This window comes from Streptomyces sp. NPDC001292 (assembly GCF_042896465.1).
In the GTDB taxonomy this organism is placed as follows: Bacteria; Actinomycetota; Actinomycetes; order Streptomycetales; family Streptomycetaceae; genus Streptomyces.
This window is the reverse complement of the sequence record NZ_JBIAXG010000030.1, coordinates 57,110-113,079: the sequence shown is the minus strand read 5'-3', so window position 1 is coordinate 113,079 and position 55,970 is coordinate 57,110. Positions and strand designations below refer to the sequence as shown.

The window sequence follows — 55,970 nt, the reverse complement described above, 5'->3', positions numbered from 1 at the left end:
CGTGCTGGAGTGGAGCGACCGCCAGGAGACCGTACGCATCGAGCCGTGGGGGCCGGACGCGGTCCGGGTGCGGACCTGACCTTCGAAGTCCCCCTTTTCGCACTGGAGTCTGGGAGGTGTCCCAGGGCCGCCGGCGCCTGGAGCCGGGCCCGTACGACCTCCTCGTCGGCGCCTCCAGCGAGGACCTCCGGCTCCGCACCATCCTGACCCTCGTCGGCGAGCCCGGCACACCGCACCCGGTCCTGGAACACGGTCTGAACGCCCTCGGCTTCGACGAGCAGTCGGGCATCGGGGTCGTCGACCGGACGAGGACGACGGGCGACGCGGTGACATCCTCCCCCGGCAGGCCGGGCGAACTTCTCCACGTCGACTGCGACTTCGGCACTGGTGTAACACGGGTGAGGGTGGAGGTGGCGGACGAGGGCACGGTCGAACTGTCCCTGGACGGCGGCCCGGTACTCGCCGTCGTCACCCGGGACACCCCCACGTCGGGCCCGTACGACTACACCATGCTCACCGCCCCGGCCACCGCCGCCGGCGTACACGACCTGCGCCTCGGGCTGCACGGCCCCCTGCGCCTCGCGCGGGTCGACCTCACGCGTTGAGAACTCCGCCCGCACCCCCCAACCAGACCACGACGACGGCCGGAGCCCCCGCACAGCGGGCTCCGGCCGTCGTCGGCTGTCCGGACGGGGCCCTACAGGGCGAGGCCGGTCAGGACCAGGACGCGCTCGTAGGTGTAGTCGTCCATCGCGAACTTGACGCCCTCGCGGCCCACGCCGGACTGCTTGACACCGCCGTACGGCATCTGGTCGGCGCGGTAGGAGGGGACGTCGCCGACGACCACGCCGCCGACCTCCAGGGCGCGGTGGGCGCGGAAGGCGGTCTGGAGGTCGTGGGTGAACACGCCTGCCTGGAGGCCGTACTTGGAGTCGTTGACGGCGGCGAAGGCCTCGGCCTCGCCGTCCACCCGCTGCACGGTCAGGACCGGGCCGAAGACCTCCTCGCAGGAGATCGTCACCTCGGAGGGCACGTCGGTGAGGACGGTCGGGGCGTACGAGGCGCCGTCGCGCTTGCCGCCGGTGTGCAGGGTGGCGCCGGCCTCGACGGCCTCCTGCACCCAGGACTCCACGCGCTTGGCGGCGTCCTCGCTGACCAGCGGGCCGACGTCGGTCTTCGGGTCGGAGGGGTCACCGGTGACCTGGGCCTCGACGGCGGCGACGATGCGCGGCAGCAGGCGCTCGTAGACCGACGCGTCGGCGATCACGCGCTGCACGGAGATGCAGGACTGGCCGCCCTGGTAGTTGGAGAAGGTCGCGATGCGGCTCGCGGCCCAGTCCAGGTCCTCGTCGCTTGCGTAGTCGGCGAGGACGACGGCCGCGCCGTTGCCGCCGAGCTCCAGGGTGCAGTGCTTGCGCGGCACCGAGTCCATGATCGCGTAGCCGACCTTCTCGGAACCGGTGAAGGAGATGACCGGCAGGCGCTCGTCCTGGACGAGGGCAGGCATCTTGTCGTTGGCGACCGGGAGGATCGACCAGGAGCCGGCCGGCAGGTCGGTCTCGGCCAGCAGCTCGCCGAGGATCAGGCCGGACAGCGGGGTGGCCGGGGCGGGCTTGAGGATGATCGGCGCGCCGGCGGCGATGGCCGGGGCGACCTTGTGGGCGCACAGGTTCAGCGGGAAGTTGAACGGCGCGATGCCGAGGACGACGCCCTTGGGGAAGCGACGGGTGAAGGCGAGGCGGCCCTGGCCGCCGGCGTCGGTGTCCAGGCGCTGGGCGTCGCCGCCGTTGAACCGGCGGGCCTCCTCCGCGGCGAACCGGAACACGGACACGGCACGGCCGACCTCACCGCGCGCCCACTTGATCGGCTTGCCGTTCTCGGCGGAGATGAGCTGCGCGATCTCCTCGGTGCGCTCGGTCAGCCGCTTGCTGACGTGGTCGAGGGCGGCGGCCCGCACGTGCGCCGGGGTGGCGGCGAACTCGTCCCGCACGGCGTACGCGGCGGCCACGGCCTCCTCGACCTGGGCGTCGGTCGGCACGCCGACCTTGCCGACCAGCCGCCCGTCCCACGGGTTGGTGACGTCGAAGGTGTCCTCGCCGGTGACCTGGCGGCCGGCGAGCCAGAAGGCGTGGGTGGAAGTCATCAAGGAGTCCCGGCCCTTCCGCGTAGGAGGTGTACTTGGCTTTCGCCGTCCACGGTAGGGCGAGGGCGGCCCGGGGTCGTTTGTCCGAGTCGTAGCAGTGCGGGGGCGGGGTGCGCCGGATTGGCGTAGGAGCAGTGTCCAGTGGGATCCCTACTCAGTGGACGTGGCCTTCAGCGCCAGCCACAGCTCCATCCGCACGTCCGGGTCGTCCAGGGAGCGGCCGAGGATCTCCTCGACCCTGCGCATCCGGTACCGCAGCGTGTGCCGGTGGACGCCGAGGTCGGCGGCGGCCGCGTCCCACTGGCCGTGCCGTGACAGCCAGGCCCGCAGCGAGGCCACCAGGTCGCCGCGTCCGGTCGCGTCGTGCTCGTACAGCGCGCGCAGCAGCCCGTCCGCGAACGCCCTGACCGCGTCGTCCGCCAGCAGCGGCAGCACCGATCCGGAGGCGAGTTGTTCGTGCTCGACGAGCACCCGTCCGCGCCGCCGCGCCACCGACAGCGCCTGTTCGGCCTGCTTGTACGCGGCGGCTGCCGCGATGGGCCCGGCCGGCCCGGACAGCCCGACGACCAGTTCGTCCTCCTCCGCGCCACCGGACTGCTCGCGCACGGTCTCGGCCCGCGCCGCCTCCAGCGCCGCCGCGTACTGGCCGCACACCGCCACGGCCGCGCCCGCGTCGGCGGCCAGCACCACCAGGCGCTCCCCGTCGGGCACCACCAGCACCGCCTCCCCCGACCGGGCGGCGGCCGCCTCCACGACCTCGGCCAGCGCGGCGAGCGGGTCGGCGCCGGGGCCGGCGGCGGCCAGTACGGCGGCCGGGGAGGGTGCTGCGGGTTGCACGCGCGTGTGGGCACCGGCGTGCGCCCGCGCGGCGGACGCCGAGGCGGACTCGGCGACGATCATGCGGAAGGGGGCGTCCAGCAGTCCGCCGTACAGGTCGCCGGCCACCGCGCGGGCGTGGTCGGGCTGCCCGGCGAGCAGCATGCGCAGCACGGCGGCGCCGATCCGCTGCTCGGCGGCGTGCAGCGAGCGTGAGCGTTCCGTGGTGAGCGTCAGCAGGGCCACGGCGGAGTGGACGGCGTACCGCTCGGCGGTGCCGAGGGTGGCGGCCGTGCCGACGGCGAGCGCGGCGCGCGGGCGGCGTCCCGTGCCGATGGAGTGCAGTTCGACGCGGTCCTCGGTCTCGGGTCCGCCGACCACGGCCGATGCGGGGACCGACCGGTCGCGCAGCCGTTCGATGTCCGCCGTGAGCCGTTCGGCGCGGCGTGTGGCCCATTCGGGTGCCGCGGCGACGACGGCGCCCGAGGCGTCGTAGAGCGCGGTCCAGCCGTCCACCTGGGCCGCGAGCGCGGCGAGCAGTCCCTCCGGTCCGGCGTTCAGTGCCTGTTTGGTCAGTTCCCGCTGGGCGGCGAAGCCGGCCGTGACCGCCCGGTACTGGTCGGCCGCGATGGCCGCCGAGACCGCCTTGCTGATGGCGAGGAACGGCGTGCGGCGGGGCACCTCGAGCAGCGGCAGTCCCTCCTCCTCGGCGGCGCCGACGAGCGCCGCGGGGATGTCGTCGTAGTTGACCCCGACGGCGAAGCCGAGCCCGACGACCCCGGCCTTGGCCAGCCGCTTCACATAGCGGCGCATGGCGTCGGGATCCTCCGCGTCCAGCTTGAGCGCGGTGATCAGCAGGAGCTCCCCGCCCTCCATGTACGGCACGGGGTCGGCGAGCTCGCTGACGTGGGCCCAGCGGACGGGTACGTCCAGGCGGTCCCCGCCCGCGCGCACGGTCAGCTTGAGCGCGGAGTGGTGGACGAGCGAGGCGAGCGTCGGGGGCATGAGGCCTTCTGGTCTCGGAGGTTCTTCGGCGGAGGTTCTTGCGGAGGCTTTATGGAGATCGGATGATCCTTGTGATCTTTTGGACGTCACGTATGAACGGCCTATGCCGATTCTGCCTCACCGTACGGTCAACGCGTTACGACCGTGCATACCCCGCCGCGTCCGCCTCCCGCTCCGTTCAGCCCCGCAGGTCCACCAGCAGCGGCGGCGCGTGCTCGCCCCGGACGCCGGTCAGCGACAGCACGGCGTGTCCGGGCGGTACCTCGTGGGCCAGCTGGGAGGCGGACCAGCGCTCCCGCTCCACCTGCCGGGTCGTCACGGCGTCCGTGGTCACGGCCCGTCCGGTCACCAGCTTGCGCAGGGCGTGGATGGCACGGGTCATCGGCTGGTGGGCGAACACGGTGTGCTCGGCCACCTCCTTGGTCTCCACCCATTCGGTCCCCCAGGCCTGCGCGAACCGGCTGCCGTCCCAGGTGGTGACGCCGGCGAGCGCCATACGGCAGCCGACGGCCCCCAGCAGCGGGCCGTGCAGCGCCTCGGGCACATCGGCGACCGAGCGGAGCGCGAGGACGACGCCGGCGTTCTGGGAGCGCAGCCCCTGGACCCGGCGCACCGACTCGGCGGTGACGGCCCCGGTGGCGTCGTCGAGGACCAGACAGGCGAAGTGGGGGCGTCGGGTGTCCCGTACGACCGTGTGGAACTGGGCCAGGACCAGCCGGGTGATCAGCCGGGACGCCTCCTCGTGCCCGCGTTCGGGCAGGTCGACGCGGACCCGCAGCGGATGGTGGGCGATCGCGCGCAGCGAGAAGGGCCGGCCGCCGGGCCCCGCCGCGCCGAAGAACTCGGCGAAGACCGGCCGGTCCAGGAGCGCGAGCCGGTCCGCGAGGGCCGCTCCGGCGTCGGCCGCAGAGCGGGCCTGCCGCATCCGGGCGTCGAGTTCGCGCCGCATCACGGCGTGCTCGTCCGCCGACAGCGCCGCCCGCAGGGACGCCAGCGCGCCCGGATCGCCCTCCAGCAGTTCGCGCAGCGCCGGCAGCGGCGGGAAGTGCCCGTGCACCGCCCGGTAGGGGCCGAGCAGCTGGGCGAGCGCGGTGGCGGCGCTCCGCCCGCCGACGGTGTCGAGGTCGCCGACCAGGGCCTCGGCGAGGAAGGCGGCGGCCTCGTCGGGGTCGTCGGAACCGGCGTACGGATCGAGGTCGTGGACGGAGGCGGGGTCGCCGATCCGGACCACCACGTCGTATGCGGAGTCCGGGCCGAGCGGGGTCCCGGCGGCGCAGACGGCGACGACCGCGCACCCCCCGGTCAGCGCCTGGAGTGTGAGCGCCTCGGTGACCGGCCCGGTGACGTGCCGGGTCTTCCCCGAGCCGGGCGGACCCACCAGGAGCAGCGAGGTGCCGAGTGTCTCCGTGCCGAGGGCGGCCCCTGCCCCCTCGTAGTCGCGCGGAGTCCGCTCCCCCGCCCACCGTCCGATGCGCACCTGCCCTTCCAGCAGGTCGTGGCGCACGGTGCGGCCCGGCAGGTCGCGCGCCCCGGAGGGGTGGGTCCAGGCGGCGGCGCCCTGCCGCAGCACGGTGTCGGTGAAGGCGGCCGGGCGTGCCTCCCGCCGGGCCGCCTCCCAGGCCCGCTCGACCCGGGCGCAGTCCACGTCGTTCATCCGGCCGGCGGCCACTTCGCCGGCCAGCAGGTCGGCAGCCTGGTACTGCCCGGCATGGCGCAGCCCGGGCCACTGCGAGCGCGGCAGGTCCGCCACGGGCGGGGCGGCGGGGTCCGCGGCCGCCCGGCGGCGCGCGGCGAGCTCCCGGGCGTACGCCCACCAGCCGCCGACCCGGGCGAACGGCCACACGACCAGCAGGGTGATGAGCGCGTACAGCGCGTCGGTGAACAGCTGGGAGGCGAACAGGCCGTAGCCGCCCGAGACGAGGACGATCAGGGAGAACACGGGGTCGACGACCGGCAGGGGGTCCCAGCCGACGCCCGGGAAGGCGCCGGGGAAGACCAGGCTGAGCGCGATCAGGGCGCCGGCGGCGGCGAACAGGGCGCGCGCGGGCTGCGGGCGGCGGCCCACGAAGTGCCGTACGACGTCGGGCCAGCTGCCCAGCCGTCCGACGGCGTAGACGAGCACGGCGAAGAACACGCCGTCGTAGGCCACCATGGCCTCGCGGCCCTGCATCCCCTTGGGGGACACGGTGCCGCCCCACCACCAGTCGCCCGGGGTGAACAGCTTCAGCGGCGCCCACTGGTACGGCAGCGCGCCCTGCCGCCACAGCGACCACACCAGCAGCGCCACGACCAGCGGGATCAGCAGCCCGACGATCGTGATCGACGGCAGCCGGTCCGGCGTCCTGGCCGCCTTGGGCGGGCGGTGCCCGAAGCGCCAGATGCCGGGCGCGGCGGCCGGGCGGGGGGTGTCGAGCCACTCGGCGACGCCGGGCCGCCGGTCGGGGAGCTGCCCGTACGCGAGCCCCTCTCGGGGATGCTGCTCGTGGGCGCCGGGCGCGGCCGGGGGTCTGCTCGGCCGGGGTGGCGTCGCGGGAGCGTCCCGAGGCACCGCCGGGCGTGGCACGGGGTTCGCGTGCGTACCCCGGGCGTCCTGCGTCCCGTCGTCCATCGCCGTTGCCCCCTGACCAGCCGTTCCGTCCACCATCAGCGAGCCAATCTAACGCCCGCGCAAGGGGAGTTCACCGATTGCGCGGCACGTGGCAGGTCATGGCGTCGGCGCCCGCGTCTTCCGGCCCGCGCCCCTCCTATGTCCACCGCGGACAACCGCGGGCGCCGACAACGCCCACATGGAGCATGCCCACCCTCCGCCCGCCGTCCTAGCCTGCGAGAAAAGAAGGAAAAGCGTCCGAAAAACGCCGCCGTACGCAAGATCTCATCAGGGAGCCCCCATGACCGCACTTGAGCAGGAGCGCCGCGTCGTCACCGCCATCCCCGGCCCGAAGTCGCAGGAGCTGCAGGCCCGCCGGACCGCAGTGGTCGCGCAGGGCGTGGGCTCCACGCTGCCGGTCTTCGTCACGCGTGCCGGCGGCGGCATCATCGAGGACGTCGACGGCAACCGCCTCATCGACTTCGGCTCCGGCATCGCGGTGACCTCGGTCGGCGCCTCCGCCGAGGCCGTCGTACGCCGTGCCTCCGCGCAGCTCGCCGACTTCACCCACACGTGTTTCATGGTCACGCCGTACGAGGGCTACGTGGCCGTCGCCGAGGCGCTGGCCGAGCTCACGCCGGGTGACCACGCCAAGAAGTCCGCGCTGTTCAACTCGGGCGCCGAGGCTGTCGAGAACGCGGTCAAGATCGCCCGCGCGTACACCAAGCGCCAGGCCGTCGTCGTCTTCGACCACGGCTACCACGGCCGCACCAACCTCACCATGGCGCTGACGGCGAAGAACATGCCGTACAAGCACGGCTTCGGCCCCTTCGCGCCCGAGGTCTACCGGGTGCCGGTGGCCTACGGCTACCGCTGGCCGACCGGCCCGGAGAACGCCGGCCCCGAGGCCGCCGAGCAGGCCATCGACCAGATCACCAAGCAGGTCGGCGCGGACAACGTGGCCGCGATCATCATCGAGCCGGTGCTCGGCGAGGGTGGCTTCATCGAGCCGGCCAAGGGCTTCCTGCCGGCGATCCGCAAGTTCGCCGCCGACAACGGCATCGTGTTCGTCGCCGACGAGATCCAGGCCGGCTTCTGCCGCACCGGCCAGTGGTTCGCCTGCGAGGACGAGGGCATCGTCCCGGACCTGATCACCACCGCCAAGGGCATCGCCGGCGGTCTGCCGCTGGCCGCCGTCACCGGCCGCGCCGAGATCATGGACGCCGCGCACGCGGGCGGCCTCGGCGGCACCTACGGCGGCAACCCGGTGGCCTGCGCGGGTGCGCTCGGCGCGATCGAGACCATGAAGGAACTCGACCTCAACGCCAAGGCGAAGCGGATCGAGGAGATCATGAAGGCCCGCCTCACCGCGATGCAGGACAAGTTCGACATCATCGGCGACGTCCGGGGCCGCGGCGCGATGATCGCCATCGAGCTGGTCAAGGACCGTGACACCAAGGAGCCGAACCCGGAGGCGACGGCCGCGCTCGCCAAGGCCTGCCACGCCGAGGGCCTGCTGGTCCTGAGCTGCGGCACCTACGGCAACGTGCTGCGCTTCCTGCCCCCGCTCGTCATCGGCGAGGACCTCCTGGGCGAGGGCCTCGACATCATCGAGCAGGCGTTCGCGCGCATCTGAGCGGCGGATATGTACGCCTGACGCAGCCGACGGCAGACGTGTGAAGAAGGTGTGCGAGGTGGATGGCGGGACGCCGTTCCCGCTGTCCCCCGCCCACCGGCTGCCGTAAGTTCTTCCCGGATGAGAGATACACCCGCCCACAGGGGACTGTGGGCGGCTTCAGGCCGTAGCCTCCCCAGCTTCGACCTGGTCGTGCCTCGCGCACACACCCGGAGCCCTCGGGTTCCGGTTCTCCTCAATGATCGGACAGTCGCCCGCCCCAGACCCCCCGGGGCGCGCGGCGTTCCGGTCCGGACGGTCGCAGACAGATGGGACGACCGTCCCCGTCGGGCCGGCGCACATCCCCCCTTGCGCCGGCCCTTCGGTGCGTCCGGGACCGACCGGCATGAGCCCCGGACCCACCGGCACGGCTCCGGGCCCGCTCGCCGTACCTGCGAAGCTGTCCACCGTGGTGTTCGTGGTGTTCCTCCTCGCCGTCCCGGCCGTCCTGCTCGCACTGATCACCTGGCAGGTGGTGGCGGGCGGCCCACTGCTGGACGCGGACCGGGAGGTCGGTCACGCCCTGCTGCACCCGGACCGCCTCTCCGAACTGCTCGCCGATCTGGGCCAGGTGCAGATCGCGGTACCCGTGCTCCTGGCCGTCCTGATCCAAGTGGCCTGGCGGGGCCGCGCCGCCGGCGCGGACCGCTGGTGGCTCGCGCCCCTCGCGGCAGCCGTGCCGATGGCTCTGGTGCCGGCGCTCGTCGTGCCTCTGAAGGCCTGGACGGCCCGCCCCGGCACCACGGTCATGCCGCCCGGTACCGGCTACTTCCCGTCGGGGCACGCGGCCACCGCCGCCGTGGCCTACGGCGCCGCGACGCTCGTGCTTCTGCCCTGGCTGCGCACGGCCGCCGCCCGCCGGACCGTCGTCGCGTTGTTCGCCGTGCTCATGTCCGGTGCCTCCTTCGGGCTGGTGCGCCGCGGCTACCACTGGCCACTGGATGTCGTGGCCAGTTGGTGCCTGAGCGCGGTGCTGCTCGCCGCACTGTGGCTGCTGATCAGCGTCCTTCCTCCTCCAGGGCCAGGGCCGCGGCCGCCTCGTGCATCGCCGGCTCCAGCAGGGCCGGATCGGTGAGAGTGCCCGAGCCGTCCGGTGCGACCGGCCGGCGCAACCTGCCGGTGGTCCGCCCGGGGTACGGCACGACGATCCAGGTGCCGAGCCCGGCGCCGCGGATACCGGTGACGAGCCGGCGGGCCGCGGTGCCCGACGGTACGAAGAAGCCCATCCGTTCGTCTCCGAAGTCGGCCAATACCGGCCCCGGTCGGTCGAGGACCCGGGTCAGGACGTCGAGCGTCGGGTGGCCGAGTGTCCCGGGCAGGATCAGGACGTCCACGCCTTGCCCGCGGGCAGCAGGGCGATCGCCCGGGAGTTGCTCGAGGCCCGCCTCGAAGCCGCCGTTGCGCAGAACGTCCGCGTCGGCCGCTCGGGCGGTCGTCGTGAGCGCGGTGACGCCGGGCAGGGCGAGGAAGGTGGCCGTCAGCGCGGCGAGCAGTCGGCGCTTGGCCGCTCCGGCTGGTCTCTGTCTGTCGCGATCCACAACTGCCTCCGGGCATGGGGGCTTGGGGAGGGTGAAGCGCGCCGAAGGATCCGGACCAATTCGGTTCGTCAAGACCTGTGGCGTCAGCCGGCAGGAGGAGACCTCCCTCTCTCGTGGACGCGTGAAGCGTCGTGAAGGAGAGGGAGGTCTCGTCTCAGTCTCGGGTGTCAGCTGTCGAAGCCCAGGCCCAGGCGGTCCATCGTCCGCAGCCACAGGTTGCGCCGGCCGCCGTGCTCGTCGGCGCGGGCCAGTGACCACTTGGTGAGTGCGATACCGGTCCAGGCGAACGGCTCGGGCGGGAAGGGCAGCGGCTTCTTGCGGACCAACTCCAGCTCGGTGCGCTCGGTGCGCTGCCCGGCCAGCAGGTCGAGCATCACCTCGGCGCCGAAGCGGGTCGCGCCCACGCCGAGGCCCGTGTAGCCGGCCGCGTAGGCGACCTTCCCCTGGTGGGCGGTGCCGAAGAACGCCGAGAAGCGCGAGCAGGTGTCGATCGCCCCGCCCCAGGCGTGGGTGAAGCGGACGCCCTCCAGTTGCGGGAAGCAGGTGAAGAAATGCCCGGCGAGCTTGGCGTAGGTCTCGGGGCGGTCGTCGTACTCCGCGCGCACCCTGCCGCCGTACGGGTAGATCGCGTCGTAACCGCCCCAGAGGATGCGGTTGTCGGCCGACAGCCGGAAGTAGTGGAACTGGTTCGCCGAGTCCCCGAGGCCCTGCCGGTTCTTCCAGCCGATCGACGCCATCTGCTCGGCGCTGAGCGGCTCGGTCATCAGGGCGTAGTCGTAGACCGGGACGGTGTACGAGCGCACCCGCTTGACCAGGTTGGGGAAGACGTTGGTGCCGAGCGCGACCCGGCGGGCCCTGATCCGGCCGTAGGGCGTGCGTACGGCCATTCCGGCGCCGTACGCCTTCAGCGTCAGGGCGGGGGTGCGCTCGTAGACGCGCACGCCGAGGCGCACGCACGCCTGCTTCAGGCCCCAGGCGAGCTTGGCCGGGTGGACCATGGCGACGCCCCGGCGGTCCCACAGGCCGGCCTCGAAGGTCGGTGAGGCGACCTGCTCGCGCACCGCGTCCCGGTCGAGGAACTCGACGCCCTCGGCCAGACCGTGCTGCTGGATCTCCGCGTACCAGTCCTTCAGTTCCCGGGCCTGGTACGGCTCGGTGGCGACGTCGAGTTCGCCGGTGCGCTCGAACTCGCAGTCGATGGAGTGGCGGGCGACCGTCTCCTCGATGGCGTCGAGGTTGCGGGCGCCCAGCTCCTCCAGCTTGTGGATCTCCTCCGGCCAGCGGGTGAGGCCGTTGGCCAGACCGTGCGTCAGGGAGGCGGCGCAGAAGCCGCCGTTGCGACCGGAGGCGGCCCAGCCCACCTCGCGGCCCTCCACCAGCACCACGTCCGTGGCGGGGTCGCGCTCCTTGGCGATCAGCGCGGTCCACAGTCCGCTGTAACCACCTCCGACCACCAGCAGGTCGCAGGTCTCGGCTCCGGTCAGCGCCGGCTCCGGGCGGGGCCTGCCGGGGTCGTCCAGCCAGTAAGGGACCGGCTGGGCCTCGGAGAGGGATGTGGTCCAGTCGTGCTCACGGCTCATGGCACCAGGGGCCATGATTTCAACTCCCTACAGAGTCAATTGCGTTGTTCCGGTGGGGCGGGCGTTATGCCTTCTGCCTGGTACGCCGGTTGCTGACGGCCATGGAGACCAGGACGAACAGTACGGCTATGACGAACATGGCCGTACCGATGACGTTGATCTGGACGGGTGTGCCGCGCTGCGCCGAGCCCCAGACGAACATCGGGAAGGTCACGGTCGAGCCCGCGTTGAAGTTCGTGATGATGAAGTCGTCGAACGACAGCGCGAAGGCGAGCATCGCGCCCGCGGCGATTCCGGGGGCCGCGATCGGCAGGGTGACCCGGAGGAAGGTCTGGACCGGTCCGGCGTACAGGTCCTGCGCGGCCTGCTCCAGCCTCGGGTCCATCGACATCACGCGCGCCTTGACGGCGACGACGACGAAGCTGAGGCAGAACATGATGTGCGAGATCAGGATGGTCCAGAAGCCGAGCTGCGCGCCCATGTTGAGGAACAGGGTGAGCAGCGAGGCCGCCATGACCACCTCGGGCATCGCCATCGGCAGGAAGATCAGCGAGCTCACGGTGCCCCGCGCGCGGAACCGGTAGCGGACCAGCGCGAAGGCGATCATCGTGCCGAGGACGGTGGCGCCGATCGTGGCCCAGACGGCGATCTGGAGGCTGATCGCCAGCGATCCGCACATGTCGGCGACACCGCACGGGTCCTTCCAGGCGTCCGTGGAGAACGCCTGCCACTGGTAGTTGAAGCGGCCCTTCGGCTTGTTGAAGGAGAAGACCGTGACGATGACGTTCGGCAGGAGCAGGTATCCGAGCGTCAGCAGTCCGGCGATGACGACGAGGTGGCGCTTGAGCCAGTTGACGAAGGCCATTTAAACCAGATCCTCCGTGCCGGACTTGCGGATGTAGATGGTGATCATGGCGAGGATCGCGGCCATGAGGATGAAGGACAGGGCCGCGGCCGTCGGATAGTCCAGGATCCGCAGGAACTGCGTCTGGATGACGTTGCCGACCATGCGGGTGTCGGTGGAGCCGAGCAGGTCCGCGTTGACGTAGTCGCCGGCCGCCGGGATGAAGGTCAGCAGCGTGCCGGAGACCACGCCCGGCATCGACAGCGGGAAGGTGACCTTGCGGAAGGTGGTGAACGGCTTGGCGTACAGGTCGCCCGCCGCCTCGTGCAGCCGCGGGTCGATGCGCTCCAGCGAGGTGTACAGCGGCAGGATCATGAACGGCAGGAAGTTGTACGTCAGACCGCACACCACCGCCATCGGGGTGGCGAGCACCCGGTCGCCGGCGGTCCAGCCGAGCCAGTTGGTGACGTCCAGGACGTGCAGCGTGTTGAGGGCGCCCACGACCGGGCCGCCGTCGGCGAGGATCGTCTTCCAGGCCAGGGTCCGGATCAGGAAGCTGGTGAAGAACGGCGCGATCACCAGGATCATGATCAGGTTCCGCCAGCGGCCCGCGCGGAAGGCAATGAGGTACGCCAGCGGGTAGCCGAGCAGCAGGCACAGGATCGTCGCGGAGGCCGCGTACAGGACCGAGCGGACGAACTGCGGCCAGTGCTGGGACAGCGCGTCCCAGTAGGTCGCGAAGTGCCAGGTGACCTTGTAGCCCTGCTCCAGGGAGCCCGTCTGCACGGACGTGGAGGCCTGGTAGATCATCGGCAGCGCGAAGAAGACCACCAGCCAGAGGATGCCGGGGAGCAGCAGCCAGTACGGCGTGAAGCGGCCCCGCCTGCGTGGCGGTCTCGTCTGCTGGGCGGCGGGCGGCGAGGGCGCCTCGGTGACGGCGGCCATCAGGCTGCGTCCTCCTCGACACTCTCGACGCCCGCGTCGATGTCCTGCGCGGCGTCCAGGCCGAAGGTGTGGGCCGGGTTCCAGTGCAGGACGACCTCGGCGCCGGGCACCAGGCGGGCGTCGCGGTCGATGTTCTGGGCGTAGACCTCGAAGTCGGAGCAGACGGGGCTGTCGATCACGTACTGCGTGGAGACGCCGATGAAGCTCGACTCGGCGATCCTGCCGGTGATGCGGTTGCGGCCGTCGGGGATCTCGCCCGCGTCGTCGGCGTGGGTGAGCGATATCTTCTCCGGTCGGACGCCGACGAGCACCTTGCCGCCGGTCGTCGCCGGGGCGGAACAGCGCGCCTGGGGCAGGGTGAGCTTGCCGCCGCCCGCCTTCAGGACGATCTCCTCGCCGCTCCTGTCGTCGACCTCGGCCTCTATCAGGTTGGAGGTGCCGAGGAAGTTCGCGACGAACGTGGTCTGCGGGTTCTCGTAGAGGTCGGTGGGCGAGCCGAGCTGCTCCACCCGGCCGCCGTTCATCACGGCGACCGTGTCGGCCATGGTCATGGCCTCCTCCTGGTCGTGCGTGACGTGGATGAAGGTGATGCCGACCTCTGTCTGGATGCGCTTGAGCTCCAGCTGCATCTGGCGGCGCAGCTTCAGGTCCAGGGCGCCGAGCGGCTCGTCCAGCAGGAGCACCTTGGGGTGGTTGATCAGCGCGCGGGCGACCGCGACGCGCTGCTGCTGGCCGCCGGAGAGCTGGTGCGGCTTCTTGCGGGCCTGCTCGCCCAGTTGCACCAGGTCCAGCATCTCCTCGACCTGCTTCTTCACCGACTTGATGCCGCGCCGGCGCAGACCGAAGGCGACGTTCTCGAAGATGTCGAGGTGCGGGAAGAGGGCGTAGGACTGGAAGACCGTGTTCACGGGGCGCTTGTACGGCGGCAGGTGCGTCACGTCCTGGTCGCCGAGGTGGACGGTGCCCTGCGTGGGCTCCTCCAGGCCCGCGATCATGCGCAGGGTGGTGGTCTTGCCGCAGCCGGAGGCACCGAGCAGGGCGAAGAAGGACCCCTGCGGCACGGTCAGGTCCAGCGGATGCACCGCGGTGAAGCCGCCGTAGCGCTTGCCGATCTGCGAGAGGCGGACGTCGCCGCTGTTGTCTTTCGTCATCATTGTCGTCACGCCCCTGTGAGCTTCGCGAACTTCGCTTCGTAGGCCGCCTCTTCCTTGTCGCTCAGGGCGCGGAAGGAATGGGACTTGGCCACCATGTCCTTGGTGGGGATGATCAGCGGGTTCTCCGCCGCCGACTTGTCGATCTTGGCCAGTTCCTCCCGCGCTCCCTCGACGGGGCTGATGAAGGCGACGTAGGCGGAGAGCTGGGCGGCCTGCCTCGGCTGGTAGTAGAAGTTGATCAGCTGTTCGGCGTTGGCCTTGTGACGGGCCTTGTTGGGGACCAGCAGGTTGTCCGTGGCCGTCACCCAGCCGGCGTCCGGGACGACGTAGTCGACGTCGGGACTGTCCGTCTGGAGCTGGACGATGTCACCGCCCCAGGCGACGCAGGCGGCGATGTCGCCCTTGGTGAGGTCGGAGGTGTAGTCGTTGCCCGTGAAGCGGCGGATCTGCCCCTTGTCGACGGCCTTCTGGAGGCGGGCGATCGCCGCGTCGTAGTCGTCGTCGGTGAACTTCGCCGGGTCCTTGCCCATGTCGAGCAGGGTCATGCCGATGCTGTCGCGCATCTCGGACAGGAACGAGACCCGGCCCTTGAGCTTGGGGTTGTCCAGCAGATCGGAGACCGACTTGACCTCGATGCCGTCGAGCGCCTTCTTGTTGTAGGCGACGACGGTCGAGACACCCTGCCACGGGTAGGAGTAGGCGCGCCCCGGGTCCCAGTCCGGGCTGCGGAACTGCTCGGACAGGTTGGCGAAGGCGTGCGGCAGGTTCGCCGGGTCCAGCTTCTGCACCCAGCCCAGGCGGATCAGCCGCGCGGCCAGCCAGTCGGTGACGATGATCAGGTCCCGGCCGGTGTCCTGGCCTGCCGCGAGCTGCGGCTTGACCTTGCCGAAGAACTCGTTGTTGTCGTTGATGTCCTCGGTGTACTTGACCTTGATGCCGGTCTGCCGGGTGAACTCGTCGAGCGTGGGGTGGTTCTTGCCGCTCTCGTCGACGTCGATGTACACGGGCCAGTTGGAGAAGTTCAGGATCTTCTCCTTGGCCGAGTGGTCCTCCGCGGAGACGCCACCCTGTGCCTGGCCGGCCGGGGGGATGCCGCAGGCGCTCAGCGCCCCGAGACCCCCGACCGCGAGCGCGCCGCCCGCTGAGGCGCGCAGCATCGAGCGGCGGCTGAAAGAGGCCCTGCCGTTGCGGAAGCTGCGCCGCACGGCGGCCAGTTGGGCCGGGGTGAGGCGGTCGGGCTCGTACTGCTCCATGCGCGTGGTGCCCTTTCGGGAAGGTGGGCCTGGTCAAGGCCTGGTCGTGGCTATCGGTCCCCGAAGATCGTGCGGTGCCAGTCCTTGCGGGCCACCGCCGTGTTGTCGAACATGACGTGCTTGATCTGCGTGTATTCCTCGAACGAGTACGAGGACATGTCCTTGCCGAAGCCGGACTGCTTGTAACCGCCGTGCGGCATCTCGCTGATGATCGGAATGTGGTCGTTGACCCACACGCACCCGGCCTTGATCTCCCGCGTCGCGCGGTTGGCCCGGTAGACGTCCCGGCTCCACGCCGAGGCCGCCAGACCGTACGGGGTGTCGTTGGCCAGCCGAATCCCCTCATCATCACTGTCGAACGGCAGTACGACCAGTACCGGACCGAAGATCTCCGACTGGACGATCTCGCTGTCCTGCGCCGCGTCCGCGACGAGGGTGGGGCGGTAGTACGCCCCGTTCTTCAGTTCGTCCTGGGGAGCCTCGCCGCCGGTGACCACGCGCGCGTAGGCACGCGCCCGGTCGACGAAGCCGGCGACACGGTCGCGCTGGACGTGCGAGATCAGCGGGCCGAGGTCGGTGCCGGGGGCGAACGGGTCGCCCAGCCGCACGGTCTCCATCAGGGCGGCCGTCCGCGCGACGAACTCCTCGTACAGGGGACGCTGCACGTACGCGCGCGTGGCGGCCGTGCAGTCCTGCCCGGTGTTGATGAGCGCGCCCGCGACCGCGCCGTTGACGGCGGCCTCCAGATCGGCGTCGTCGAAGACCACGAACGGCGCCTTGCCGCCGAGCTCCAGGTGCAGGCGCTTGACGGTCGCGGTGGCGATCTCGGCCACCCGCTTGCCGACGGCGGTGGAACCGGTGAAGGACGTCATGGCCACGTCCGGGTGGCCGATCAGGTGCTCGCCGGCCACCTTGCCGGTGCCGGTGACGATGTTGATCACACCGTCCGGGATGCCCGCGTCGGTGGCGGCCTGGGCGAACATCAGCGAGGTCAGCGGGGTCAGCTCGGCGGGCTTGAGCACGATGGTGTTGCCCGCGGCGACGGCCGGGAGGATCTTCCAGGCGGCCATCTGGAGAGGGTAGTTCCAGGGCGCGATGGAGCCGACGACCCCGATGGGCTCGCGGCGGACGTAGGACGTGTGGTCGCCGGAGAACTCGCCGGCCGACTGGCCCTGAAGATGCCGGGCGGCGCCCGCGAAGAAGGCTGCGTTGTCGATCGTGCCCGGCACGTCGAACTCGCGGGTCAGCTTCAGTGGCTTGCCGCACTGGAGGGACTCGGCGCGGGCGAAGTCCTCCGCCCGGTCGGCGAGCACGGCCGCGAAGCGGTGCAGCGCGTCCGAGCGGTCGCCGGGCGTGGCGCCCGCCCAGCCCGGGAACGCCTCGCGCGCGGCGGCCACCGCGGCGTCGACGTCCTCGGGGCCGGCCAGTTCGTAGGTGTAGACCTCCTCGCCGGTGGCAGGGTCGACGACCGCGTGGCTGCGGCCCGAGGTGCCCTTGGTCAGCCTTCCGGCGACGTACTGCGCGCCGTCCGCGAAACGGTCCTGCGCCGGGAATCGGTCCGGGGTGGCGGTGCCCGGGTTGTGCATGTCGCTCTCCTCCGCCGTAGCCCCTCGGTCACCGAGGGCGGGTGGCGTAGCTCCAGCTCGATTTGAGTGCCGATCCTGACAGAGCCCTGGGTCCCCAACAAGTGATTCCGTTGTTGCCTTTTGATTACGCGACGGAATCTGTCGAGCCAGATGTCGAGTGGGCACGGAAAAGGCAGGACGGTGTGTCAGTGGTGCGTGCCACACTCGCGTGCATGGGGAACATCGACTCCTGGCAGGCTCTGACCAGGGAAGTCCGCGCGGGAACGCGAGTGCGTTACCTGCACTTCTGGGGGCATCGGCCACACCCGGACGGCCGCATCGGCCCGAGCTGTCTGAGCCAGTGGTGGCCGTCGCCGTTCACGGTGGACGCCGTGCCGTACGCGACGGCGGAGCACTGGATGATGGCCGCCAAGGCGCGGCTGTTCGGGGACGCGGAGGCGGAGCGGCTGGTGCTGTCCGCGCGGCATCCGGCCGAGGCCAAGAAGGCGGGGCGGCTCGTGCGCGGCTTCGACGAGGACGTGTGGGAGCGGGAGCGGTTCCGGATCGTGGTGGCGGGCAGCGTCCACAAGTTCGCCGCCCACCCGGCGCTGCGCGAGTTCCTGCTGGCCACGGGCGAGCGCGTACTGGTGGAGGCCAGCCCGGTGGACCGGGTGTGGGGTATCGGACTGGCCGCCGGCGACGAGGCGGCGGCCGATCCGGAGCGCTGGCGGGGGCCGAACCTGCTGGGCTTCGCGCTGATGGAGGCGCGCGAGAGGCTGCGGGCCGGTACGCGGATACGGTGACCGGCCCGCGCGGAGTGCGGGCCGGCCCCGGTGTCAGCGGTCGGCCAGGACGGTCACGGCCGACAGGGAGGCATGGGCGAGGTCCTCGTCGTACGAGTCCGAGGAGTCCTCGACGCTGCCGGCGAAGAAGAAGCCGAGGATCAGCACGGCGATCATGAGGAAGCCGAGGACGATACCGATGATTCCCGTGATCAGGCCGGCCTGGGCCTGGCCGTGGTTGTTGGCCTCGCCGCGTTCGGCCTTCCGGCGGCCCTTGATGCCGAAGACCACGGCGAGGACGCCGAGCACCACCCCGAAGATGCCGTAGAAGCAGAACATGGTGCAGGACATGATGCCGAGCACCATGGCGGTGGTGCCCATCCCGTTCTGCGGGGGCATCGGTATGCCGGGCCAGCCCTGGCCCGATCCCGGATAGGCGGGGTAGCCGTATCCGCCGGGGACGGGACCGGTGGGTACGCCCGGACCGGTGGGAGCGACGGGCGGCGGCGGCACGGCGGAGTCCGCGGTGGCAGCACCGTAACCGGGCGGCGGGAAGCCGGCCGCCGGCATCGAGGTCATCGTCGCCTCGTCGTGCACGGAGGGCGGGGTGAAGCCGGGCGGCTGGCCCGGCCCGGGGGACTGCGCCGGGGCGGACGGGTTCTTCTCCAGAGAAGGTCTGCTACCGGGCGGCGCCCACGGGTCCTCGGCTCCCGCGCCCCCGCCGGCCTGCGTTCCGTCCGTCATCTCGTCGTCTCCCCCTCGATCGATCGCCCCGCCATGCTACGGCCTCGTCGCCGCAGGCCGGCCGCCGGGCACTGGCAGCCCAGCCCGGGTGCCGACCGCGCCCCGGGCCCACGGCGAGGCGTGCGCCTACGATGACCGTGCTCACCGATCAGCCGATCACCGCGCCGCGCCCGCAGGGCCCGCGGCGCCCTTCCCGGGGAGGGACCCCTTGACCGACCAGCCCGCACTCCGTGACCCGTACGCACTCGGCGACCCGCACGCACTCGGTGACCCGCACGCGCCGCGTGACCGGCACGCCTTCATCGCCGGACTGCCCAAGGCCGAACTGCACGTGCACCACGTCGGCTCCGCCTCCCCCCGGATCGTCTCCGAGCTGGCCGCCCGCCACCCCGACTCCAAGGTGCCCACCGACCCCGAGGCCCTGGCCGACTACTTCACCTTCACGGACTTCGCCCACTTCATCGAGGTGTACCTGTCCGTCGTGGACCTCATCCGCACCCCGGAGGACGTACGGCTGCTGACCTACGAGGTGGCCCGCGACCTGGCCCGGCAGCAGGTGCGCTACGCGGAGCTCACCATCACGCCGTTCTCCTCCACCCGGCGGGGCATCGACGAGCGCGCCTTCATGGACGCGATCGAGGACGCCCGCAAGGCGGCTCAGGACGAGTTGGGGACCGTACTGCGCTGGTGCTTCGACATCCCCGGCGAGGCCGGTCTTGAGTCGGCCGAGGAGACCACCCGGCTCGCCACCGACGACCGGCTGCGGCCCGAGGGCCTGGTGTCGTTCGGGCTCGGCGGGCCCGAGATCGGCGTACCGCGGCCCCAGTTCAAGCCCTACTTCGACCGGGCGATCGCCGCCGGGCTGCGCTCCGTCCCGCACGCCGGCGAGACCACCGGGCCCGAGACGGTGTGGGACGCGCTGACCGAGCTGCGGGCCGAGCGCGTCGGCCACGGCACCAGCTCCGCCCTGGACCCGAAGCTGCTCGCCCACCTCGCCGAGCACCGCATCCCGCTGGAGGTCTGCCCGACCTCCAACATCGCCACCCGGGCCGTGCGCACCCTTGAGGAGCACCCCATCAAGGAGTTCGTCCGCGCCGGGGTCCTCGTCACGGTCAACTCCGACGACCCGCCCATGTTCGGCACGGACCTCAACAACGAGTACGCCGTGGCCGGACGTCTGCTCGACCTCGACGAGCAGGGCCTGGCCGAGCTGGCCAAGAACGCGGTGCACGCCTCCTTCCTGAACGCGGCCGGCAAGGCGCGCATCGTGGAGGAGATCGACGCCTACACCGCGCGGTGGCTCGCGCCCTGAGCCGGGACACGCGGGACACAATGGCGCCCATGCAGACCGTGACGGCCGTGGCGCACCGCGGCGACCCCTACCGCTTCCGCGAGAACACCGTCGGCTCGCTGCGCTCCGCGTTCGACCAGGGCGCGGACGCGGTCGAGATCGACGTGCGGCTGACCCGGGACGGTGTTCCGGTGCTGCTGCACGACGAGTCTTTGAAGCGGCTGTGGGCCCACGACCGGCCGCTGCACGCGCTGACCGCGGCAGAGCTGCGCGAACTGTCGGACGGCCGGGTGCCCACGCTGGAGGACGCGCTCGCCGCGACGGGCACCGGCCGGGTGATGATCGACCTGCCGGGCCCGGCCCGCCCGCGGGCGGTGCGGCGGATCGTCGACGTGGTCGACGCGTGCGGGGCGCGGGACCGCGTGTACTACTGCGCGGGCGGCGAGGCCATGCTCGCGGTGCGCGCCGCCGACCCGGCCGCCGAGATCGCCCTGACCTGGACGACGCTCGCGCCCCCGCGGGCCGGGCTGCTGGACGCGGTCCGGCCCCGGTGGCTGAACTACCGCTTCACCCTGGTGGACCGGGACCTCGCCGCCCGCGTCCACCGCGACGGCTACCTGCTGTCCGTCTGGACCCCCGACACCCGCCGCTCCCTGCGCCGCCTGCTCGACCTCGGCGTCGACTCGATCACAACCAACCGCGTCGGCCTGCTCCACACCCTGCGCACCACACAGACCACGGCACCGTAGGCCACCCCGCCCACACCCCGGCACGGTCTTGCACTTGCTACGGGGCACCCAGGCGGGCGGGCCCCTCCCCGGCGGCGATCCGCCGGGCGCGGCACACCCGAAGGATGTTCGGCACCAGCCCGCCGAGCACCCTCCGGGAGCGTTCGATGCACGCCCGCGCCCCGGCCCTGATCGCTGCCTCCGTCGTCCACGGCCCGGTCATCGCACTGATCCGCCGCACCGGCCCTGGCCGCACCCGCCTGGCCGGACCGCACCGGCCGCCGGCCGCGACCTCTCCCGCCCGGACTCACCGGCCGCCGGCCGCGCCCCGTCCGGCCCGGACGCCGCAGCGCTGCGCGCCGCCATCGCCGCGCTGCCCGGCGCGGACGCCAAGCCGCCCAGGTCCGCGTCGGCGGCACTGGTGGCACCTGGCGCGGCAGGGTTGGCGTGCACGAGTTGCGCCGGCGGTCGGCCGGCCGAACGCTTCGCGCCGGCGGCGCTCAGGTGGCGGGCCGGCCGCCCAGCAGGCGGCGGGCCGCTGCGTGGGATGCCACCGTGGCCGCGGCCGCGAGGCCAAGGCCGAGGGCCAGGTCCCGGGGACGCGTGGGGCGCAGGACGCCGGCGCGGCGCAGGCGGGCGCGGGCCCAGAGGGTGAAGGGGACGACCACGACGGGCGAGGTCGCGGAACCGGGAGTGTAGCCGCGCACCGCCGCGGCCTGGGCCAGGTGGACCAGGCCGTGCAGTCCGAAGGCGTTCAGCGCCGTCTGGTACACGGCGGAACGCCCGCCGGTCGCCCGGCCCGCGACGGACGCCGCGGCGACGATCGCGCCCATCACCCCCACGGCCGCGGCGAATTCACGCGCGTCCACGGACCCGAGCCTGCGCCACACCGCTTCCGGCACACCCGGAAAGCGCTCCCGCAGGACCGGCTCACTGCGCCGCAGCCAGCCCTGCACGGTGGCCAACTCCTCGCTGTCGTGCAGCGCCCAGGCCGCCAGCAGCCCGAACGTGACGGCGGGGCCCACCTGTTGGTCGCTCGGCGTATGCGTCACGGAGGTGAGTCTGCTACAGGCCCACGATGGCGTTCCAGCGCTTGGCGAACTCCACGCGTTCCTCGGAGGACATGTCCCGGGCGATGGCGAGGCGCTCGCGCAGGGTGGAGTCGGGGAAGATCAGCGGGTTCTCGGCGAGTTCGGCGGTGTCCTTGTCCTTGGAGCCGGCGAGCACGGCCTGGGCCGCCGGGACGGGGCAGACGTAGTTCACCCAGGTGGCGAGCTCGGCGGCGACCTCGGGCTCGTAGTAGTGGTCGATCAGGCGTTCCGCGTTGGCCTTGCGGCCGGTCCGGTTGGGGATCATCCAGGAGTCCGACCACAGTTCGGCGCCCTCCTCGGGCACGACGAAACGGATGTCGGGGTTGTCCGCCTGGAGCTGGATCACATCGCCCGAGTAGGCCTGGCAGGCCAGGACGTCCCCGCTGACCAGGTCCTTGGTGTAGTCGTTGCCGGTGAAGCGGCGGATCTGGCCCTTGCGGACCTGCCTCTCCACCTGGTCGCACACCTTGTCGAAGTCGTGGGTCCTCCACTTGGTGATGTCCACGCCGTCGGCTTGCATCAGCAGTGCGAACGCCTCGTCCAGGCCGGAGAACAGGGTGACCCGGCCCTTGAGGTCGCTCGCCCACAGGTCCGAGACCTGGCGGATCTCGCGGCCGAGCTTGCGGCGGTCGTAGGCGATGCCCGTGATGCCCGACTGGTACGGCATCGTGAACTTGCGTCCCGGGTCGAAGGCGGGGTCGCGCAGCAGCGGGTCGAGGTACTCGGCCACCTGAGGCTGACGGGCGCGGTCCATCTCCTGCACCCAGCCCAGCCGGACGAACCGCGCGCACAGCCAGTCGCTGATCACGATCAGATCGCGGCCGGGATCCTGATGGTTCATCAGCGACGGGCTGATCTTGCCGAAGAACTCGTCGTTGTCGTTGATCTCCTCGACGTAGTCGACGGCGATGCCCGTGCTCTTCTCGAAGGCCTCCAGGGTGGGCCGCTTGTTCGGGTTCTTGTCGTCGGTGTCGATGTAGAGCGGCCAGTTCGCCCAGGTCAGCCGGTGGTCGGTGGCGGAGGCGTCCGGGATGGCGCGGTCACCGGGCTGGACGTAGGCTGCGGGCACCCCACACCCGGCGAGCGCACCGAGCGCGGCCGTGCCGCCCAGGGCGCCCAGCAGGGAGCGGCGGGACAGCGGAGGCGTCTTCGGAGTCTTGGGCACCGGCCCAGAATGCCGCTCGTGTCCGCGGCCGGACAATCGACGCAGCGTCGAGCACGCCGGGAGGGAGCCGACACCCTGTCGATCAAGACCCGGCCGTGAACACACCGCGGCCCCGGACGGTCCGTCCTCCGTCCGGGGCCGCGAGCCGGCGAGCCACGCGAGCAACGCATCACGCGGTCAATGCCACGTGGTCAGTGCCACGCAGTCGGCGTCACGCGTCGAGCGACGTCATGACGTGCTTGATCCGCGTGTAGTCCTCGAAGCCGTACGCCGACAGGTCCTTGCCGTAGCCGGACTTCTTGAAGCCGCCGTGCGGCATCTCGGCGACCAGCGGGATATGGGTGTTGATCCACACGCAGCCGAAGTCGAGCTTCTTGGACATCCGCATGGCGCGGGAGTGGTCCTTGGTCCACACCGAGGAGGCCAGCGCGTACTCGACGCCGTTGGCCCACTCCACGGCCTGGTCCTCGTCCGAGAAGGACTGCACGGTGATGACCGGACCGAAGACCTCCTTCTGGATGATCTCGTCGTCCTGCTTCAGACCCGAGACGACGGTCGGGGCGTAGAAGTAGCCCTTGTCGCCGACCTGGTGGCCACCGGCCTCGACTTTCGCGTGGGCGGGCAGCCGCTCGATGAAGCCGGCCACCTGCTTGAGCTGGTTGGGGTTGTTCAGCGGGCCGAACAGGACGTCCTCGTCATCCGGCTGCCCGGTCTTGGTCTCGGCCGCGGCCTTGGCGAGCGCGGAGACGAACGCGTCGTGGATGGACTCGTGGACGAGGACGCGGGTGGCGGCCGTGCAGTCCTGGCCGGCGTTGAAGAAGCCGGCGACCGAGATGTCCTCGACGGCCTTGTCGATGTCGGTGTCCTCGAAGACGACGACCGGGGCCTTGCCACCCAGCTCCAGGTGGACGCGCTTGAGGTCCTTGGAGGCCGACTCGGCGACGGACATGCCGGCGCGCACGGAGCCGGTGATGGAGGCCATCGCCGGGGTGGGGTGCTCCACCATCAGACGGCCGGTGTCGCGGTCGCCGCAGATGACGTTGAAGACGCCCTTGGGCAGGATCGAGCCGATGATGTCGGCGATCAGGACCGTGGAGGCGGGGGTGGTGTCCGACGGCTTCAGGACCACCGTGTTGCCCGCGGCGAGCGCCGGGGCGAACTTCCACACGGCCATCATCATCGGGTAGTTCCACGGCGCGACCTGCGCGCAGACGCCGATCGGCTCGCGGCGGATGATCGAGGTCAGCCCCTCCATGTACTCGCCGGCCGAGCGGCCCTCGAGCATCCGGGCCGCACCCGCGAAGAAGCGGATCTGGTCGACCATCGGCGGGATCTCCTCGGAGCGGGTCAGCCCGATCGGCTTGCCCGTGTTCTCCACCTCGGCCGCGATCAGTTCCTCGGCGCGCTCCTCGAAGGCGTCCGCGATCTTCAGCAGGGCCTTCTGGCGCTCCGCCGGGGTGGTGTCGCGCCAGCCCGGGAAGGCCGCGGCCGCGGCCGCCATGGCGGCGTCCACGTCCGCCTGCCCGGACAGCGGCGCGGTCGCGTACGCCTCGCCCGCCACGGGGTTGACCACCTCGGTGGTCCGTCCGTCGGCGGCGTCCCGGAACTCACCGTCGATGTAGTTGCGCAGACGACGCAGCTCGGTGCTCACTGCCGGCCCTCCTGGTCCTGTTCAAGATGTCCCATCGCTGAGGCACCCACACTAGTCCGCGGTGCCACGTTTTCAACACCCCCGTCACCGCGAGTTCTGCGAAATCCGCACGTCTCGGTCTCGCAAACAACGAATTTCATCGCCACGGCCTTGCGGAACTGTCGATACGTCGTGCACAGTGAGGTCGTGCCCAGTCGAAGCGCAGAGCAGAGGGACTCCCGCGAGTCCAGGAGCGGGAGCGGCAGCCCGCACCTGGACGCCGTCTCCCTCGCCATCATCGAGCAGTTGCAGGAGGACGGCCGCCGTCCGTACGCCGCCATCGGCAAGGCCGTCGGCCTGTCCGAGGCGGCCGTGCGCCAGCGCGTGCAGAAGCTGCTCGACCAGGGCGTGATGCAGATCGTCGCCGTCACCGACCCGCTCACCGTGGGCTTCCGGCGGCAGGCGATGGTCGGGATCAACGTCGAGGGCGACACGGAGTCCGTGGCCGACGCGCTGACCGGCATGTCGGAAGTCGAGTACGTGGTGATGACCGCGGGCTCGTTCGACATCCTCGCCGAGATCGTCTGCGAGGACGACGACCAGCTGCTGGACGTCATCAACAAACGCATCCGGGCGCTGCCCGGCGTGCGCTCCACCGAGAGCTTCGTCTACCTCAAGCTCAAGAAGCAGACCTACATGTGGGGAACCCGATAACCGTGAGCAAGGACCTCAGCCGTACCGCGTACGATCACTTGTGGATGCACTTCACCCGCATGTCCTCGTACGAGAACGCCCCCGTGCCGACGATCGTGCGCGGCGAGGGCACCTACATCTACGACGACAAGGGCAAGCGCTACCTCGACGGTCTCGCGGGCCTGTTCGTGGTCCAGGCCGGTCACGGCCGCACGGAACTGGCCGAGACCGCGTCCAAGCAGGCGCAGGAGCTGGCGTTCTTCCCCGTCTGGTCCTACGCCCACCCCAAGGCCGTCGAGCTGGCCGAGCGTCTGGCGGACTACGCGCCGGGCGACCTGAACAAGGTCTTCTTCACCACCGGCGGCGGTGAGGCCGTCGAGACCGCCTGGAAGCTGGCCAAGCAGTACTTCAAGCTGACCGGCAAGCCCACCAAGCACAAGGTCATATCCCGTGCGGTGGCCTACCACGGCACCCCGCAGGGCGCCCTGTCCATCACCGGCCTGCCGGGCCTGAAGGCGCCGTTCGAGCCGCTGGTGCCGGGCGCGCACAAGGTCCCGAACACCAACATCTACCGCGCGCCGATCTTCGGCGACGACCCGGAGGCCTTCGGCCGCTGGGCCGCCGACCAGATCGAGCAGCAGATCCTCTTCGAGGGCCCGGAGACGGTCGCCGCGGTCTTCCTGGAGCCGGTGCAGAACGCCGGCGGCTGCTTCCCGCCGCCGCCCGGATACTTCCAGCGGGTGCGCGAGATCTGCGACCAGTACGACGTGCTGCTCGTCTCCGACGAGGTCATCTGCGCCTTCGGCCGCCTGGGCACCATGTTCGCCTGTGACAAGTTCGGCTACGTCCCGGACATGATCACCTGCGCCAAGGGCATGACCTCGGGCTACTCCCCGATCGGCGCGTGCATCATCTCCGACCGCCTCGCCGAGCCGTTCTACAAGGGCGACAACACCTTCCTGCACGGCTACACCTTCGGCGGCCACCCGGTCTCCGCCGCGGTGGGCCTGGCCAACCTCGACCTGTTCGAGCGCGAGGGCCTCAACCAGCACGTGCTGGACAACGAGGGCGCCTTCCTCTCCACCCTGCAGAAGCTGCACGACCTGCCGATCGTCGGCGACGTCCGCGGCAACGGCTTCTTCTACGGCATCGAGCTGGTGAAGGACAAGAACACCAAGGAGTCCTTCAACGAGGAGGAGACCGAGCGGGTCCTGTACGGCTTCCTGTCCAAGGCGCTGTACGACAACGGCCTGTACTGCCGTGCCGACGACCGCGGCGACCCGGTCGTCCAGCTCGCCCCGCCGCTGATCTCCAACCAGGAGACCTTCGACGAGATCGAGCAGATCCTGCGCGCGACCCTGACGGAGGCGTGGACCAAGCTGTGACCGCGGCGGCCCGACCGCCGCGCGAAAGGCGCACACCTGCGATCAGATGATCATCACCGGCCCCGGTGCCGTCCGTTCGAGTGGGAAACGGCGGCCCGGGGCCGTGTGCTGTCCGGCCTCCTCACAGGGGCTGCCTAGCGTGCCTTTGACGCGTCACTCTGCGTCGGACCGGTCCGTGACCCGAGGTCTTCACTCTCGTTCGCCCGTACGGGGGACACGGCACGGCATTCCCGATGAGAACCGAGGTGTACGCCCATGGACGTCCCATCCGACAACGACGTGCTCTGGACGCGGGCCCTGCACTACACCCACGACGACGGCTCGCCCGCCCTCGGCGGCGTCTCCCTCGGTGTCGCGCAGGGCGAGATCCTCGCCGTGAGCGGGCCGAGCGGCAGCGGCAAGACGACCCTGCTGCGGTGCCTGTCCGGCATGACGCGGGTGCGGCGCGGCGAGGTCTGGTTCAACAGCGTCCCCCTGCACAGCCTCGGCCCGCTGGCCCGTGAGCGGCTGCGCCGGGACCGGTTCGGCTGGGTCGACCCCACGCCCGTGCTCGTACCGGAGCTGAACGTCTGGGAGAACACGGCCCTGCCCCTGATGCTGCGCGGCACGAGCCGGCGGCGGGCCAAAGCGGCCGCCCTGGAGTGGCTGGAGCGCCTCGACGTCGGCGACCTGGCCCGTATGCGCCCGCACCAACTACGCCAGGCCGAGCGGCAGCGCGTCTGCATCGCCCGCGCGCTCGCTCCCTTCCCCACGGTGCTGTTCGCCGACGAGCCGACGGCCCCGCTGCGTCGCGCCGATCGCGCCCACGTGCTGCGCACGCTCACCACCGCGGCCCGTTCGCACGGCATCACGGTCGTGCTCGCCACGCACGATCCGGAGATCGCGGCCTTCGCGGACCGGACGGTGGCGGTGCTCGACGGGCGGTGCGTGAAGACCGTGCACCTGCCCCCGGTCGGCGACACGGCGGAAGGCCGGGCCACGTGCTCGCTCTCCGTCTGATCCGCGTCGCCCGCCCGGGCGTCCAGCTGCGCCGCCTGACGGTCGCGGCGGCGTCGGCGGGCACGGGCTTCCTGCTGCTGTCCAGCCTCGGCTACGCACTCGGCCGCCCGGAGCACTCGGCCGCGGCGCCGCTGCGGCTTTCCTGGTGCGTGCTGCCCCTGGCGGCGACGGTGTACCTCGCGGTAGCTGTGGCCCGTACCGACCCGGGGACCCGTCCCCGGCCGGGCCTGTCGGCGCTCGGCCTCGGCCCGGGCCGTCTGATGGCCGTCTCGGCGGCCACGACCGCCCTGGCCTGCGGGCTGGGCTCGCTGCTCGCGCTGCTGTTCTTCGCGCACCTGCGCGGCGACCGCACGGGAATGCCGTTGAACGGCGCGGAGCAGGCGTTCCTTGGGGCCGGGGAGCCGCTGCCGGTGCCGGCGGTGCTGACCCTGCTGGCCGTCGTCCCCGTCCTGGCCTCGGTGGCGGTCGCGCTGGTGCTGTGTCCCCGGGAGGCCAGGCCCGCGGCAGCCCGGAGCACCGGCCGGAGGTACGGCCGCTTCGGGGCGTACCGGCGCACCGGCACTCCGGAGACGTTCGGGGCGTACGGCCGGTTCGGGGCACGGCTCGGCGATGGGACCGCCGTGCGACAGGGCCGGTCGGCGACGGCGTGCGCGACCCGGCCGGCGGACACGGCCGACGGCACGGCGCGGACCGGGGCCGACCCGGCCGGGGCCGCCGGGGCCGCCGGGGCCGCCGGGGCGGATCTGACCGAGGCCGAGCTGACCGGCACCGAGGACACCGGTCACGAACCCGTGCACGACGACCCCGATCCGCACCGGCCCCCGGCCCCGAGGCAGCCACCCACCGGACTCCCCTGGGGCATCGCCGTACTCGCCGCAGGCCTGACCGTGGAGGCGTACGCCGGACGGTCCGCCACACCCGCGGCCGCCCCCGGCCCGGCCCTTCCCGGCGGACTGGCGGCCGACTCCGCCCCGGTCCTCATCGGCTGGCTGATGACCGCCCTCGGCCTCGCCCTGGCCGGCCCCGGTCTCACCCACCTGTGCGGCCGTCTACTCCAGTCCGCGCGTCCGGGAGCCCTGCGGCTCCTGGCCGGGCGCGTCCTGATGGAGGAGGCGGGCCGCATCGGCCGCCCGCTGGGCGTGGTCTGCGCGGTGGCGTCGGGGACGTACGCCATGATCGCGGCCTACGACGGCGCCGCTCGGGCTCTCGGCCCGCTGACGACGCTGGGTACGCTGCTCGTCGCCGGCTGCGCCGTGACCACTCTGCTGATCGCCGCCGTCGAGGCGAGGCAGTCCCGTGCGGACACCACCGCGGCGCTGCTGCGACTCGGCGCGCCGGCCACGATGCTGCGCTCGGCCGCCCTCCTGCGCTGCGGCGCCCTGCTGGCCCTGTTCGTCCCGCTGACCCTCGTGGTCGCCGATCTCGCCGCACTGCCGCTGGTGCCCTGAGCCGCCGGCCCGCCGGCCCCGGGGAGAAGACGTAACAAAAGAATCCTGGGGCGTCGATGAGTTCCGCGCGGGCCCCGGGTCTACCCCTACGAACGGCAACGAACCGCGATGGGAGAGTCCCTGCCATGTACCAGCAGATGATCTTCGTGAACCTGGCGACGAACGACGTGGCCGCGTCCAAGAAGTTCTTCACCGAGCTCGGCTACACCATCAACCCGCAGTTCTCCACCGACGAATGCGTCTGCGTCGTCATCAGCGACACGATCATCGCGATGCTGCTCAGCAAGCAGCACTACGCCACCTTCACCAAGAAGGAGATCGCGGACTCGACGAAGTCCAGCGAGGTGCTGATCTGTCTGAGCGCGGAGAGCCGCGAGAAGGTCGACGAGCTGGTGCAGAAGGCGGTCGCGGCCGGCGGCAGCGCGAGCGGCGAGACCCAGGACCAGGGCTTCATGTACGGCCGCGCCTTCGACGACCTCGACGGCCACACCTGGGAGGTCATGTGGATGGATCCGGCGGCGGTGCAGGGCTGATCCCTCGGGGGTCGAAGGCTCACAACGGACTGGGCGGGTGCTTCGGCACCCGCCCAGACGCATGCCAACTCATTGAAACATTTGCGTAGTTAATAACGAGGTAAATTCAACGCCCGTGGGAGGAGGACCGATTGACACTCCCGCTGAAGCACTTATAGATCTGAGCCTCCTGGGGTTGCTGGGGGCTCGCCGTTGCCCCAACACCCCTCAAACCCCCCGCAATTGAGCATTCCCGTGAAGGGTAAGTGGCCATCTTGTCCATATCCCGTCGTACCGCACGCACCGTGCGCATCCTCGGTGTCGCCTCCGTGTCCGCCGCTCTGGCTCTCGGCGCCGCGGTTGACGCGCTCGCCTGCGACATCAAGGAGTTCTCCGCCGAAGCCAAGTGCGACGGCGAGAAGGGTGTCATCGTCGTCACCGACAAGGACCCCTCCCGCGCCGAGGCCCTCGTCTCCGTGTTCCTCCAGAACAACGGCGCCGACGCACGCGAGGTCGGTGAACTCACGGTGAAGGGTTCCCGTGAGGGCACCACGATCACCTTCGCCGAGGACTGGCAGCCGAACGCCATCTACCGCGTCCACGTCAAGGCCGGCAAGAACGGAGAGCTGGTCAACGAGGACATCGAGCCGTACCTGACCACTCCGTCCACGGCCTGCAAGACGCAGACCCCGAGCACTCCGGCCACGCCGTCGGCAACGGAGTCGGAGTCGCCGTCCGAATCGCCGTCGGAGTCGGAGTCCGCGGCCCCGACGTCGTCCGCCTCGGAGAGCACCACCGCTCCCGCCGGCACAGAGAACAACGCTCCGTCGCCCGCGGTGGGTGACTCCAACCTCGCCGAGACCGGTGCCGGCTCCAACACCGGCGTGATCGCCGGCATCGCGGCCACCCTGGTCGTCGTCGGCGGTGGCGCGGTCTTCTTCGGCATGCGCCGCCGAGGAGCGAACAGCAACCGCTGACGCCCCACCGGCACACCACCCTTGGCTCGCCCCCCGAACTCGGGGGCGGGCCAGGTCGATCACCCGAAGGTCGCCCGCGCCAGCCAGAACTCCAGCAGCTCCCGCTCGCCGAGCACCTCCAACTCGGGACTGTCCAGGGGCAGTCGGCTGTAGAACGCAAGCAGCACGGAGGTGAGCGGCCCGCGCAGCGCGACGGTCGCCTTCTCATGACCGCGGCGCCAGGTGACGCCGTCCTCGGTCAGCTCGATGACCCACTCGGCGTTCAGCTCGGGGCCGCCGTCGGTGGCGTGCAGATGGATGCTGCGGCCCGGCCCCCTCAACTCCTGGGCATCCGGGTTCACCTTGTTCCGCTGGACGAACTCCACGATCTGCAGCCACTCGTCGACGGCGTCGGCGGCCACGTCCGCGCCGACCTCGTAGGGCCGGCCCGCGGCGAGCGCCGCGTCGGCGCGGTGGATCGTGATCTCGTGGGTCATGCGACGGGCCCAGAAACCGGTGCCGAGGATCCCGGCCCAGGTCCACACCTTCGTGTCCGGTCCGGCCTCGCGGAGGGCGTCGACGACCATCCGGCCGCTCTCCGCGAGCCAGGCGTCCAGCGCGGCCGGGTCGCCCTGCGCCTTCGGTCCCTCGGCGAGCGGGACCGCGTCGTCCGGGATGTTCTCCTGTGCGCGGGTTCGGACCAGCGCCTCCACCCAGCGCAGGGCGCCGCCCACGTGTCGTACCAGCTCTTCCAGGGTCCAGTCCGGGCAGGTCGGCACGGTGCCGGACAGGTCGGCGCCGGAGATGAGCAGGGATCGCAACTCGTCGATCTGCCGGGCGATTTCGTCACAGTAACGGTGGTGGGCAAGGAGCGTCATGCCCGCACACTAGTGCCCCGGCAGGCAACGTTTGCCCGTTGAGGAGCGGCGTCCGGTGCGTGCTCTCGGTGTGCCGACCGGAAGTCCTCGTACTGGGCGTACTTGGGCTTTCGGGCGGTGCGGCGAGAGTGCGTGCCGGGCGTCGCGACGGGGCGAACGTTGCCTGTTGGGGCACTAGGTGCCGCACGGTCAATCGAGCACCACGATTTCCGTCGTGTCGAACTCCACGGCCACCTCGTCGCCCACCTCCGGAGCCGCGCGCAGGGCGCAGGCCGCCTCCAGGCGGGGGGCGTTGTCGGGCTGGAGGTGGACGGTCACGTGGGTGCCCTTGAAGGTGCGGGCGGTCACCGTGCAGGGCAAGCCCTCGTCGGTGGGGACCAGGCGGACACCGGCGGGCCGGACGAGCAGGGTGTGGGTGCCCCGCGCCGCGCCGTCGGGGACCGGCACCTTGCCCCACGGGGTGACCGCGACCTCGCCGTCCACGCTCGCCTCCACCACGTTCTCGAAGCCGAGGAAACGGGCCACGAAGGCGTCGGCCGGCCGCTGCCACACCTCAAGTGGCGTGCCCCACTGGGCGATTCGGCCGTCCCGCATCACCACGACCCGGTCGGCGAGGGCGAAGGCCTCGCCCTGGTCGTGCGTGACGGCGAGCACGGTGGTGCCCAACCGTCCGAACACCTCCCGCAGTTCGACGACAAGACGCTCCCGCAGCGAGCGGTCGAGCTGGCCGAGCGGCTCGTCCAGCATCAGCAGCCGCGGCCGGGGGGCGAGCGCCCGGGCGAGGGCCACCCGCTGCTGCTCCCCGCCGGAGAGCGCGGCCACGGCCCGCCGCCCGGCACCGGGCAGCCCGACCAGCTCCAGCAACTCCCCCACCCGGGCGTCCCGTTCGCTCTTCCCCGCGCCGTGCATACGCAGTCCGAAGCCGACGTTGCCGGCCACGTCCCGCTGCGGGAACAGCTGGTGGTCCTGGAACATCAGCCCCACCTCGCGCCGATGCACCGGCACCCCAGCCTGGTCCCGCCCGCCCAGCAGCACCCGCCCGGAGTTCAGCGGCTGGAGCCCGGCCACCGCGCGCAGCAGCGTCGACTTGCCGCTGCCGCTGGGTCCGAGCACACACACGATCTCGTGCTCGGCGACCGCCAGGTCGATCGCGTCCAGCGCGGTCCGTCCGCCGAAGCGCACAGTCGCGGCCTGAAGGCTCAGCAGCATCTAGAACTCCCCGCTCCGGTCGGTCCGCAGCCGCTCCAGCACCAGCAGTGCCACCGCGCACACCACCATCAGAATCGTCGACAGGGCCATCGCCTGGCCGTAGTTGAGGTCGCCGGGTCTGCCGATCAGCCGCGCCACGGCGACCGGCAGCGTCGGGTTGTCGGGCCGCGCGATGAACACCGTCGCCCCGAACTCCCCCAGTGACACCGCGAAGGCGAACCCGGCGGCGATCAGCAGCGCCCGCCGTACCAGGGGCAGGTCGACCTCCCGCCACACCCGCCACGGCGAGGCCCCGAGCACGGCCGCCGCCTCCCGCAGCCGCCCGTCCACCGCGCGCATCACGGGCAGCATGGTCCGCACGACGAAGGGCACGCCGACCAGGGCCTGCGCGAGCGGGACCAGGATCCAGGACTGCCTGAGGTCCAGCGGCGGGCGGTCCAGGGCGATCAGGAAGCCGAAGCCGACGGTCACCGCGGAGACCCCGAGCGGCAGCATCAGCAGCGCGTCGAAGCCGCGTACGAGCCGGCCGGCGCCGCGCCGGGTGAGGGCGGCGACGGCGAGCGCTCCGATCACCACGGCGATGGCGGTCGCGGCGGCGGCGTAGCTCAAGGAAGCACCCACGGCGTCGATCGGCGCGACCAGGAAGGTGCCGCCGTCCGCGTTCGTCAGCGCCCGGTAGTAGCCGAAGCCGGGCGCGATGAGCGACCGCTGCACCAGCACGGCGAGCGGCAGCACGAGGAGGACGGCGACGGTGGCGAGGACTGCGGCCAGCAGCGTCCACTGCCCGGCGCCGCGTGGCCGGCGAGCGGTCAGCGAGGCGTCCACCAGCTTCAGCGCGGTCTCCCGGCGCCGTACCGTCCAGGCGTGCACGACCAGGATCGCGCCCACCGCCACGAACTGAATGACCGTCAGGACAGCGGCGGTCGACAGGTCGAAGATCTCGGACGTCTGCCGGTAGATCTCCACCTCGAGGGTGGAGAAGGTGGGGCCGCCGAGGATCTGCACCACGCCGAAGGAGGTGAACGTGAACAGGAAGACCATGAGTGCAGCGGCGGCGACCGCGGGGGCCAGCGCGGGCAGGGTGACCTTGCGCCAGGCGGTCAGCGGCGAGGCACCGAGCATCCGGGCCGCCTCCTCCTGGCGCGGGTCGAGCCCCGCCCACAGGCCGCCCACGGTCCTTACGACGACGGCGTAGTTGAAGAAGACGTGGGCGAGCAGGATCGCCCACACCGTGGTGTCCAGCCGGACGCCCCACAACTCGTCGAGCAGGCCGCCGCGCCCTACCAGCGCGAGGAACGCGGTGCCGACGACGACCGTGGGCAGCACGAACGGCACGGTGACGACGGCCCGCAGGACCTGCCGGCCGGGGAAGTCGAGGCGCGCGAAGACATAGGCGCCGGGCAGGGCGACGAGCAGGGTGAGCGCGGTTGAGGCGAGCGCCTGCCAGGTGGTGAACCACAGGACGTGCCGGATGTCGGACTGTCCGAGCACGTTCGCGATCCGTCCCAACTGCCATGCCCCGTCCGCCTCCAGGCCGCGCCGGACGATCGCGGCCACGGGGTAGGCGAAGAACACCGCGAAGAACGCGACGGGCACGGTCATGAGACCGAGCCGCGCCGCGTTCCCCGTCCGGCGGCCGCGCCCGCGGCCTACCTGAGGACGAGTGAGGTCCACGACTTGACCCACTGGTCACGGTTGGCGGCGATCTTGTCAGGCGCCATGGTCTCGGGGTTCTTGGCCTGGGGACCGTACTCGGCGAACTCCGGGGGCACCTGGGCGCCTTCGCGCACCGGGTAGACGAACATGTTCAGCGGCATGTCGTCCTGGAACTTCTTGGTGATCAGGAAGTCGAGGAGGGCCTTGCCGCCCTCGGTGTTCCTGGCGTTGCTCAGCAGTCCGGCGTACTCGACCTGGCGGAAGCAGGTGCCCTGCGCGACACCGGTCGGCGCGGTCTTCGGCCGCGGGTCGGCGTAGATGACCTCGGCGGGCGGCGAGGAGGCGTAGGAGACGACGAGGGGACGGTCGCCCTTGGCCTTCCTGCCGCCGGCGGAGCCGGAGAACTCCTGGTTGTAGGCCTGCTCCCAGCCGTCGACGACCTTGACGCCGTTGGACTTGAGCTTCTTCCAGTAGTCCTGCCAACCGTTGTCTCCGTACCGGGTGGCGGTGCCGAGCAGGAAGCCGAGGCCGGGCGAGGAGGTGGCGGCGTTCTCGGTGACGAGGAGGTTCTTGTACTCCGGCTTGACCAGGTCGTCGAACGAGGCGGGCGGGGCCAGCTTGTGGTCGGCGAAGTACTTCTTGTCGTAGTTGACGCAGATGTCACCCGTGTCGATGGGCGTGACCCGGTGCTTCGCCTCGTCGACCCGGTACTGCGGCAGGATCAGGTCCGCGCCCTTGGGCTCGTACGGCTGGAACAGCCCGTTGTCCAGGGCGCGGGACAGCAGCGTGTTGTCGACGCCGAAGAAGACGTCGCCCTGCGGGTTGTCCTTGGTGAGGATGGCCTTGTTGACGGCCTGGCCGGCGTCGCCGTCCTCGAGAACCTTGACCTTGTAGCCGGAACTCTTCTCGAAGTCCGCGATGACGCTCTTGGAGGCGGCCCACGAGTTGTGGCTGACCAGGGTCACCGTCCTGGAGCCGGCCGAACTCCTGTCGCCCGGCGACGAACCGCACGCCGACAGCGTGACCAGGCCGAGCCCGACCGCCACGGCGGCGAACGTCTTGGTGTGCACTGGATGTCCTCCTGGGGGTTGGCCAGGAAGAGACGCGGCCCTGCCCGGGATCCGCTAGGGACACCCGGGCAGGGCACAACAGCTTGAGTGATGACCGAACTTCCTACCCAGAATGACCTGGGCGAGGTTCAGAGGGTCTGCGGCCGGTGCCGCACTCTCAGCGCTGTGGCGCTCCCCTGTCGGAATATGAAGATGTGTACGCTCTCAGCCTACCGTCCGGCTACCTTTCGGTGGCAGCCAGCTGACCGCAGGCGCCGTCGATCTCCTGACCCCGGGTGTCCCGGATGGTCACCGGCACACCGTGGGCGGCGATCGCCTCGACGAACGCCTTCTCGTCCTCGGGCCGGGACGCGGTCCACTTGGAGCCGGGGGTCGGGTTCAGCGGGATGAGGTTGACGTGCACCGGCTTGCCCTTGAGCAGCCGGCCGAGCCGGTCGCCGCGCCACGCCTGGTCGTTGATGTCCCGGATGAGCGCGTACTCGATGGACAGCCGGCGCCCGGACTTGGCCGTGTACTCGAATCCGGCGTCGAGCACCTCCCGCACCTTCCACCGGGTGTTGACCGGGACGAGCGTGTCGCGCAGTTCGTCGTCCGGTGCGTGCAGGGAGATGGCGAGCCGGCACTTGAAGCCCTCGTCGGAGAGCCGGTGGATCGCCGGGACCAGGCCCACCGTCGAGACGGTGATCCCGCGCTGGGAGAGGCCGAGCCCGTCCGGCTCGGGGTCGGTCAGGGCGCGGATGGCGCCGACGACGCGGTTGTAGTTGGCGAGCGGCTCGCCCATGCCCATGAAGACGATGTTCGACAGACGCGCGGGACCACCGGGGACCTCCCCGTCCCGCAGGGCGCGCATCCCGTCCACGATCTGGTGCACGATCTCGGCGGTGGACAGGTTCCGGTCGAGCCCGGCCTGTCCCGTGGCGCAGAACGGGCAGTTCATGCCGCAGCCCGCCTGCGAGCTGATGCACATGGTCACCCGGTCCGGGTAGCGCATGAGCACCGACTCCACGAGCGTGCCGTCGAACAGGCGCCACAGCGTCTTGCGAGTGGTCCCCTGGTCGGTCGACAGATGCCGTACGACCGTCATCAACTCGGGGAGCAGCGCCTCCTGGAGCTTGGCGCGGGACCCGGCGGGGATGTCGGTCCACTGCTCCGGGTCGTGCGCGTACCGCGCGAAGTAGTGCTGCGAGAGCTGCTTGGCACGGAAGGGCTTCTCGCCGATCGCGGCGACGGCCTCCTTGCGCTCGGCGGGCGACAGATCGGCAAGGTGCCGCGGCGGCTTCTTGGCACCGCGCGGGGCGACGAAAGTGAGTTCTCCGGGCTTGGGCATGGTGGTACCAGTGTCGCAGATCAAATCCTGTGACCTGGGGCTGCCGGTCGGAGACTCGTCGCTGGTGACCGCCATCCGTCGTCGCTGGTCCCCTCGGCCGGCCCACCGACGGCCCAGGAATGGAGCGCTGCCGGAGCGCGCCTGCGGCAGGCCCCGGCCGTCGACCGCCGGCGCGGGGTGCCTTTCCCGTGCGTCACATGCGAGTGGTGTGCTGGTCCAGGATGGCCCGAAGCCGGTCGAGGTCCCCGGCCTCATGCACGCCCCGCTTGGGCAGGACACCGAGCCACATGATGTTGGGGTCCCGGCTGAGCAGGACGAAGTGGCCGGCCGTCTCCCGGTAGCCCTGGAAGACGGACCACTTCTGGACCAACGTGCTGTGGTCGCTGCGGCAGGCGATCCCGGCGGCAGACACGGTGGCGCGGTACTCGCCCTGCCATCCGATGAGCCGCTGCACGTGAGCGGCCTGCAGCCGTGGGTACCCCCAGACCACCAGGACAACGAACAGGAACAGAACGGTCGAGACCACGTCGATGCTCCCGCGGCCCACGGCGGAGACCAGCCAGTGCCCCACCCACAGTGCGAGGAACACGCGCCGCAGCAGTAGCCCCGTCCGCTTGATCCGCTCGCGGACCCGCAGGCCGACCAGCGCGTCGGCGGACTGGGGCCGGTACACCAGCTGGACCGCGGTCTGTTCGTCCACGACATCGGGGGCGTTGTTGGTGCCTTCGGCTCCGCGGCCCTCGGCCATGATCCCTCCCCAGTAGTACGAAGACCAGCGGGATCCTACCGAACCTCAGTGCTGGAGCGGACGGCCGCCGTGGTGGGGCAGGTGGCGGTCGAGGACGCCGCGCAGCCGGCTGATGAGCAGCGCACAGGGCCCCGAGCGGTCGGACTTCGCACATTGAGTGCCGTAGGGGCCCGACCTGTCTCTCCCCGGGGAAGGGTCAGCCGACGATCCAGCTTCACCCGCCGCTCTTCCCGGCTCCCCGCGCATGCCACTACGGACCCGCGGTCGCCAACGGCGCCCCCGCCGTCCCGGTGCCGGCCGATCGATCGGACTGCTTGCGGTCCAGGAGGCCGGGAGCGACGGCGAGCGAAGCGAGCCCTTGATCGCGGAAGCCGCGGAGGACGGCAAGCACGACTCCGCTCCTGAGCACGGCACCATGCTCTGAGGCACGTCCACGCCTCGGTCCTGCTCGACGCGTGAGCGAGCATCAAGGCCGTGAGCGAGTACCCGCGGCACTCGGACCCGGGGTCGACGCTGCGGGTTGTACGCACACCTGATGCAGTCGAGCCAGGAGCCGACGAGGAAGGCCGTAAATCGGGTGCTTCCGCCCGCACCGCGCGAGCTGACGGTCCGGAGACGGCCCAGTGACCCACACCAGGCTCCCTATCCGCGCCGAACGCGCTGGTAGGGGCCTTGTTGCTGCCCGATCACCGCCAGTTCTCGGAGCTTGGGCCGGTGGCCGGTGTCGCGGCTCCACTCCGGTGGCCCGGTCGGCTGTGGACAGCAGGACGGTCGGGGCGGCGGAGCACGCGGTCCTCGTGCTGGACGGCATCGAGCCCTCACCCGTCGAGGTGGGGGCTCGATGACCGCGGGCTCAGGCGGAGCCGACGAAGAGGACCATCAGGAGCCAGACCACGGGCGCGGTGGGCAGCAGGGAGTCGAGGCGGTCCATGATGCCCCCGTGGCCGGGGAGCAGCGTGCCCATGTCCTTGATGCCCAGGTCCCGCTTGATCATGGACTCGCCGAGGTCGCCGAGGGTGGCGGTGGCGGCGACCGCGAGGCCGAGCAGCAGACCCTGCCACCAGGCACCGTCGTCGATCAGGAACTGCATGCACAGCGCGCCGGCCACCATCGCGAAGGCGACCGCGCCGAACAGGCCCTCGCGGGTCTTGCCCGGGCTGATGCGCGGGGCGAGCTTGTGCCGGCCGAAGCGCCAGCCGACGGCGTACGCGCCCGTGTCGCTGACCACCGTGAGCAGGAGGAAGGTCAGCACGCGGCGGGGGCCGTCGTCCGCCGTCAGCATCATCGCGACGAACGTGGCCAGGAACGGCACGTAGAACGCCGCGAAGACGCCGGCCGTGACGTCCTTGAGGTAGCCCTCCGGTGGTTCCGTCATGCGCCAGACCAGGATCGCGAGCGTGGTCAGCGCCATCGCCACCCAGGCGCCCTCGGCACCCCGTACGTACCCGGCGACCACCATGGCCGCTCCGCCCACCGCCAGCGGTACGAGCGGCGCCTTGATGCCCTTGCGCTCCTCGAGCCGCTTGGTGAGCTCCCACAGGCCGACCACGACCGCGATCGCGATGACGCCCACGAACACGGCCTTGACGACGAACAGCGACACGACGATCACCGCGCCGAGCCCGAGGCCGACGCCTATGGCGGCGCCCAGGTCGCGGCCCGCGCTCTTCTTCTGCGGCGCGGGCGCCGGCTGCGGGGCGTCGGGCATGGGCTCCGGATTCTGCGACGCCGTCCCGTAGAAGGACGGTGTCTGCGGCGTGTCATGGGGCCACGGCTGCGGCGCGTGGTGCGGCGGCCGCGGCGTGTCGTCGCGGAACGAGGCGCCGCCCGGCTGGGCGGCACCCCGGTCGTCATCCTGGTTTCCGCCGTGAGCGGGCACGTCGGGCACGACGGGCATGGGGCGGGTCCGCTGGGCGTCATGCGCATCGTACGCGGGACCTGCCGGAGCGGCCCCCGGGACGAGTCCCTGATGGGCGGGTGACCCGTCCGCGGGCTCCCGGTACCCGGCTTGCCGCGGCGCTCCCCAGGAAGTGTCGTTCATCAGACTTCGAGCAGCTCCGCTTCCTTGTGCTTCAGCAGCTCGTCCACCTGCGCCACGTACTTCGCGGTGGTGTCGTCGAGCTCCTTCTCCGCACGACGGCCCTCGTCCTCGCCGACCTCGCCGTCCTTGATGAGCTTGTCGATGGCGTCCTTGGCCTTGCGGCGCACGGAGCGGATGGACACCTTGGCGTCCTCGCCCTTGCCCTTGGCGACCTTGATGTACTCGCGGCGGCGCTCCTCGGTGAGCTCGGGGAACACCACGCGGATGATGTTGCCGTCGTTGCTCGGGTTGACGCCCAGGTCGGAGTCGCGGATCGCCTGCTCGATGTTGCGCAGCGCGGTCTTGTCGAACGGGGTCACGACGGCCATGCGCGGCTCCGGCACGGAGAACGAAGCCAGCTGGTTGATCGGCGTCGGCGCGCCGTAGTAATCGGCCACGATCTTGTTGAACATCGCCGGGTGCGCACGGCCGGTGCGGATCGCGGCGAAGTCCTCCTTGGCGACCACGACGGCCTTCTCCATCTTCTCCTCGGCCTCGAGGAGGGTCTCTTCGATCACCACTTGCTCCTGCGTGTCTTGAGTAGGCCCGGCTGCGGTTTCCCTGTCGGGACCGGCGGCCGGCTTCGTCGCGTCTTCTTCCTGCACGGTTCCCGACCGGCAGGACATTGTCCATCCCCCGGCCAGGGTCCGTCCCGTCCGTCGCCCGGACAGGTCTCTTTCCGGCGACCCGCGGTGCGGGGTCCGCCGGTCAGTCCCGGCTGCCTTGGTCACCCACAAGCGTGCCGATCTTCTCACCCTTGACGGCGCGGGCGATATTGCCCTCCTTCAGGAGCTCGAAGACGACGATCGGGAGCTTGTTGTCCCGGCACAGCGTGATCGCCGTCGCGTCGGCGACCTTCAGGTCCCGCGTGATGACCTCGCCGTAGCCGAGGGAGTCGAACTTCACGGCGTCCGGGTTGGCCTTCGGGTCGGCGTCGTAAACCCCGTCCACGCCGTTCTTACCCATGAGCAGCGCCTCGGCGTCGATCTCCAGGGCGCGCTGGGCGGCGGTGGTGTCGGTGGAGAAGTACGGCATGCCCATACCGGCGCCGAAGATGACCACGCGGCCCTTCTCCAGGTGGCGCACGGCGCGCAGCGGGATGTACGGCTCGGCGACCTGACCCATGGTGATGGCGGTCTGGACCCGGCTGTCGATGCCTTCCTTCTCCAGGAAGTCCTGCAGGGCGAGGCAGTTCATCACGGTGCCGAGCATGCCCATGTAGTCCGAGCGGGCTCGGTCCATGCCGCGCTGCTGGAGTTCGGCACCGCGGAAGAAGTTGCCGCCGCCGATCACGACCGCGATCTGCGCGCCGTCGCGTACGACGGCCGCGATCTCACGGGCGATGGCGTGCACCACGTCCGGGTCGACGCCCAGGCCCCCGCCGCCGGAGAAGGCCTCTCCGGACAGCTTCAGCAGAAACCGGCCGGGTACTTTGCCGTCGTCGCTCTTCTGGGCCTTGGTGGTCATGAGATCCCGCCTTTGTTATACGTGGTGCACATGCGAAGAAGGCCATTGCCGGTGGGGCGTGTTTCGCATCCCATGCAGCGGCAATGGCCTCCTCGTCAGATCTGCTGCCGTCCGTCGCTCACGTGTGCGTGGGCGCACACGCGAGCGACGTGGACGACTGCTGTCGACCCTATCGGGGTCGGGGGTCCGTCGCGGTACGGACCTGGACTCAGATGCCGACCTTGATGCGCGTGAAGCGCTTCAGGGTGACACCGGCCTCGTCCAGAACCTTCTGGACCGACTTCTTGTTGTCCAGGGCGTAGGGCTGGCCGAGCAGCGTCGCGTCCTTGAAGAAGCCGTTCAGACGGCCCTCGACGATCTTGGCGATCGCAGCCTCGGGCTTGCCCTCGGCACGCGTGGTCTCCTCGGCGATACGGCGCTCGGACTCGACGACGTCGGCCGGCACGTCCTCCTTGGAGAGGTACTTCGGCGCGAACGCGGCGATGTGCTGGGCAACGCCCTTGGCGACCTCGGCGTTCGGCTTGTCGAGCTCGACGAGGACACCGATCTGCGGGGGCAGGTCGGGCATCGTGCGGTGCATGTACGCGGTCACGAAGCCGTCGGAGAACTGCGCGAAGCGGTCCAGGACGATCTTCTCGCCGAGGTTGGCGTTGGCCTCGTCCACGAACGCCTGGACCGTCTTGCCGGCCTCGATCTCCGAGGCGAGCAGGGCCTCGAGGTCGGCCGGGGAGGTCTTGGCGACGTGCTCGGCGATCGCGCGGGCGGCGGCCTGGAACTTCTCGCCCTTGGCGACGAAGTCCGTCTCACACTTCAGCTCGACGAGGACACCGGAGGAGTTGTCGTCGGCGATGATCGAGACCACGGCGCCGTTCTCGGCGGAGCGGCCCTCGCGCTTGGCGACGCCCTTCTGGCCCCTGATGCGCAGCGCCTCGACGGCCTTCTCGACGTTGCCCTCGGCCTCGTCCAGCGCCTTCTTGCAGTCCATCATGCCGGCGCCGGTGAGCTCGCGGAGCTTCTTGACGTCGGCGGCGGTGTAGTTCGCCATGAGTCTGTGAATCTTTCTCGAAGTCTGGAGGATCGAAGATCTGCACGGTCTGCGATCTACATGTAGATGCAGATCCCCGACTCGGTGCTGACCTACGGGTGAACGGCGGGAGCGGACTTCATGTCGCCGCTCCCGCCGTCAACACTGGCGCTGACGGGTCAGGCCTGCTCGCCCTCGGCGGCCGGCGCCTCGGCGGCGGGAGCCTCCGCGGCCGGGACCTCCACGGCCGGGGCCTCCTCGGCCTTCTTCTCGCCCTCGAGCAGGTCGCGCTCCCACTCGGCGAGCGGCTCGCCCGCGGCCTTCTCACCCTTGCCCTCGGCGGCGACGCCGGAGCGGGCGATGAGGCCCTCGGCGACCGCGTCGGCGATCACACGGGTGAGCAGGGTGACGGAGCGGATCGCGTCGTCGTTGCCCGGGATCTTGTAGTCGACCTCGTCGGGGTCGCAGTTGGTGTCGAGGATGGCGACGACCGGGATGTTGAGCTTGCGGGCCTCGCCGACCGCGATGTGCTCCTTCTTGGTGTCCACGATCCAGACGGCGCTGGGCACCTTCTGCATCTCGCGGATACCGCCGAGGGTCTTCTCCAGCTTGGCCTTCTCGCGGGAGAGGACCAGGAGCTCCTTCTTGGTCAGGCCGGAGGACGCGACGTCCTCGAAGTCGATCTGCTCGAGCTCCTTCAGGCGCTGCAGACGCTTGTAGACGGTCGAGAAGTTGGTGAGCATGCCGCCCAGCCAGCGCTGGTTGACGTAGGGCATGCCGACGCGGGTGGCCTGCTCGGCGATGGCCTCCTGCGCCTGCTTCTTCGTACCGACGAACATGACCGTGCCGCCGTGGGCGACGGTCTCCTTGACGAACTCGTAGGCGCGGTCGATGTACGACAGCGACTGGAGCAGGTCGATGATGTAGATGCCGTTGCGCTCGGTGAAGATGAAGCGCTTCATCTTCGGGTTCCAACGGCGGGTCTGGTGACCGAAGTGGACGCCGCTCTCCAGCAGCTCCCGCATCGTGACGACGGCCATGGCCGTACTCTCCTTGAGTTTCTCGGTTGTGCCGCGGATGCCGGACGGCTTCCGCGCCTGACGCCCGCGGTGCGCCGTGCCACGAGGGACCGAGGGGCGCTGACACCGGCCGTCGCCGGTCCGGGTGTCGGGGCGTGCGAAGTCGACCCGGTGACCCGGGTCGCCATCAGAAGTGTACGGGACCCGCGGGGCGCCGGGTGACGCCGCTGTCCACAACCGGTGAGTTGTCCACAGGTTCCGGCCGCCGTCGGCGGTGGTGCGGGACGGTGGGCGCATGGTTCGGATGCGTGCGATGCGATGGACGGCCGCCGGCGCCCGGCGGGGGCTGCTGCCCGGGTGGAAGGCGGCGCTGGTGGCCTCTTTGGCGCTGGTGGCGTTGGTGGCCTCGGCAGCGCTGGTGGGCTCGGCGGAGTGGACGGCCTGGGCGGACGGCGGGCCCGCCGTGCCGACCGGTCCTGGCCCCGGTCCTGGCCCCGATCCCGGCCCCGGAGGAGATCCGCCGGTACCGGCTGTGGGCCGGGTGTGGCCGGTGGGGGTGCGCCCCGGGGTGCTGCGCGGCTGGGATCCTCCGGCGACGGTCTACGGACCCGGGCACCGGGGCGTGGACCTGGGCGCGTCGCCGGGCGCTCCGGTTCGGGCGGTGGCGGCGGGGCGGGTGTTCTTCGCGGGCACGGTGGCCGGCAGAGGCGTGGTGTCGGTCGAGCTGACGGGCACCGGTGAGCCACCGCTGCGGACGACATACGAGCCGGTGAGGGCGTCGGTGAAGCAGGGCGACGAGGTGGCGGCGGGTGCGATCGTCGGCACCGTGGAGGCGACGGGCCGGCACTGCGAGGGCCCGTGCGTCCACTGGGGCCTGCTGCGCGGCAGGACCTACCTGAACCCGCTCCTCCTGCTCCCGCCGTGGCTCCTGAACGGACCGACGAGACTGCTGCCGGTGCTGGGGGTGCCGCTGCCCTAGTCGCGGGCGGGCGTGCCTCCTGGCCCTGGCCGCGGGCGGGCGGCCGGGACGGAACAGGCCGGACCGGGTGCGCGCAGGAGGCACGCCGCCGGCGTCAGCCGCAGACGCCGCGCAGCGCCATCCCCACCGCGGCCTCGGCGATGGCCGCCGGATCCTCCGCGGCGCCCAGCTCGATCCGCCGCACCGCCGCGTCCACCACGCCCTGAAGCAGCATCGCCGCCAACCGCGGCTGCTCGTGCCCCAGCTCTCCCAGCGCCTCCACGATCATGGCGACGAGCCCGCCGTGGGCGGCCCGGATCTTCTCCCGGGCACCTGCGTCCAGCTCACTCGCCGAGATCGCCACGACGGCCCGGTGGCGCCGGTCCCCGACCAGCTCCAGCTGCTTGCGCACATACGCCTCGACCTTGGCCGCGGGCCCGTCGGCGCAGGCCATCGCGGCCGCGACCTCTGCGGCCCACACCGGGAAGTCGACCTCGCACAGCTCCTCGACCACGGCCGCCCGTGACCGGAAATACTCGTACACCGACGACCGCGCGAGCCCCGTCCGCTCGGCCAGGGCCGGGAAGGTCAGCGCCTCCGTCCCGCCCTCGGACAGCAGGGTCCGCGCCGCGTCCAGCAGGGCGGCTCGCTGCATCGACCGGTGCTCGGCCACGGAGGCCGCTCGAATCCTTGGCACGTCAACCACTTTACGGACGTCCCACCCGCACCGGGAGGGACTCCGCCCGCGTCAGCGCCCGAAGCTCGCCAGCTTCGCGCGCAGCTGGAGCACCGATTTGGTGTGGATCTGGCTGACTCGGCTCTCGGTCACACCAAGCACATTGCCGATCTCGGCGAGCGTGAGGCCTTCGTAGTAGTAGAGCATCACGACGGTTTTCTCCCGCTCGGGCAGCGTGTTGATCGCCCGGGCCAGGAACGTGCGCAGTTCCCGGTCCTCGGCCACCTCCACCGGGTTGTCGGCGGCGGTGTCCTCCAGCGTGTCCATCAGGCTCAGCCGGTCCCCGCCCTCGCCGCCGACGTGCAGCAACTCCTCCAGCGCCACCACGTTGGCCAGCGACAACTGGCTGAAAACGGCGTGCAGTTCGTCGACCGTGATGCCCATCTCGACAGCCACCTCGGCCTCCGTCGGCGTGCGCCGCAGCCGGGCCTCCAGGGTCGCGTACGCCCGCTCCACGTTCCGCGCCTTCTGCCGCACCGAGCGGGGGATCCAGTCCAGCGCCCGCAGCTCGTCGATCATCGCGCCCCGGATCCGCGTGATCGCGTAGGTCTCGAACTTGATCTCCCGCTCGATGTCGAACTTCTCGATCGCGTCGATGAGCCCGAAGACCCCGGAGGAGACGAAATCGGCCTGCTCCACGTTGGGCGGCAGACCGACGCTCACCCGCCCCGCCACGTACTTCACCAGCGGCGAGTAGTGCAGGATCAGCTGCTCCCGCAGCCGGTCGTCCCCCGTCGCCTTGTACGACCGCCACAGCTCCTCGAGCGTCGAAGGAGCGGGCGGCCGCACGCTGCCACCGTCACGGGCGGCTGGGGGAAGCGCCGCCCGGTCGGGCCCGGAGGTGTGCTGGGACATTCGTCGCCTTGTGTCGTTCTGTCGTGGAATGCGGGCGTCTGGGTGAGCTGTCGGTCTGGGTCGCTTCTGTGAGGTCGGAACCACGTGAGCGTAGCGTGACTGGAGTGTCGCGGTGCGCGAACGGCGGGGCACGGAGCGTGCGCAGATTCGTTCCGCGATGGGCCCGCCGGGTCACGCGCGTCACCCTCGGTGACCGCCACAGCGCCCAACTGCGGGAATCCCCACCGGCGTCGGGCCTCCCCCGGACGGCCGAACACGCTCGGTCAGCACCGCTCGCGGCCCTCCCGGGCCGAGATCAGCGCCTGGCGTGTCAACTTCCATCCCTCGCCATGTCGTTCGACGTAACCCAGTGATCGGAGTTCGTACAGCTTCGCGATCGCGTCGTCCGCGGTCGTCTGGGCGCCGCGGGCGATCTCGTGCGGCGTCGCCCCGCCGCGCGCCGGCAGCGCGGCCAGAACCTGCCGGGCGTCCGGTTCCAGCAGGTCGCGCGGGAGTACGGGACCGCGCCGGTCCGGGGCGAGTTCACCCATGTCACCGACCAGTTCGACGACTTCCGCGGCGTCGGAGACCAGCACCGACCCGCCGCGCAGAAGTTCGTGGACACCGGCGGAGAGCGCGCTGGTGGCCGGGCCGGGCACCCCCATGGTGTGCCGTCCGAGCCGCTGCGCCGCCCGCGCGGTGATCAGGGAACCGCTGCGGTGGGCGGCCTCGACCACCACGGTGCCCCGGGTGAGCGCCGCGATCACTCTGTTGCGGACGATGAACCGGCTGGGCGTCGGGTGGGCACCGGGCGGCAATTCGCCGACCACCAGACCCTGCTGCGCGATCCTGGTGATCAACTCGGTGTGCCCGCGCGGATAGGGCCGGTCGACGCCGCAGGCCAGGACGGCGACGGTGGCGCCGCCCGCGGAGAGCGCGCCCCGGTGTGCGGCGCCGTCGACTCCGTAGGCGCCGCCGGAGACCACGACCCAGCCGCGCTCGGCGAGGCCGGCGGCGAGGGCCGCGGCCATGTGGGCGCCGTACTGGGTGCAGGCGCGGGCGCCGACGACCGCGACCGAGCGCAGCGCCCATATCCGCAGGCTGGGCCGACCGCGCACCCACAGTCCGGTGGGCCGCGCGTCGCCGAGGTCGTCGAGCTGGGCGGGCCACTCGGTGTCCCCGGGCCGTACGAACCGCACTCCGGCCTCCCGTGCCGCGGCGAGGTCCCGTTCGGGCTCGGCCCGTGCCGCCTGGGCACACAGCCCAGCCCACCGCTTGTCCGACACCCCGGCGAGCCGCGGGGCGCCGTCCCGCAGCCGCCGGGCCACCTCCACCGCCCCGAACTCCCGCAGCCACCGCCCGCCGGCCTCGTCCCCGGGCTCGAGCACCCGGCTGAGGAAGACCCGGGCGAGCAGTTCGCGGTCGGAGGCTTGGGTGGTGTTCACGCCGGCGCCCCGATGGCCATGGGCACGCCCCGGGGTACTCCGGTGCGCAGTTGCAGCGCCAGGGCGACGTCCGACGCGTCGGGCCGGTCGTGACCTGCGAGGTCCGCGACCGTCCAGGCGACCCGCAGGACACGGTCGAGCCCGCGCGCGGTGAGGACGCCCCGCTCCAGGCCGCGCTCGGCCTCGTCCATCGCGCCGGCCGCCGCGAGCCAGCGGCTGCGCAGCTCGCGGCCGGGCACCTCGCTGTTGGTCCGCCACGGTGTGCCCGCGAGCCGGGCCGCCGCGCGTTCCCTGGCGGCCCGCACCCGGTCGGCCACCGTCACCGTGGCCTCGCCCCGGGCGTCGCTCCGGGTGAGCTCGGAGCGGGTGACCGGGTCGACCTCGACCCGCAGGTCGACCCGGTCGAGCAGCGGTCCGGACAGCCTGGCCTGGTAGCGGCGGACCGCCGAGGGCGGGCAGTCGCACAGAGTGTCCCGCAGCGAGAACCGGCCGCAGGGGCACGGGTTGGCCGCGAGCACCATCAGGAACTTCGCCGGGAACCGCACCACCCCGGCGCTGCGGGCGATCACCACATGGCCCGCCTCCAGCGGCTGGCGCAGGGCGTCGAGCGCGTGGCTGCTGAACTCCGGGGTCTCGTCCAGGAAGAGCACGCCCCGGTGGGCGAGCGACACGGCCCCCGGCCTGGCGACGCCCGGGCCGCCGCCGACGAGGGCCTGCATGGTGGCCGAGTGGTGCGGGGCGCAGTAGGGGGCGAGGTCGATCAGAGGTCTGCCCGGCGGCAGGAGTCCGGCCACCGAGTGGATCGCGGTGACCTCCAGGGAATCCTCCCGGGCGAGGCGGGGCAGGACTGCGGGCAGCCGCTCGGCGAGCATGGTCTTGCCCGCGCCCGGCGGCCCTTCGAGGAACAGGTGGTGGGCCCCGGCCGCGGCGACCTCCACCGCCGTACGGGCCGAGACCTGGCCGACGACGTCGGCGAGGTCGTGTCCCTGGTCCTGATGGGCGGCGCCCACGCTGTTCATTCCGGCGGCCGCGCCCGTGCCGGGCAGACGCAGGCCGGCCAGCAGCGGGTCCGGTCGTCCCTGCTCGCCCGGGTCCTCCTCGGGCACCGGCTCGTCGGTCAGCACCGCGATCAGCTGCCGCAGGCTGCGCACGCCGAGGACGGAGACGCCGGGCACCAGTGAGGCCTCGGCGGCGGCGCACTCGGGCACGACCACCTGTTCGTACCCGGCGTCGGCGGCGGCCAGGACCGCCGGCAGGATGCCCCTGACCGGACGCACCCGCCCGTCCAGGCCGAGTTCCCCGATCATCACGATGTCGGCGAGCACCCTGGGGTCGATCCGTTCCGCGGCGCCGAGCACCGCGCAGGCCACGGCCAGATCGAAGCCGCTGCCGGCCTTGGGCACCGAAGCCGGGCTGAGCCCGACCGTGAGCTTCTTCTGCGGCCATTCGCCACCGGAGTTGACCACCGCGGCCCGCACCCGGTCCCGGCTTTCGGTCAGACTCTTGTCCGGCAGGCCCACCAGGGTGAAGGCGGCGACGCCCGGTTCGAGGTCGGCCTGGACCTCGACGACCACGCCCTCGACACCCACGAGGGTCACGGAGCACGTACGCGCGAAGCCCATCAGGCGGCCCCCCGCACGTGCTCGACCACGGGGGCGCCGCGCCGGGGCAGCAGGACGCCGACCAGGTCGATGCGGACGCCTCCGGGCGGCGCCCCTCCGTGGGACTGGATCCAGCGTTCCGCGAGGCCGCGCAGCCGCTCGGCCTTCTCCGGTGTGACCGCGGCCATCGGATGTTCGAAGATTCCCTCCCGGCGGGTCTTCACCTCGCAGACGACCAGGACGTCGCCGTCCCGGGCCACGATGTCGATCTCGCCGGTCCTGCCGCAGCGCCAGTTGCGCTCCAGGACCGTCATGCCGGTCTGGGCCAGTCGCCGGACCGCCAGGCCCTCTCCGTACCTGCCGAGCGCGCTTCGTGCGTTCATGTCGGCACCACCTCCGGCGCCCACGGTCACGCATCCGGCCCCACGGAGTGGATCTTGGTGGGTTACTCACCGGTTGTGGACAACGCTGTCACTCACGCGAGTGATATAGAGCGAGGACCGATGACGCCCCTCACCCGCTCGGCAGTTCCAGATCGCTCTTGTTCAGCTCCTCGATGTTCACGTCCTTGAATGTGAGGACGCGTACCTGCTTCACGAACCGGGCCGGCCGGTACATGTCCCACACCCAGGCGTCAGCCATCGACACCTCGAAGAACACCTCACCCTGTACCGAGTGGACCTGCATCTCGTAGTCATTGGTGAGGTAGAAGCGCCGCTCGGTCTCGATCACGTATTTGAACAGACCGACGACATCGCGGTACTCCCGGTAGAGCTTGAGCTCCATCTCGGTCTCGTACTTCTCGAGGTCCTCGGCGCTCATGGCATGTTCCCCTTCAGCCGTGCGATCCCACCATTGTGCGCCAGTTCCATGAGGCCCTAGACGATTTCGGTGTCGAGGGTCACGGGCCCGGCCGGGGGACCTTCGTCGAGCAGTGTGCGCAGCAGCTCGGCGAGTCTGGTCGGATACACCGTCTCATGTGCCCGGATCAGTTCCTGACACGTCCACCAGCGCGCTCCGGCGACGCTGCGCCGCTCCAGCTCGGTCAGGGCCGTGGCCTCGATCGCGGTCCGGTCCGTACGGGCCAGGTAGTACCACTCGTCCTGGTTCCAGCGTCGGCCCGCGAACGGGAACGAGCACGTGCGGCGCCACAGCACCGGGCCGAGTTCGACCTCGGTGATGCCGGTCTCCTCGGCGAGTTCCCGCAGGGCGGCCTCCTCGCGCGTCTCGGCGCCCTCCAGGCCGCCGCCCGGGGTGAACCACCAGTCGTCCGCCGGGTCGTCCGGCTCGTGGCCGTGCAGCAGGAGAATGCGGTCCTCGGGGTCGAGCAGGACCACCCGGGCGACCTTGCGCAGTCCGCCGCGGTGGCCGTCCGTGCCCTCGGCGTCCTCAGCGAGCACCGGCCGGCTCCGTCCGGGTGCGGGCGCGGGTGCCGCCCAGCCGTTTCGCGATCGGGCCGTAGGCGCCCCCGGCGAGGACCAGGACGGCACCCGCCACGATCATCGTGGTGATCGTGCGCAGCGGTCCCGGCCGGGAGAGGGCGCCGAGCGCCTCGAAACCGGTGGGACGCTCCAGCAGGCCCTTCATGGGCCAGACCACGGCGTCGACCCTGGCGTCCACGGCGTCGCGCGAGACGGTGCCCGCGTCCGCGTCCGTGAGGTGGGCGGTGGAGTCCAGGGAGCCCTGGCGCTCGTCGCCGAGCAGGAACAGTCGGCCCTGGGGCACCTTCACGGTCGGGAAGCCGCCGGCCTCGGCGACGGCGCCCTTCAGATACGGCTCGTCGACCTGCTTGCCGTTGACGGTCAGCTTGCCCTGCTCGCAGCAGGAGACGGTGTCGCCACCGACGGCGACCACGCGTTTGATCACGGCTGAGTTCTGCACCCAGTTCTTGTCGCGGAAGACGACCACGTCACCGCGGCGCACCTGACCGCCGTCGACCCGCTGGGCCAGCACCCGGTCGCCCGTGCCGATCGTCGGCGCCATCGAACTGGTGGGCACGGTGTACGGGCGGTAGATCACCGCCGCCCACGCGAACCCCGCGAGGAACAGCGCCAGCCCCACGGCCACGGCGAGCCCGGACAGCCGCTGCCCGGCCTTGCCGCCCACCGGATCCCTGCCTGTGCCGCCGCTGCGCGGGGCCGTACGCGTCGTGCTCTCGCCACCCATGGACCTGCACCCTACCGGCCGGTACCCGAACGGGGCAGCCCCTCCTTCCGGGTCACCGCCGCACGCTCCACGAGGGCTCAGCGGCTTCCCGTGGTCGTCGTCGGGGTGCCCGTAGCGGCCGCGGCCTTCGCGGCCCGCCTGCGCCGCCACACCGCCACCGGCACGACCGCGGTCAGGGCCACGCCCTCGGGGGCCACCGTCAGGGCGCCCGCCGCCGAGATCGGCTGGTTGATGCCCTGCTGGTCGAAGGTCTCCGGAACGGGCAGCGTGCCCCAGCGGTTGATCGGCCAGGCCTTGACGATGGCACGGCCGACGACGTCCTTGACCGGGACCATGCCGTGGTTCTTGTCGCTCTGGTTGTAGCGCGAGTCCCGGGAGTTCTGCCGGTGGTCGCCCATGACCCAGATGTAGCCCTCGGGCACGTGCACCGTGAACTGGCCGCCCTGGTCGTCGACGCTGCACGGCGTGTTGCCCGGGTAGACGTACGGCTCGTCCAGCGGCTGGCCGTTGACCAGCAGGGGGCCGGTGTTCTTGCACTCGACCGTGTCGCCGCCGACGCCGATGACGCGCTTGATGAGGTCCTTCTCCTCCGCGGACGGCATCAGGCCGATCCAGCTGAGCACCGTCTGCAGCGCGTTGGGTCTGGCCGCAGGCTCGCCCGCCAGCCAGTCGTCCGGATCGTGGAAGACGACGACCTCGCCGCGCTCGGGCTCGGAGCCGAACCACGGGGTCAGCTTGTCGACCAGCACACGGTCGCCCCGCTGAAGGGTGTTCTGCATCGAGTCCGAGGGAATCGAGAACGCCTGTACGAGAAAGGTCTTGATCAGCAGCGCCAGCACCAGCGCGATACCGATCAGGATGGGCAGTTCCTTCCAGAAGGAGCGGGGCTTCCCCGCCTCGGAGGAGCTGCCTCCGCTCCCCTGGTCACCGCTGTGGTTGTGCTCCGTCACCGTGCTGTCCTCGGCTGCTTCGCTCTCACTCCCGGAGGCCACGGCGCTGCGCGCAGCGGGGCCCACCGCTCCCTCGGGGCGTCCGCGGTGCTCCTCGCCGCCGTGTCCGGACCGTGCGCCAACCGCCACATCCCCCACGCCAACTCCTCACTCCGTGCCGCCGCCTGCCCCGTATGCGGCGCAGGCCCACCACTCCCATAACGAGCGGGAGTTCCGCAGGGCTCGGGAGTCGAACCGATCCGTTCGGATCGTCTGGGGCAACCCTATGCGACAGCCGGGGAGCCGCGGTCGACCCAGCGGCCGCGTCGGGCACCGAAGAGAAGGTTTTCGGCTCCTTCAGCACGGTCCAGTGGCCGACGGGCCAGCCGATGACCATGGCCCGCCCCACCACGGAACTCTCCGAGACGGTGCCGCCGTACGGGGTGTGCCGGTGGGCACGCGAGTCGGCGGAGTTGGCCCGGTGGTCGCCCATCACCCACAGCCGGCCCTGGGGGACGGTGATGGCGAACTGGGTGTTGGAGGGGGCGTTGTCCGGATGGAGGTAGGCCGCCTCGTCCAGGGGAACGCCGTTGACGGTCACCCTGCCCTGGGTGTCGCAGCACTTGACGTGGTCCCCGCCGACGCCGACGACCCGCTTGATGAGGTCCTTCTCGTCGTCGGAGGGAAGCAGGCCGATGAAGGTGAGGCCCTGCTTGACCTGCTTGACGCCGATGGGGTCGTCCTTGTGGGCGGTCTGCTCACCGGCCAGCCAGCCGCCCGGGTCGTGGAAGACGACGACGTCCCCGCGCTGCGGCTTGGCGCCGAACCACGGGGTGAACTTGTCGACCAGGACCCGGTCGCCGATCTGGATCGTCTGCTCCATGGAGCCCGACGGGATCACGAAGGCCTGCACGAGGAAGGTCTTCAGCACCAGGGCTATGAGCACGGCCACGCCGACGAGGAGCGGTATCTCCCGGACCGCGGAGCGCCTGCGCCGCCGCTTGACCTTGCGTTGCAGCTTGCGCCGCTCCGCGCGGGTGCGGCCACCGGCCGGACCCGCGGTGCGCCGGGCCCCGGTGGGCAGAAGGTTGTCCGCGGCGTTGGCGGGGACGCCGCGCGGTCTGCCGCGGCTACCCATGGGTGCCGCCCGCATGTCCGGCGGCGGGCACGCGTGCGTAGGCGTCCGGGCGGTGCAGATGGGTCCGGTGGCCGAAGGGCCAGACGATCCAGTCGGCCCGGCCGATCACGTCGCCGACCGGGATCATGCCGCCACCCGGCGAGCCCAGATGGTCGCGGGAGTCACTGGAGTCCCCGCGGTGGTCACCGAGGACGAACAGGGTGCCCTCGGGCACAACGACGTCGAAGGGCGCGGCGGACGGGCTGTCACCGGGGTGGAGGAACGTCGACTCGTCGACCGACCGGCCGTTCACCTGGATCCTGCCCTCCTTGTCACAGCAGACCACATGGTCTCCGCCTACACCCACAACGCGTTTGATGTAGTCGCCGTGCCCGAAGTACCCGGTGCCGTCGAACACGACGACATCGCCGCGCCGCGGCACGGCTCCGAAGCGGTACGCCAACTTGTTTACGGCAACGCGGTCCCCGATCCTCAATCCCGGCTCCATGGATCCGCTCGGAATCTCGAACGGCTGCACCACGAACGTGTTGAGGAGCAGCAGGAGGACCAGGCCGCCCATCGCGGTCAGGGTGATCCTCCCGCCGGGAAGCCACTCGGTGATCCGCGACATCAACGCGAAACGCGACCGTTCCTCCGGCCCCGGCGTTCCCGGGGTCTTTCCGGGTTCGCCGTCACAAGGGCGGGAGGAGCGGTCGCGCTCCGTCTGCTGTGCTTCGGTGTCCATCGGGGCCGAATGTTATCCGGCCCCGCCATGAACTCCGGGAGGCGCTCAGCTCTCGCGCTTCTCCTTGATCTTCGCGGCCTTGCCGCGCAGCTCGCGCAGGTAGTACAGCTTGGCGCGGCGCACGTCACCCTTGGTGACGAGCTCGATCTTCTCGACGATCGGGGTGTGCACCGGGAAGGTGCGCTCGACGCCGACGGAGAAGGAGACCTTGCGGACCGTGAAGGTCTCGCGCACGCCGGAGCCCTGGCGACGGATCACCACGCCCTTGAACTGCTGAACACGGGAGCGGTTGCCCTCGATGACGCGGACGTGGACGTTGACGGTGTCGCCCGGGCGGAAGGCCGGGACGTCCTCGCGCAGCGACGCGGCGTCGACGGAGTCGAGCAGGTGAGACATTTCGTCTGCTTTCTTCGTTGATGCCACAGGTCATCAACGGGAACTAGATGTACGGGATCGGTGTTGCGCGGGTCGGGACGGGCGTCGTGTCCCCCTGTGGCAGGGGCGCACGCCGGACCGGCGCACAACAGCGGTCTATTCTTCCACGCCGCCGGTCCTGCGCCAAAATCGGCCGTGTGCCTCCCCCTCGCGGTCCGGCGCCCAGCCCAGGATGGACAGCATCTCGCGGTCCTTCTTGTCGAAGACCTTCGGATCGCAGCGCTCGATGAGGTCCGGCCGGTGGGCCGTCGTTCGCCGCAGGGCCTCGTCGCGCCGCCAGCGGGCGATCTTCCCGTGGTGGCCGCTGAGCAGCACCTCGGGGATGCCGCGGTCGCGCCAGAGGGGCGGCTTGGTGTAGACGGGGCCCTCCAGGAGGTTGGCCATCGTGCCGGGCGCGAAGGAGTCGTCGCGGTGCGACTCGGCGTTGCCCAGGACGCCGGGCAGCAGCCGCGCCACGGCCTCGGTGACGACGAGCACGGCCGCCTCGCCGCCGGCGAGGACGTAGTCGCCGATGGAGACCTCGTAGACGGGCATCCGGGTGGCGTACTCGTCCATCACCCGGCGGTCGATGCCCTCGTAGCGGGCCGGCGTGAAGATCAGCCAGGGGCGCTCGGAGAGCTCCACGGCGAGTTCCTGGGTGAAGGGGCGGCCGCTGGGCGTCGGGACGATGAGCGCGGGCGCGTGGGAGCCGGTCTCGTAGCCGTCGGCGAGGACGGTGTCCAGGGCGTCGCCCCAGGGCTCGGTCTTCATGACCATGCCGGGACCGCCTCCGTAGGGCGTGTCGTCGACCGTGTGGTGGCGGTCGTAAGTCCAGCCGCGCAGATCGTGGACGTGCACGTTCAGCTGTCCACGCGCGCGTGCCTTGCCGACGAGGGAGACGTTCAGGGGTTCCAGGTACTCGGGGAAGATCGTGACGACGTCGAGCCGCATCAGGACTCTTCCTCCGCGGACGTGCGGGACGAGGCGCCGGGTCCGTCGGCGGCCTCGTCGAGGACGGACCGGTCGTCGATGAGGCCGGGCGGCGGGTCGACGACCGCCCGCTGCTCCTCCAGGTCGATCTCGGTGACGATCTCCCCGACGAACGGGATCATCACCTCGGTGCCGTCCGGACGCTCGACGATCAGGAGGTCCTGGGAGGGCAGGTGGGAGATCTCCGTGATCCGGCCGACCTCCGTGCCGTCCTCGGTGACGACGTCGAGGTCGATCAGCTGGTGGTCGTAGTACTCGTCCTCGCCCTCGGGAAGCTCCTCCGGGTCGATCTCGGCGATCAGGAGGGTGTTGCGCAGGGCCTCGGCGGCGTTGCGGTCACGCACGCCCTCGAAGCGCAGCAGGAGGCGGCCGCTGTGGACGCGGCCCGTCTCGATGGTCAGCGGGCCGGCGGACGCCGGGTCGGTGGCCAGGACGGCGCCGGGGGCGAGCCGCAGTTCGGGCTCGTCGGTACGTACCTCCACGGTGACCTCGCCCTTGATGCCGTGGGCGCGGCCGATCCGTGCGACTACCAGCTGCACGTGGAAGATCTCCTGTCGGAACGTCTGAACGCGGGCCGCCGGGCGGCTCATACGACTACGGGCCGGGGACGGCCCAGCGGCCCTCCCCGGCCCGAGCCGGTTGCGAAAAGCGTCAGCGGACGTGGTCCACGTCGACGAGGTCGACACGGACACCGCGGCCACCGATGGCGCCCACGACGGTGCGCAGGGCGCGTGCGGTGCGGCCGTTGCGGCCGATCACCTTGCCGAGGTCGTCCGGGTGGACCCGGACCTCGAGCACGCGTCCGCGGCGCAGGTTGCGCGAGGCGACCTGCACATCGTCAGGGTTGTCGACGATGCCCTTCACGAGGTGCTCAAGCGCCTCCTCGAGCATGCTGCTCAGGCCTCGGTCGACTCAGCCGAAGAAGACTCGGCAGCGGCCTCGTCCTTCTTCTCAGCCTTCTTCTTCTGGGTGATGGCCTCACCCTTGTTCTCGTCGTCACCACCGAGGGCCTCGAACGACGGACGCGC

Annotated in this window: 53 protein-coding genes, 2 pseudogenes and 1 riboswitch (2 of these 56 running past the window's edge); of the genes and pseudogenes, 14 read left to right on the top strand and 41 right to left on the bottom strand. The window is 71.3% G+C overall.

All coding sequences use genetic code 11. From position 1 onward, the window contains the following. A protein-coding gene (locus ACFY4A_RS27995; RefSeq protein ID WP_390832106.1) for a hypothetical protein crosses the window boundary here: on the top strand, nucleotides 1–79 show its end. 92 nt of this gene lie to the left of the window's left edge; the window shows 79 of its 171 coding nt (coding positions 93–171); its start codon lies off the left edge, out of view; the stop codon is at nucleotides 77–79. Between the two features lie 37 nt (nucleotides 80–116). Further along, a complete protein-coding gene (locus ACFY4A_RS27990) occupies nucleotides 117–605 on the top strand; it encodes a carbohydrate-binding protein (RefSeq protein WP_390832105.1) in 489 nt (162 codons plus the stop codon). A gap of 92 nt (nucleotides 606–697) precedes the next feature. On the opposite strand, the gene ACFY4A_RS27985 is transcribed toward ACFY4A_RS27990, so the two are convergent. The 3 genes from ACFY4A_RS27985 to ACFY4A_RS27975 form a co-directional block, all read right to left on the bottom strand. After that, nucleotides 698–2,143, bottom strand: coding sequence for an aldehyde dehydrogenase family protein (locus ACFY4A_RS27985; RefSeq protein WP_390832104.1), 1,446 nt, complete (start codon nucleotides 2,141–2,143; stop codon nucleotides 698–700). A gap of 150 nt (nucleotides 2,144–2,293) precedes the next feature. Beyond that, on the bottom strand, nucleotides 2,294–3,964 hold the full coding sequence (locus ACFY4A_RS27980) for a PucR family transcriptional regulator (RefSeq protein WP_390832103.1): 1,671 nt from the start codon (nucleotides 3,962–3,964) through the stop codon (nucleotides 2,294–2,296). Nucleotides 3,965–4,142: 178 nt separating this feature from the next. Continuing rightward, complete coding sequence (locus tag ACFY4A_RS27975; protein ID WP_390832102.1) at nucleotides 4,143–6,572, bottom strand: ATP/GTP-binding protein; 2,430 nt, start codon at nucleotides 6,570–6,572, stop codon at nucleotides 4,143–4,145. A gap of 280 nt (nucleotides 6,573–6,852) precedes the next feature. Between ACFY4A_RS27975 and gabT the strand changes: the two genes are divergently transcribed. Together gabT and ACFY4A_RS27965 are read left to right on the top strand one after the other, a co-directional pair. After that, nucleotides 6,853–8,187 carry a 4-aminobutyrate--2-oxoglutarate transaminase gene (gene gabT, locus ACFY4A_RS27970; protein ID WP_390832101.1) on the top strand — a complete coding sequence of 445 codons (1,335 nt, stop codon included), beginning with the start codon at nucleotides 6,853–6,855 and terminating at the stop codon, nucleotides 8,185–8,187. Between the two features lie 385 nt (nucleotides 8,188–8,572). Next, on the top strand, nucleotides 8,573–9,301 hold the full coding sequence (locus tag ACFY4A_RS27965) for a phosphatase PAP2 family protein (RefSeq protein ID WP_390832100.1): 729 nt from the start codon (nucleotides 8,573–8,575) through the stop codon (nucleotides 9,299–9,301). Here the strand turns inward: ACFY4A_RS27965 and ACFY4A_RS27960 are convergent. The 7 genes and pseudogenes from ACFY4A_RS27960 to ACFY4A_RS27930 form a co-directional block, all read right to left on the bottom strand. Next, nucleotides 9,225–9,598 (bottom strand): annotated as a pseudogene (locus ACFY4A_RS27960) (hypothetical protein); the annotation flags it as partial. The gene ACFY4A_RS27965 and the pseudogene ACFY4A_RS27960 sit on opposite strands and share 77 nt — an antisense overlap. A gap of 333 nt (nucleotides 9,599–9,931) precedes the next feature. Continuing rightward, nucleotides 9,932–11,359 carry an NAD(P)/FAD-dependent oxidoreductase gene (locus ACFY4A_RS27955; RefSeq protein ID WP_390832099.1) on the bottom strand — a complete coding sequence of 476 codons (1,428 nt, stop codon included), beginning with the start codon at nucleotides 11,357–11,359 and terminating at the stop codon, nucleotides 9,932–9,934. A 49-nt stretch (nucleotides 11,360–11,408) separates the two neighbouring features. Next, a complete protein-coding gene (locus ACFY4A_RS27950) occupies nucleotides 11,409–12,209 on the bottom strand; it encodes an ABC transporter permease (protein WP_390832098.1) in 801 nt (266 codons plus the stop codon). Then, complete coding sequence (locus ACFY4A_RS27945) at nucleotides 12,210–13,133, bottom strand: ABC transporter permease (RefSeq protein ID WP_390832097.1); 924 nt, start codon at nucleotides 13,131–13,133, stop codon at nucleotides 12,210–12,212. After that, nucleotides 13,133–14,296, bottom strand: coding sequence for an ABC transporter ATP-binding protein (locus tag ACFY4A_RS27940; RefSeq protein ID WP_390832096.1), 1,164 nt, complete (start codon nucleotides 14,294–14,296; stop codon nucleotides 13,133–13,135). The genes ACFY4A_RS27945 and ACFY4A_RS27940 overlap by 1 nt, the downstream gene beginning before the upstream one ends. Beyond that, nucleotides 14,293–15,540: a spermidine/putrescine ABC transporter substrate-binding protein gene (locus ACFY4A_RS27935; RefSeq protein WP_390832095.1), complete on the bottom strand. Its 1,248-nt coding sequence runs from the start codon at nucleotides 15,538–15,540 to the stop codon at nucleotides 14,293–14,295. Before ACFY4A_RS27935 ends, ACFY4A_RS27940 begins: the two co-directional genes overlap by 4 nt. 50 nt (nucleotides 15,541–15,590) lie before the next feature. Continuing rightward, nucleotides 15,591–17,126 carry a gamma-aminobutyraldehyde dehydrogenase gene (locus ACFY4A_RS27930; RefSeq protein WP_390832094.1) on the bottom strand — a complete coding sequence of 512 codons (1,536 nt, stop codon included), beginning with the start codon at nucleotides 17,124–17,126 and terminating at the stop codon, nucleotides 15,591–15,593. 212 nt (nucleotides 17,127–17,338) lie between these two features. Here ACFY4A_RS27930 and ACFY4A_RS27925 point away from each other — a divergent pair, with 212 nt between their 5' ends. Beyond that, the gene (locus ACFY4A_RS27925) at nucleotides 17,339–17,908 is read left to right on the top strand and encodes an NADAR family protein (protein ID WP_390832093.1); all 570 of its coding nucleotides are present in this window, start codon (nucleotides 17,339–17,341) and stop codon (nucleotides 17,906–17,908) included. A 33-nt stretch (nucleotides 17,909–17,941) separates the two neighbouring features. Here ACFY4A_RS27925 and ACFY4A_RS27920 read toward each other — a convergent pair whose 3' ends face one another. Next, nucleotides 17,942–18,631 carry a DUF4190 domain-containing protein gene (locus ACFY4A_RS27920; RefSeq protein WP_390832092.1) on the bottom strand — a complete coding sequence of 230 codons (690 nt, stop codon included), beginning with the start codon at nucleotides 18,629–18,631 and terminating at the stop codon, nucleotides 17,942–17,944. A 131-nt stretch (nucleotides 18,632–18,762) separates the two neighbouring features. Here ACFY4A_RS27920 and ACFY4A_RS27915 point away from each other — a divergent pair. Both ACFY4A_RS27915 and ACFY4A_RS27910 read left to right on the top strand, forming a co-directional pair. After that, nucleotides 18,763–19,943 (top strand): annotated as a pseudogene (locus tag ACFY4A_RS27915) (adenosine deaminase). A 29-nt stretch (nucleotides 19,944–19,972) separates the two neighbouring features. Then, complete coding sequence (locus ACFY4A_RS27910; protein WP_390832091.1) at nucleotides 19,973–20,671, top strand: glycerophosphodiester phosphodiesterase; 699 nt, start codon at nucleotides 19,973–19,975, stop codon at nucleotides 20,669–20,671. 479 nt (nucleotides 20,672–21,150) lie between these two features. On the opposite strand, the gene ACFY4A_RS27905 is transcribed toward ACFY4A_RS27910, so the two are convergent. The 3 genes from ACFY4A_RS27905 to ACFY4A_RS27895 all read right to left on the bottom strand — a co-directional run bounded on the left by ACFY4A_RS27905 (nucleotide 21,151) and on the right by ACFY4A_RS27895 (nucleotide 24,557). After that, a complete protein-coding gene (locus ACFY4A_RS27905; protein ID WP_390832090.1) occupies nucleotides 21,151–21,702 on the bottom strand; it encodes an HXXEE domain-containing protein in 552 nt (183 codons plus the stop codon). Nucleotides 21,703–21,715: 13 nt separating this feature from the next. Continuing rightward, nucleotides 21,716–22,906 carry a PotD/PotF family extracellular solute-binding protein gene (locus ACFY4A_RS27900; protein ID WP_390832089.1) on the bottom strand — a complete coding sequence of 397 codons (1,191 nt, stop codon included), beginning with the start codon at nucleotides 22,904–22,906 and terminating at the stop codon, nucleotides 21,716–21,718. Nucleotides 22,907–23,117: 211 nt separating this feature from the next. Continuing rightward, nucleotides 23,118–24,557, bottom strand: coding sequence for a gamma-aminobutyraldehyde dehydrogenase (locus tag ACFY4A_RS27895; protein WP_390832088.1), 1,440 nt, complete (start codon nucleotides 24,555–24,557; stop codon nucleotides 23,118–23,120). A 171-nt stretch (nucleotides 24,558–24,728) separates the two neighbouring features. Between ACFY4A_RS27895 and ACFY4A_RS27890 the strand changes: the two genes are divergently transcribed. The 6 genes from ACFY4A_RS27890 (at nucleotide 24,729) to ACFY4A_RS27865 (ending at nucleotide 30,550) form a co-directional block, all read left to right on the top strand. Further along, on the top strand, nucleotides 24,729–25,250 hold the full coding sequence (locus ACFY4A_RS27890) for an Lrp/AsnC family transcriptional regulator (RefSeq protein WP_390832087.1): 522 nt from the start codon (nucleotides 24,729–24,731) through the stop codon (nucleotides 25,248–25,250). Further along, nucleotides 25,235–26,614 (top strand): aspartate aminotransferase family protein, encoded by a 1,380-nt coding sequence (locus ACFY4A_RS27885; RefSeq protein ID WP_390832086.1) that lies wholly within the window; start codon nucleotides 25,235–25,237, stop codon nucleotides 26,612–26,614. Before ACFY4A_RS27890 ends, ACFY4A_RS27885 begins: the two co-directional genes overlap by 16 nt. 255 nt (nucleotides 26,615–26,869) lie before the next feature. Next, entirely contained in the window at nucleotides 26,870–27,613 is a 744-nt protein-coding gene (locus ACFY4A_RS27880) for an ABC transporter ATP-binding protein (RefSeq protein WP_390832085.1), read from the top strand. Continuing rightward, nucleotides 27,595–29,061 carry a hypothetical protein gene (locus ACFY4A_RS27875; RefSeq protein ID WP_390832084.1) on the top strand — a complete coding sequence of 489 codons (1,467 nt, stop codon included), beginning with the start codon at nucleotides 27,595–27,597 and terminating at the stop codon, nucleotides 29,059–29,061. Before ACFY4A_RS27880 ends, ACFY4A_RS27875 begins: the two co-directional genes overlap by 19 nt. 125 nt (nucleotides 29,062–29,186) lie before the next feature. Then, a complete protein-coding gene (locus tag ACFY4A_RS27870) occupies nucleotides 29,187–29,594 on the top strand; it encodes a VOC family protein (RefSeq protein WP_390832083.1) in 408 nt (135 codons plus the stop codon). A gap of 245 nt (nucleotides 29,595–29,839) precedes the next feature. Next, nucleotides 29,840–30,550 carry an LAETG motif-containing sortase-dependent surface protein gene (locus ACFY4A_RS27865; protein WP_390832082.1) on the top strand — a complete coding sequence of 237 codons (711 nt, stop codon included), beginning with the start codon at nucleotides 29,840–29,842 and terminating at the stop codon, nucleotides 30,548–30,550. Nucleotides 30,551–30,609: 59 nt separating this feature from the next. On the opposite strand, the gene ACFY4A_RS27860 is transcribed toward ACFY4A_RS27865, so the two are convergent. The 11 genes from ACFY4A_RS27860 to rpsB all read right to left on the bottom strand — a co-directional run bounded on the left by ACFY4A_RS27860 (nucleotide 30,610) and on the right by rpsB (nucleotide 43,028). Next, the gene (locus ACFY4A_RS27860; RefSeq protein WP_390832081.1) at nucleotides 30,610–31,407 is read right to left on the bottom strand and encodes a maleylpyruvate isomerase family mycothiol-dependent enzyme; all 798 of its coding nucleotides are present in this window, start codon (nucleotides 31,405–31,407) and stop codon (nucleotides 30,610–30,612) included. Nucleotides 31,408–31,596: 189 nt separating this feature from the next. Then, nucleotides 31,597–32,616: an ABC transporter ATP-binding protein gene (locus tag ACFY4A_RS27855; protein ID WP_390832080.1), complete on the bottom strand. Its 1,020-nt coding sequence runs from the start codon at nucleotides 32,614–32,616 to the stop codon at nucleotides 31,597–31,599. After that, nucleotides 32,617–34,218, bottom strand: a complete 1,602-nt coding sequence (locus ACFY4A_RS27850) for an ABC transporter permease (RefSeq protein ID WP_390832079.1) — start codon at nucleotides 34,216–34,218, stop codon at nucleotides 32,617–32,619. 47 nt (nucleotides 34,219–34,265) lie between these two features. Further along, the gene (locus ACFY4A_RS27845) at nucleotides 34,266–35,342 is read right to left on the bottom strand and encodes a thiamine ABC transporter substrate binding subunit (protein ID WP_390832078.1); all 1,077 of its coding nucleotides are present in this window, start codon (nucleotides 35,340–35,342) and stop codon (nucleotides 34,266–34,268) included. Nucleotides 35,343–35,424: 82 nt separating this feature from the next. Next, nucleotides 35,425–35,530: riboswitch (TPP riboswitch) on the bottom strand. A gap of 32 nt (nucleotides 35,531–35,562) precedes the next feature. Then, a complete protein-coding gene (gene rlmN / locus ACFY4A_RS27840) occupies nucleotides 35,563–36,669 on the bottom strand; it encodes a 23S rRNA (adenine(2503)-C(2))-methyltransferase RlmN (RefSeq protein WP_390832077.1) in 1,107 nt (368 codons plus the stop codon). 193 nt (nucleotides 36,670–36,862) lie between these two features. Beyond that, nucleotides 36,863–37,417, bottom strand: coding sequence for a YcxB family protein (locus ACFY4A_RS27835; RefSeq protein WP_390832076.1), 555 nt, complete (start codon nucleotides 37,415–37,417; stop codon nucleotides 36,863–36,865). A gap of 853 nt (nucleotides 37,418–38,270) precedes the next feature. Further along, nucleotides 38,271–39,458: a phosphatidate cytidylyltransferase gene (locus ACFY4A_RS27830; protein WP_390832075.1), complete on the bottom strand. Its 1,188-nt coding sequence runs from the start codon at nucleotides 39,456–39,458 to the stop codon at nucleotides 38,271–38,273. Further along, nucleotides 39,458–40,015, bottom strand: coding sequence for a ribosome recycling factor (gene frr, locus ACFY4A_RS27825; RefSeq protein ID WP_064537659.1), 558 nt, complete (start codon nucleotides 40,013–40,015; stop codon nucleotides 39,458–39,460). The genes ACFY4A_RS27830 and frr overlap by 1 nt, the downstream gene beginning before the upstream one ends. 190 nt (nucleotides 40,016–40,205) lie before the next feature. Then, nucleotides 40,206–40,964: a UMP kinase gene (pyrH, locus tag ACFY4A_RS27820; protein WP_390832074.1), complete on the bottom strand. Its 759-nt coding sequence runs from the start codon at nucleotides 40,962–40,964 to the stop codon at nucleotides 40,206–40,208. A 208-nt stretch (nucleotides 40,965–41,172) separates the two neighbouring features. Further along, nucleotides 41,173–42,009 (bottom strand): translation elongation factor Ts, encoded by an 837-nt coding sequence (gene tsf, locus ACFY4A_RS27815; RefSeq protein WP_390832073.1) that lies wholly within the window; start codon nucleotides 42,007–42,009, stop codon nucleotides 41,173–41,175. Nucleotides 42,010–42,167: 158 nt separating this feature from the next. Then, entirely contained in the window at nucleotides 42,168–43,028 is an 861-nt protein-coding gene (gene rpsB, locus ACFY4A_RS27810) for a 30S ribosomal protein S2 (protein WP_390832072.1), read from the bottom strand. Between the two features lie 292 nt (nucleotides 43,029–43,320). On the opposite strand from rpsB, the gene ACFY4A_RS27805 reads away from it, so the two are divergent. Continuing rightward, complete coding sequence (locus tag ACFY4A_RS27805) at nucleotides 43,321–43,986, top strand: murein hydrolase activator EnvC family protein (protein WP_390832071.1); 666 nt, start codon at nucleotides 43,321–43,323, stop codon at nucleotides 43,984–43,986. A 94-nt stretch (nucleotides 43,987–44,080) separates the two neighbouring features. Here ACFY4A_RS27805 and ACFY4A_RS27800 read toward each other — a convergent pair whose 3' ends face one another. The 16 genes from ACFY4A_RS27800 to rpsP all read right to left on the bottom strand — a co-directional run. Continuing rightward, the gene (locus ACFY4A_RS27800; RefSeq protein ID WP_390832113.1) at nucleotides 44,081–44,638 is read right to left on the bottom strand and encodes a TetR/AcrR family transcriptional regulator; all 558 of its coding nucleotides are present in this window, start codon (nucleotides 44,636–44,638) and stop codon (nucleotides 44,081–44,083) included. Nucleotides 44,639–44,713: 75 nt separating this feature from the next. After that, a complete protein-coding gene (gene whiG, locus ACFY4A_RS27795) occupies nucleotides 44,714–45,556 on the bottom strand; it encodes an RNA polymerase sigma factor WhiG (protein ID WP_390832070.1) in 843 nt (280 codons plus the stop codon). A gap of 263 nt (nucleotides 45,557–45,819) precedes the next feature. After that, a complete protein-coding gene (gene dprA, locus ACFY4A_RS27790; protein ID WP_390832069.1) occupies nucleotides 45,820–46,980 on the bottom strand; it encodes a DNA-processing protein DprA in 1,161 nt (386 codons plus the stop codon). Then, nucleotides 46,977–48,602: a YifB family Mg chelatase-like AAA ATPase gene (locus tag ACFY4A_RS27785; protein WP_390832068.1), complete on the bottom strand. Its 1,626-nt coding sequence runs from the start codon at nucleotides 48,600–48,602 to the stop codon at nucleotides 46,977–46,979. The genes dprA and ACFY4A_RS27785 overlap by 4 nt, the downstream gene beginning before the upstream one ends. Continuing rightward, on the bottom strand, nucleotides 48,602–48,964 hold the full coding sequence (locus tag ACFY4A_RS27780; protein WP_390832067.1) for a YraN family protein: 363 nt from the start codon (nucleotides 48,962–48,964) through the stop codon (nucleotides 48,602–48,604). Before ACFY4A_RS27780 ends, ACFY4A_RS27785 begins: the two co-directional genes overlap by 1 nt. 130 nt (nucleotides 48,965–49,094) lie before the next feature. Further along, entirely contained in the window at nucleotides 49,095–49,403 is a 309-nt protein-coding gene (locus tag ACFY4A_RS27775) for a DUF2469 domain-containing protein (protein WP_003993268.1), read from the bottom strand. Between the two features lie 56 nt (nucleotides 49,404–49,459). After that, nucleotides 49,460–49,981, bottom strand: a complete 522-nt coding sequence (locus ACFY4A_RS27770) for an NUDIX hydrolase (RefSeq protein ID WP_390832066.1) — start codon at nucleotides 49,979–49,981, stop codon at nucleotides 49,460–49,462. After that, complete coding sequence (gene lepB, locus ACFY4A_RS27765; protein ID WP_390832065.1) at nucleotides 49,971–50,747, bottom strand: signal peptidase I; 777 nt, start codon at nucleotides 50,745–50,747, stop codon at nucleotides 49,971–49,973. Before lepB (ACFY4A_RS27765) ends, ACFY4A_RS27770 begins: the two co-directional genes overlap by 11 nt. A 77-nt stretch (nucleotides 50,748–50,824) precedes the next feature. After that, a complete protein-coding gene (gene lepB / locus ACFY4A_RS27760; protein WP_390832064.1) occupies nucleotides 50,825–51,835 on the bottom strand; it encodes a signal peptidase I in 1,011 nt (336 codons plus the stop codon). Next, a complete protein-coding gene (gene lepB, locus ACFY4A_RS27755) occupies nucleotides 51,723–52,814 on the bottom strand; it encodes a signal peptidase I (RefSeq protein WP_390832063.1) in 1,092 nt (363 codons plus the stop codon). Before lepB (ACFY4A_RS27755) ends, lepB (ACFY4A_RS27760) begins: the two co-directional genes overlap by 113 nt. Beyond that, nucleotides 52,807–53,538, bottom strand: coding sequence for a signal peptidase I (gene lepB / locus ACFY4A_RS27750; protein WP_390832062.1), 732 nt, complete (start codon nucleotides 53,536–53,538; stop codon nucleotides 52,807–52,809). The genes lepB (ACFY4A_RS27755) and lepB (ACFY4A_RS27750) overlap by 8 nt, the downstream gene beginning before the upstream one ends. Before the next feature lie 45 nt (nucleotides 53,539–53,583). Then, nucleotides 53,584–53,934, bottom strand: a complete 351-nt coding sequence (gene rplS / locus ACFY4A_RS27745; RefSeq protein WP_390832061.1) for a 50S ribosomal protein L19 — start codon at nucleotides 53,932–53,934, stop codon at nucleotides 53,584–53,586. A gap of 135 nt (nucleotides 53,935–54,069) precedes the next feature. Next, on the bottom strand, nucleotides 54,070–54,903 hold the full coding sequence (gene trmD, locus ACFY4A_RS27740; RefSeq protein ID WP_390832060.1) for a tRNA (guanosine(37)-N1)-methyltransferase TrmD: 834 nt from the start codon (nucleotides 54,901–54,903) through the stop codon (nucleotides 54,070–54,072). Beyond that, nucleotides 54,903–55,481: a ribosome maturation factor RimM gene (gene rimM / locus ACFY4A_RS27735; RefSeq protein WP_390832059.1), complete on the bottom strand. Its 579-nt coding sequence runs from the start codon at nucleotides 55,479–55,481 to the stop codon at nucleotides 54,903–54,905. Before rimM ends, trmD begins: the two co-directional genes overlap by 1 nt. Nucleotides 55,482–55,593: 112 nt before the next feature. Next, entirely contained in the window at nucleotides 55,594–55,833 is a 240-nt protein-coding gene (locus ACFY4A_RS27730; protein ID WP_003973401.1) for an RNA-binding protein, read from the bottom strand. Between the two features lie 5 nt (nucleotides 55,834–55,838). After that, nucleotides 55,839–55,970, bottom strand: partial view of a 30S ribosomal protein S16 gene (gene rpsP, locus ACFY4A_RS27725; protein ID WP_390832058.1) — the final stretch only. 297 nt of this gene lie beyond the right edge of the window; the window shows 132 of its 429 coding nt (coding positions 298–429); its start codon lies off the right edge, out of view — the gene reads right to left on this strand; it ends in the stop codon at nucleotides 55,839–55,841.

Coding starts and splice junctions, on each gene's coding strand:
- ACFY4A_RS27985 (WP_390832104.1), bottom strand. CDS start 2,143: ATGACTTCCACCCACGCCTTCTGGCTCGCCGGCCGCCAGGTCACCGGC.
- ACFY4A_RS27980 (WP_390832103.1), bottom strand. CDS start 3,964: ATGCCCCCGACGCTCGCCTCGCTCGTCCACCACTCCGCGCTCAAGCTG.
- ACFY4A_RS27975 (WP_390832102.1), bottom strand. CDS start 6,572: ATGGACGACGGGACGCAGGACGCCCGGGGTACGCACGCGAACCCCGTG.
- gabT (WP_390832101.1), top strand. CDS start 6,853: ATGACCGCACTTGAGCAGGAGCGCCGCGTCGTCACCGCCATCCCCGGC.
- ACFY4A_RS27965 (WP_390832100.1), top strand. CDS start 8,573: ATGAGCCCCGGACCCACCGGCACGGCTCCGGGCCCGCTCGCCGTACCT.
- ACFY4A_RS27955 (WP_390832099.1), bottom strand. CDS start 11,359: ATGGCCCCTGGTGCCATGAGCCGTGAGCACGACTGGACCACATCCCTC.
- ACFY4A_RS27950 (WP_390832098.1), bottom strand. CDS start 12,209: ATGGCCTTCGTCAACTGGCTCAAGCGCCACCTCGTCGTCATCGCCGGA.
- ACFY4A_RS27945 (WP_390832097.1), bottom strand. CDS start 13,133: ATGGCCGCCGTCACCGAGGCGCCCTCGCCGCCCGCCGCCCAGCAGACG.
- ACFY4A_RS27935 (WP_390832095.1), bottom strand. CDS start 15,540: ATGGAGCAGTACGAGCCCGACCGCCTCACCCCGGCCCAACTGGCCGCC.
- ACFY4A_RS27930 (WP_390832094.1), bottom strand. CDS start 17,126: ATGCACAACCCGGGCACCGCCACCCCGGACCGATTCCCGGCGCAGGAC.
- ACFY4A_RS27925 (WP_390832093.1), top strand. CDS start 17,339: ATGGGGAACATCGACTCCTGGCAGGCTCTGACCAGGGAAGTCCGCGCG.
- ACFY4A_RS27920 (WP_390832092.1), bottom strand. CDS start 18,631: ATGACGGACGGAACGCAGGCCGGCGGGGGCGCGGGAGCCGAGGACCCG.
- ACFY4A_RS27910 (WP_390832091.1), top strand. CDS start 19,973: ATGCAGACCGTGACGGCCGTGGCGCACCGCGGCGACCCCTACCGCTTC.
- ACFY4A_RS27880 (WP_390832085.1), top strand. CDS start 26,870: ATGGACGTCCCATCCGACAACGACGTGCTCTGGACGCGGGCCCTGCAC.
- ACFY4A_RS27870 (WP_390832083.1), top strand. CDS start 29,187: ATGTACCAGCAGATGATCTTCGTGAACCTGGCGACGAACGACGTGGCC.
- ACFY4A_RS27860 (WP_390832081.1), bottom strand. CDS start 31,407: ATGACGCTCCTTGCCCACCACCGTTACTGTGACGAAATCGCCCGGCAG.
- ACFY4A_RS27855 (WP_390832080.1), bottom strand. CDS start 32,616: ATGCTGCTGAGCCTTCAGGCCGCGACTGTGCGCTTCGGCGGACGGACC.
- ACFY4A_RS27850 (WP_390832079.1), bottom strand. CDS start 34,218: ATGACCGTGCCCGTCGCGTTCTTCGCGGTGTTCTTCGCCTACCCCGTG.
- rlmN (WP_390832077.1), bottom strand. CDS start 36,669: ATGCCCAAGCCCGGAGAACTCACTTTCGTCGCCCCGCGCGGTGCCAAG.
- ACFY4A_RS27835 (WP_390832076.1), bottom strand. CDS start 37,417: ATGGCCGAGGGCCGCGGAGCCGAAGGCACCAACAACGCCCCCGATGTC.
- ACFY4A_RS27830 (WP_390832075.1), bottom strand. CDS start 39,458: ATGAACGACACTTCCTGGGGAGCGCCGCGGCAAGCCGGGTACCGGGAG.
- pyrH (WP_390832074.1), bottom strand. CDS start 40,964: ATGACCACCAAGGCCCAGAAGAGCGACGACGGCAAAGTACCCGGCCGG.
- tsf (WP_390832073.1), bottom strand. CDS start 42,009: ATGGCGAACTACACCGCCGCCGACGTCAAGAAGCTCCGCGAGCTCACC.
- rpsB (WP_390832072.1), bottom strand. CDS start 43,028: ATGGCCGTCGTCACGATGCGGGAGCTGCTGGAGAGCGGCGTCCACTTC.
- ACFY4A_RS27805 (WP_390832071.1), top strand. CDS start 43,321: ATGCGATGGACGGCCGCCGGCGCCCGGCGGGGGCTGCTGCCCGGGTGG.
- whiG (WP_390832070.1), bottom strand. CDS start 45,556: ATGTCCCAGCACACCTCCGGGCCCGACCGGGCGGCGCTTCCCCCAGCC.
- ACFY4A_RS27785 (WP_390832068.1), bottom strand. CDS start 48,602: ATGGGCTTCGCGCGTACGTGCTCCGTGACCCTCGTGGGTGTCGAGGGC.
- ACFY4A_RS27780 (WP_390832067.1), bottom strand. CDS start 48,964: ATGAACGCACGAAGCGCGCTCGGCAGGTACGGAGAGGGCCTGGCGGTC.
- ACFY4A_RS27775 (WP_003993268.1), bottom strand. CDS start 49,403: ATGAGCGCCGAGGACCTCGAGAAGTACGAGACCGAGATGGAGCTCAAG.
- lepB (WP_390832065.1), bottom strand. CDS start 50,747: ATGGGTGGCGAGAGCACGACGCGTACGGCCCCGCGCAGCGGCGGCACA.
- lepB (WP_390832063.1), bottom strand. CDS start 52,814: ATGGGTAGCCGCGGCAGACCGCGCGGCGTCCCCGCCAACGCCGCGGAC.
- lepB (WP_390832062.1), bottom strand. CDS start 53,538: ATGGACACCGAAGCACAGCAGACGGAGCGCGACCGCTCCTCCCGCCCT.
- rplS (WP_390832061.1), bottom strand. CDS start 53,934: ATGTCTCACCTGCTCGACTCCGTCGACGCCGCGTCGCTGCGCGAGGAC.
- trmD (WP_390832060.1), bottom strand. CDS start 54,903: ATGCGGCTCGACGTCGTCACGATCTTCCCCGAGTACCTGGAACCCCTG.
- ACFY4A_RS27730 (WP_003973401.1), bottom strand. CDS start 55,833: ATGCTCGAGGAGGCGCTTGAGCACCTCGTGAAGGGCATCGTCGACAAC.